The organism is Herbidospora daliensis, from assembly GCF_001570585.1.
Lineage (GTDB): Bacteria > Actinomycetota > Actinomycetes > Streptosporangiales > Streptosporangiaceae > Herbidospora > Herbidospora daliensis.
The window spans coordinates 1-57,671 of sequence record NZ_BBXF01000006.1; the positions used below are offsets into that span (position 1 = coordinate 1).

Annotated in this window: 50 protein-coding genes (1 of these 50 running past the window's edge); 30 read left to right on the forward strand and 20 right to left on the reverse strand. The window is 71.6% G+C overall.

Features of this window, described 5'->3' with window-relative positions; translation table 11 throughout:
- The 5 genes from AW274_RS28265 to AW274_RS28285 form a co-directional block, all read right to left on the reverse strand.
- The coding region (locus tag AW274_RS28265; protein ID WP_198169468.1) for a CHAT domain-containing protein at positions 1–3,167 on the reverse strand (3,167 nt) is incomplete at its 3' end.
- A gap of 112 nt (positions 3,168–3,279) precedes the next feature.
- Positions 3,280–3,819, reverse strand: a complete 540-nt coding sequence (locus AW274_RS28270; RefSeq protein WP_062438090.1) for a hypothetical protein — start codon at positions 3,817–3,819, stop codon at positions 3,280–3,282.
- Positions 3,820–3,859: 40 nt separating this feature from the next.
- Entirely contained in the window at positions 3,860–4,144 is a 285-nt protein-coding gene (locus AW274_RS28275) for a PepSY domain-containing protein (RefSeq protein WP_062438092.1), read from the reverse strand.
- 35 nt (positions 4,145–4,179) lie between these two features.
- Entirely contained in the window at positions 4,180–5,400 is a 1,221-nt protein-coding gene (locus AW274_RS28280; RefSeq protein ID WP_062438095.1) for a sensor histidine kinase, read from the reverse strand.
- A complete protein-coding gene (locus AW274_RS28285) occupies positions 5,397–6,074 on the reverse strand; it encodes a response regulator transcription factor (protein WP_062439418.1) in 678 nt (225 codons plus the stop codon). Before AW274_RS28285 ends, AW274_RS28280 begins: the two co-directional genes overlap by 4 nt.
- Positions 6,075–6,170: 96 nt before the next feature.
- Here AW274_RS28285 and AW274_RS28290 point away from each other — a divergent pair, with 96 nt between their 5' ends.
- A complete protein-coding gene (locus AW274_RS28290) occupies positions 6,171–6,605 on the forward strand; it encodes a hypothetical protein (protein WP_062438097.1) in 435 nt (144 codons plus the stop codon).
- Here AW274_RS28290 and AW274_RS28295 read toward each other — a convergent pair.
- Positions 6,602–7,165, reverse strand: a complete 564-nt coding sequence (locus AW274_RS28295) for a TetR/AcrR family transcriptional regulator (protein ID WP_062438099.1) — start codon at positions 7,163–7,165, stop codon at positions 6,602–6,604. The genes AW274_RS28290 and AW274_RS28295 overlap by 4 nt on opposite strands.
- 77 nt (positions 7,166–7,242) lie before the next feature.
- Here AW274_RS28295 and AW274_RS28300 point away from each other — a divergent pair, with 77 nt between their 5' ends.
- On the forward strand, positions 7,243–7,812 hold the full coding sequence (locus tag AW274_RS28300; RefSeq protein WP_062438101.1) for a dihydrofolate reductase family protein: 570 nt from the start codon (positions 7,243–7,245) through the stop codon (positions 7,810–7,812).
- On the opposite strand, the gene AW274_RS28305 is transcribed toward AW274_RS28300, so the two are convergent.
- Positions 7,803–9,344: an LCP family protein gene (locus tag AW274_RS28305; protein WP_062439421.1), complete on the reverse strand. Its 1,542-nt coding sequence runs from the start codon at positions 9,342–9,344 to the stop codon at positions 7,803–7,805. The genes AW274_RS28300 and AW274_RS28305 overlap by 10 nt on opposite strands.
- On the opposite strand from AW274_RS28305, the gene AW274_RS28310 reads away from it, so the two are divergent.
- Positions 9,343–10,359, forward strand: a complete 1,017-nt coding sequence (locus tag AW274_RS28310) for a glycosyltransferase family 2 protein (protein ID WP_062438102.1) — start codon at positions 9,343–9,345, stop codon at positions 10,357–10,359. The genes AW274_RS28305 and AW274_RS28310 overlap by 2 nt on opposite strands.
- Here the strand turns inward: AW274_RS28310 and AW274_RS28315 are convergent.
- A complete protein-coding gene (locus tag AW274_RS28315) occupies positions 10,339–12,090 on the reverse strand; it encodes a CDP-glycerol glycerophosphotransferase family protein (protein WP_062438104.1) in 1,752 nt (583 codons plus the stop codon). The genes AW274_RS28310 and AW274_RS28315 overlap by 21 nt on opposite strands.
- A gap of 9 nt (positions 12,091–12,099) precedes the next feature.
- On the reverse strand, positions 12,100–13,494 hold the full coding sequence (locus AW274_RS28320) for a bifunctional cytidylyltransferase/SDR family oxidoreductase (protein WP_062438107.1): 1,395 nt from the start codon (positions 13,492–13,494) through the stop codon (positions 12,100–12,102).
- Positions 13,495–13,659: 165 nt separating this feature from the next.
- Here AW274_RS28320 and AW274_RS42730 point away from each other — a divergent pair, with 165 nt between their 5' ends.
- From AW274_RS42730 to AW274_RS28350, 6 genes are all read left to right on the forward strand, one after another.
- Complete coding sequence (locus AW274_RS42730; protein ID WP_062438110.1) at positions 13,660–15,084, forward strand: CDP-alcohol phosphatidyltransferase family protein; 1,425 nt, start codon at positions 13,660–13,662, stop codon at positions 15,082–15,084.
- Positions 15,084–15,707 (forward strand): DUF5941 domain-containing protein, encoded by a 624-nt coding sequence (locus AW274_RS42735; protein ID WP_062438113.1) that lies wholly within the window; start codon positions 15,084–15,086, stop codon positions 15,705–15,707. The genes AW274_RS42730 and AW274_RS42735 overlap by 1 nt, the downstream gene beginning before the upstream one ends.
- A gap of 93 nt (positions 15,708–15,800) precedes the next feature.
- Entirely contained in the window at positions 15,801–16,532 is a 732-nt protein-coding gene (locus AW274_RS28335) for a phosphocholine cytidylyltransferase family protein (RefSeq protein WP_062438116.1), read from the forward strand.
- Positions 16,533–16,562: 30 nt separating this feature from the next.
- Entirely contained in the window at positions 16,563–17,603 is a 1,041-nt protein-coding gene (locus AW274_RS28340; protein WP_062439425.1) for an iron-containing alcohol dehydrogenase family protein, read from the forward strand.
- Complete coding sequence (locus tag AW274_RS28345; protein ID WP_062438118.1) at positions 17,581–18,339, forward strand: CDP-alcohol phosphatidyltransferase family protein; 759 nt, start codon at positions 17,581–17,583, stop codon at positions 18,337–18,339. Before AW274_RS28340 ends, AW274_RS28345 begins: the two co-directional genes overlap by 23 nt.
- A gap of 149 nt (positions 18,340–18,488) precedes the next feature.
- A complete protein-coding gene (locus tag AW274_RS28350) occupies positions 18,489–19,370 on the forward strand; it encodes a glycosyltransferase family 2 protein (RefSeq protein WP_062438120.1) in 882 nt (293 codons plus the stop codon).
- Here the strand turns inward: AW274_RS28350 and AW274_RS28355 are convergent.
- The 5 genes from AW274_RS28355 to AW274_RS28375 form a co-directional block, all read right to left on the reverse strand.
- Positions 19,367–20,095: an acetoacetate decarboxylase family protein gene (locus AW274_RS28355; protein ID WP_062438121.1), complete on the reverse strand. Its 729-nt coding sequence runs from the start codon at positions 20,093–20,095 to the stop codon at positions 19,367–19,369. The genes AW274_RS28350 and AW274_RS28355 overlap by 4 nt on opposite strands.
- Before the next feature lie 39 nt (positions 20,096–20,134).
- Entirely contained in the window at positions 20,135–21,253 is a 1,119-nt protein-coding gene (locus AW274_RS28360) for a glycosyltransferase family 4 protein (protein ID WP_062438123.1), read from the reverse strand.
- A 60-nt stretch (positions 21,254–21,313) separates the two neighbouring features.
- A complete protein-coding gene (locus tag AW274_RS39575) occupies positions 21,314–23,266 on the reverse strand; it encodes an acyltransferase family protein (RefSeq protein ID WP_062438126.1) in 1,953 nt (650 codons plus the stop codon).
- A 283-nt stretch (positions 23,267–23,549) separates the two neighbouring features.
- On the reverse strand, positions 23,550–25,508 hold the full coding sequence (locus AW274_RS28370) for an LCP family protein (protein WP_062438129.1): 1,959 nt from the start codon (positions 25,506–25,508) through the stop codon (positions 23,550–23,552).
- A gap of 176 nt (positions 25,509–25,684) precedes the next feature.
- Entirely contained in the window at positions 25,685–27,079 is a 1,395-nt protein-coding gene (locus AW274_RS28375) for a glycosyltransferase family protein (protein WP_062438131.1), read from the reverse strand.
- Here AW274_RS28375 and AW274_RS28380 point away from each other — a divergent pair.
- The 9 genes from AW274_RS28380 (at position 27,068) to AW274_RS28420 (ending at position 38,736) form a co-directional block, all read left to right on the forward strand.
- Complete coding sequence (locus AW274_RS28380; protein ID WP_232320456.1) at positions 27,068–28,981, forward strand: hypothetical protein; 1,914 nt, start codon at positions 27,068–27,070, stop codon at positions 28,979–28,981. The two genes, AW274_RS28375 and AW274_RS28380, sit on opposite strands and share 12 nt — an antisense overlap.
- Positions 28,982–29,029: 48 nt before the next feature.
- Positions 29,030–29,950, forward strand: a complete 921-nt coding sequence (locus tag AW274_RS28385) for a glycosyltransferase family 2 protein (RefSeq protein ID WP_062438133.1) — start codon at positions 29,030–29,032, stop codon at positions 29,948–29,950.
- The gene (locus AW274_RS28390) at positions 29,950–31,008 is read left to right on the forward strand and encodes a glycosyltransferase family 4 protein (protein WP_062438136.1); all 1,059 of its coding nucleotides are present in this window, start codon (positions 29,950–29,952) and stop codon (positions 31,006–31,008) included. The genes AW274_RS28385 and AW274_RS28390 overlap by 1 nt, the downstream gene beginning before the upstream one ends.
- A gap of 34 nt (positions 31,009–31,042) precedes the next feature.
- On the forward strand, positions 31,043–31,894 hold the full coding sequence (locus AW274_RS28395) for a class I SAM-dependent methyltransferase (protein ID WP_198169469.1): 852 nt from the start codon (positions 31,043–31,045) through the stop codon (positions 31,892–31,894).
- A gap of 20 nt (positions 31,895–31,914) precedes the next feature.
- Positions 31,915–32,901 carry a lysylphosphatidylglycerol synthase transmembrane domain-containing protein gene (locus tag AW274_RS28400; RefSeq protein ID WP_232320458.1) on the forward strand — a complete coding sequence of 329 codons (987 nt, stop codon included), beginning with the start codon at positions 31,915–31,917 and terminating at the stop codon, positions 32,899–32,901.
- A gap of 134 nt (positions 32,902–33,035) precedes the next feature.
- Positions 33,036–34,151 carry a glycosyltransferase family 4 protein gene (locus tag AW274_RS28405; protein ID WP_198169470.1) on the forward strand — a complete coding sequence of 372 codons (1,116 nt, stop codon included), beginning with the start codon at positions 33,036–33,038 and terminating at the stop codon, positions 34,149–34,151.
- A 15-nt stretch (positions 34,152–34,166) separates the two neighbouring features.
- Positions 34,167–35,270, forward strand: a complete 1,104-nt coding sequence (gene manB / locus AW274_RS28410; protein ID WP_083974974.1) for a mannose-1-phosphate guanylyltransferase — start codon at positions 34,167–34,169, stop codon at positions 35,268–35,270.
- Entirely contained in the window at positions 35,263–36,186 is a 924-nt protein-coding gene (locus AW274_RS28415; protein ID WP_062438145.1) for a DNA-3-methyladenine glycosylase family protein, read from the forward strand. Before manB ends, AW274_RS28415 begins: the two co-directional genes overlap by 8 nt.
- Before the next feature lie 30 nt (positions 36,187–36,216).
- A complete protein-coding gene (locus AW274_RS28420) occupies positions 36,217–38,736 on the forward strand; it encodes a bifunctional FO biosynthesis protein CofGH (protein ID WP_062438148.1) in 2,520 nt (839 codons plus the stop codon).
- On the opposite strand, the gene AW274_RS28425 is transcribed toward AW274_RS28420, so the two are convergent.
- Positions 38,733–40,010 (reverse strand): coenzyme F420-0:L-glutamate ligase, encoded by a 1,278-nt coding sequence (locus tag AW274_RS28425; RefSeq protein WP_062438150.1) that lies wholly within the window; start codon positions 40,008–40,010, stop codon positions 38,733–38,735. The genes AW274_RS28420 and AW274_RS28425 overlap by 4 nt on opposite strands.
- Positions 40,007–40,945 (reverse strand): 2-phospho-L-lactate transferase, encoded by a 939-nt coding sequence (gene cofD / locus AW274_RS28430; RefSeq protein WP_062438151.1) that lies wholly within the window; start codon positions 40,943–40,945, stop codon positions 40,007–40,009. The genes AW274_RS28425 and cofD overlap by 4 nt, the downstream gene beginning before the upstream one ends.
- A gap of 132 nt (positions 40,946–41,077) precedes the next feature.
- Between cofD and AW274_RS28435 the strand changes: the two genes are divergently transcribed.
- The 4 genes from AW274_RS28435 (at position 41,078) to AW274_RS28450 (ending at position 47,329) form a co-directional block, all read left to right on the forward strand.
- On the forward strand, positions 41,078–42,514 hold the full coding sequence (locus tag AW274_RS28435) for a YihY/virulence factor BrkB family protein (protein ID WP_157520781.1): 1,437 nt from the start codon (positions 41,078–41,080) through the stop codon (positions 42,512–42,514).
- Positions 42,515–42,701: 187 nt separating this feature from the next.
- Positions 42,702–42,959: a WhiB family transcriptional regulator gene (locus AW274_RS28440; protein WP_030451269.1), complete on the forward strand. Its 258-nt coding sequence runs from the start codon at positions 42,702–42,704 to the stop codon at positions 42,957–42,959.
- Between the two features lie 183 nt (positions 42,960–43,142).
- A complete protein-coding gene (locus AW274_RS28445; protein ID WP_062438155.1) occupies positions 43,143–45,917 on the forward strand; it encodes a glycosyltransferase family 2 protein in 2,775 nt (924 codons plus the stop codon).
- A complete protein-coding gene (locus AW274_RS28450; protein WP_062438158.1) occupies positions 45,914–47,329 on the forward strand; it encodes a DUF5719 family protein in 1,416 nt (471 codons plus the stop codon). Before AW274_RS28445 ends, AW274_RS28450 begins: the two co-directional genes overlap by 4 nt.
- Here the strand turns inward: AW274_RS28450 and AW274_RS28455 are convergent.
- Positions 47,317–47,742 (reverse strand): metallopeptidase family protein, encoded by a 426-nt coding sequence (locus AW274_RS28455; protein WP_062438160.1) that lies wholly within the window; start codon positions 47,740–47,742, stop codon positions 47,317–47,319. The genes AW274_RS28450 and AW274_RS28455 overlap by 13 nt on opposite strands.
- A 113-nt stretch (positions 47,743–47,855) precedes the next feature.
- Between AW274_RS28455 and AW274_RS28460 the strand changes: the two genes are divergently transcribed.
- Genes AW274_RS28460 through AW274_RS28475 form a run of 5 tightly spaced genes read left to right on the forward strand, consistent with a single transcriptional unit; the run spans position 47,856 to position 51,857 of the window.
- A complete protein-coding gene (locus AW274_RS28460; RefSeq protein WP_030451265.1) occupies positions 47,856–48,212 on the forward strand; it encodes a DUF3499 domain-containing protein in 357 nt (118 codons plus the stop codon).
- Between the two features lie 56 nt (positions 48,213–48,268).
- The gene (locus AW274_RS28465; protein WP_062438162.1) at positions 48,269–49,621 is read left to right on the forward strand and encodes a phosphomannomutase/phosphoglucomutase; all 1,353 of its coding nucleotides are present in this window, start codon (positions 48,269–48,271) and stop codon (positions 49,619–49,621) included.
- Positions 49,618–49,785: a Trm112 family protein gene (locus AW274_RS39580; RefSeq protein ID WP_083958892.1), complete on the forward strand. Its 168-nt coding sequence runs from the start codon at positions 49,618–49,620 to the stop codon at positions 49,783–49,785. Before AW274_RS28465 ends, AW274_RS39580 begins: the two co-directional genes overlap by 4 nt.
- Entirely contained in the window at positions 49,782–50,891 is a 1,110-nt protein-coding gene (locus AW274_RS28470; RefSeq protein ID WP_062438165.1) for an SIS domain-containing protein, read from the forward strand. The genes AW274_RS39580 and AW274_RS28470 overlap by 4 nt, the downstream gene beginning before the upstream one ends.
- A gap of 33 nt (positions 50,892–50,924) precedes the next feature.
- The gene (locus AW274_RS28475; RefSeq protein WP_062438169.1) at positions 50,925–51,857 is read left to right on the forward strand and encodes a cation diffusion facilitator family transporter; all 933 of its coding nucleotides are present in this window, start codon (positions 50,925–50,927) and stop codon (positions 51,855–51,857) included.
- Here the strand turns inward: AW274_RS28475 and AW274_RS28480 are convergent.
- Positions 51,834–52,223, reverse strand: a complete 390-nt coding sequence (locus AW274_RS28480; protein WP_062438171.1) for a MerR family DNA-binding transcriptional regulator — start codon at positions 52,221–52,223, stop codon at positions 51,834–51,836. The genes AW274_RS28475 and AW274_RS28480 overlap by 24 nt on opposite strands.
- A 94-nt stretch (positions 52,224–52,317) precedes the next feature.
- Here AW274_RS28480 and ahcY point away from each other — a divergent pair, with 94 nt between their 5' ends.
- Both ahcY and AW274_RS28490 read left to right on the forward strand, forming a co-directional pair.
- Positions 52,318–53,748 (forward strand): adenosylhomocysteinase, encoded by a 1,431-nt coding sequence (gene ahcY / locus AW274_RS28485; RefSeq protein WP_062438173.1) that lies wholly within the window; start codon positions 52,318–52,320, stop codon positions 53,746–53,748.
- 2 nt (positions 53,749–53,750) lie between these two features.
- On the forward strand, positions 53,751–54,983 hold the full coding sequence (locus tag AW274_RS28490; RefSeq protein WP_062438182.1) for an adenosylhomocysteinase: 1,233 nt from the start codon (positions 53,751–53,753) through the stop codon (positions 54,981–54,983).
- A gap of 181 nt (positions 54,984–55,164) precedes the next feature.
- Here the strand turns inward: AW274_RS28490 and AW274_RS28495 are convergent, their stop codons facing one another.
- On the reverse strand, positions 55,165–55,941 hold the full coding sequence (locus tag AW274_RS28495; RefSeq protein WP_062438185.1) for an RDD family protein: 777 nt from the start codon (positions 55,939–55,941) through the stop codon (positions 55,165–55,167).
- 26 nt (positions 55,942–55,967) lie between these two features.
- Between AW274_RS28495 and AW274_RS28500 the strand changes: the two genes are divergently transcribed.
- Positions 55,968–56,960, forward strand: a complete 993-nt coding sequence (locus AW274_RS28500) for a stage II sporulation protein M (RefSeq protein WP_062438188.1) — start codon at positions 55,968–55,970, stop codon at positions 56,958–56,960.
- Here AW274_RS28500 and AW274_RS28505 read toward each other — a convergent pair.
- Positions 56,957–57,671 carry the 3' portion of a DUF58 domain-containing protein gene (locus AW274_RS28505; RefSeq protein ID WP_062438191.1) on the reverse strand. Its footprint extends 608 nt past the window's final position, so 715 of the gene's 1,323 nt are visible here — the last part of the coding sequence; its start codon lies off the right edge, out of view; it ends in the stop codon at positions 56,957–56,959. The genes AW274_RS28500 and AW274_RS28505 overlap by 4 nt on opposite strands.

A 57,671-nucleotide genomic window follows, 5' to 3' on the forward strand; every position in this document is an offset into this window, starting at 1 on the left:
TGCTGGTTGGCGGTGTCGAGGTCGCCTCGGGTGGTGAGCAGGTCGCCGATCATGTTGTGGGAGACGCTGAGGTCGCGTTGGGCCTGGGCGTTGCTGGGGTCGGCGGCGGCGAGTTTCTCAATGGCGATGATCATGGTGTTGAGATGTGACGCTGCGGTTGTCAGATCGCCTGTGAGGATGTGGGCCTGCGCTTCTCGCTCGAGGAGGAGTACGTGGTCACGCGTGATTTCGGTGAAGGTACTCGTAATCTCGCCAAGGAACGATGCGACTGACAGTTCGCCGGATTGGCCTGCCAGCATGTCCGCCACGGCAAGGGCGAAGCCCGCCAGTTCGTCGATCTGATCTGTCGCTTCCAGGTGATGCGCGATCTCGAGCAGATCCGCATATCCGCCCCGCCCGTGTGAGAACCGGTTGAAGCGCATCGCCAACGCGCGTCGATGACTGGCGGCCTCATCGGCTCGGTGCGCTACGAGGGCCGTGGCCGTCCACGTGTGGGTGACCACTTCGCCATCGGCGGTCGACATCAGCAGAGTCAGGTCGAGGAGTCGCTTCACCGCTGCGGCGACCACGGTGATGGCCCCTGCGGGATGCGTCTCGCCGTGCACCGCCCAGACGACGTCCTCAACGCTCATGGGGGCGCGGGATATCGCGCACTGCAGCAGGACGGTCCTCTCTTCTGTGCTGAGCAGGCCCAACAACTGCTCCAGCAGGATGTCTCTCGTCCCGAGCAGCACCGCCTCGTCGACCGCCGTGTCCAGTGTCGGCTTCGTGGTCAGGGTGATGTGGTGGTCTCTCGCCAGCTTGCGCAGCTTGGTGGTGACCTCTTTGAGTTGGCCCCGGCCGTTGTTGAGCAGGGCGTTGACGAACTCCAGCAAGCGTGGGTGTCCGCCGATGGTGACCATCAAGGTCCGGCGGTCCTCGGGTGACAGGTCCCGCAGGGCGGGCAGTCGCAGCAGCATCCGGCGGAGTTCGGCGCGGCTGAGGGGTGGGATCGCCACGTCGACGAGGAAGTCGTCGTCCGGCAGCGGATAGCGGCAGGTCACCAGAAGGCGGCCACGGTGCGCCTGCCGGCAGAACTGGGCGAACGTCTCGGCGAATCCCTCGTCGGTGAACTTGCTGCCGTCAGCATTGAGGTTCTGTTCGAAGTCGTCGAAGACGATCAGTAGTCGGGCCTGGTGGAGAAGCCGGCCGATCACGCCGATCTTGGTCGTGTCATCCGTCGCGGGGTCCATTAGGTGCCGCTGAACCTCGGGCCGGCCCTCGAAGGCGACGGCCACACTCTCGATCAGGCCGAGGGGGTTCCACAGTCCCTCGTGGACGACGGTGGTCCAGCCGTCGTCGCCGAGCCTGCTCATCGCGCGTCCGGCCACGGCGGTCTTACCGATGCCGCCGATCCCCGTCAGGACGACACCCGAGATGTCGCCGAGCTCTCGCACGCTCGGGTTGCCGCGCAGGACGTTCATAACGGTCCGGAGTTCGGGTCGGCGCCCTATCAGTGAACCGATCGGGAGGGCGCGCACGCTGCCGCCCGCGGGCGGGTGGTTCGCGCGGGACAGAGGTCGCGCCGGGCCGGAGGTCGTCCGCAGTGGCGGGTCGTCCTGGGCGCAGAGCAGGGTGGCGATCCCGTATTCGGGGCGGCCCTTGTCCGTGGTGGCGCGGCGGCGGCGGCTTTCCAGTTCGCTTCGGGCGACGGCCAGCGCATACGCAGGGGTGGTTTCGGGCTTGGCGGCCAGGGCGTTGTAGAAACGCCGCGCCAGGTCGGTGGCGTACACGTCGGAGACGGACGCCTGCATGGCCAGCACCCGATCGGCTCCTTGGCGGATGAGGCCAGCGGCCAGCCCTTCGGCCCCGCCGGGTGCGGGGGCGGCGCCGGCGCAGGCGGACACCACGATCAGGGGGAGCGGGCAGGTTCCGGCGCGGAGGACCTCGACGAGGCCGTCGGTGTCGACGGGTTCGGGGCTGCCGTCCTCGTCGGACAGTTCCACTCCGAGGGGGTTGCCGTGGGCCGACAGGTGCAGGATGTGGTACTGATCTTGCTGGAGGGCGCGGATGATCTCGGCGGAGCTCGGCACCTCCAGGATCCTGACCTGGACCTGTTCCATCTCCTGCACGTCGGCGACCGCGTCGAGGACCGCCTGCATCTCGGCCTCGACGTCGAGGGGGACGTTCCGGGTCGTGTTCTCGTCCGGGGCCGAAACGGCGACGAGGATCTTCAGCGGGCCGGAGAGTGGCGCCACCGCCGGGTGGCCGACGCCGGCGATCCGACGGCGCATCTGGACGCCGGGCATCGTGACCAGCGGGGTGCCGTTGAGGGTGATCAGCTCGTAGGGCAGGGTGCTCGATCCGGCATCGACGTCGCAGACGATTTCCACGACCGTGCCCAGCGCGGAGCCGGTCAGCAGGGTCGTGAGGTGGTCGACCGTCTCGTCGGACAGCAGCGTCCGCGCGAGCGCGCCGCCCGTCTGGAGCAGCCGCTGTTCGGCTTCGCCGCCCCTCAGCCCGAGGGCGTGCCACGCGTCGTCGACGCCGTAGGGGCGCCGGCTCTCGACCGTGCCGAGGACGGTCCCGGAGACGGTCGTCTCGCAGGTCAGCGTCGTGCCCTCCGAGCGCACCCGGAGGACCACCTCGTGCCGGAGCGGGATGGCGGGCAGGGGGCGCGGCAGGAGGCCGGGGGCGGTCAGCAGAGGCGGGTCGTAGGGGTTCAGGGGTCGGCCGAGCAGGTAGCGCAGGAGCCCTTCCGCTCCTGGAACCGTGAAGTCGGTGATCGTGTAGTAGGTGCGAGATTCGGCTGTGAGGAATCCGGGGATGTCGTCGATCCGCCCGCCCGGGAGGACCACCGACAGGAACTTCTTCCCGGCGTCGTCGGCCTGCCGGTTGAACTGGTGCTTGACCTCCCGGGCCTCCCAGCGCACCCCGCGCCGTTCGGTCGGCGGCGCATTCCCATCGGCGGCCCGGCGGTATTCGGCGGAGGCGATGACCAGCACGAAATCCGCATCGCGGATCTGCGCGCTCATCCAGTCGGGCCAGAACTGCGGTTCTCTCGCCGCCGACTCGTCGAGCCTCGCGTCGACCCCGTTCGCGCGCAGGAACGCCCACAGAGTCCGCACCTGTTCTGCGTGGGCGGCGTCGTCATGGGCGTAGGAAATGAACACGCGCGGGTTGGTCACCACAACTCCATTCGGCCCTTGGGTTGCTCACTTTAGGTGAGGAGAAGGCCTCATTGTGCAGTGTGCCGCGAAGTGTGAAACGTCGAGATAAATGCCAGATTTACGGTCGTTCCTAGACGGGGAATTCGGCCGCCATTCGCACCGCCTCGCCGAGTGGCGGCACATTCCATTCCGCGCGTTCCTCATCGGTCGTGCCGGGTTCCACGTCCCACAACCGGAACCCGTCGCCGTCCTCCACGTACTGGGTGCCGTAGTGCTGCGGCAGGCCCTGGTGCATCAGCCACCGGTCCATCGCCGCCGCCGCCAGCCACTTGGCCGGCCCGTAGCCCGCCAGCGCGCTCAGCCGGGCCAGCACGTGGGCCAGGTGGAAGTGCTCGACCAGATGGGAGTGCTGCAGGACCATCGCCGCGTTGTAGTAGTCGCGCGGCGACCGCACGTGCCCGCTCCCCAGCAGCCGCATCACCTTGGCGCGGCGGGCCTGGTCGCGTTCGAACGCGCCGTCGGCCGGCACGTCGCCGGTCCGGTCGGCCTGGTCGTCGGCGAACAGGCCGATGAGCACCGGGTTGTCGGGGGAATGGGCGTCGGGTGCGGGGAGCCGGTCAAGGACCAACGGCAGGTTGAACCGTTCTCCGATCAACCGCAGGCTCGGCATGCCCCCAGTGTGAACGGCCGCTTAGGTGGCGTCGAGGGTGTCAGTCGTCGTACTCGCGGGTGAACTTGACGATGCGGCCGTTCGAGATCGCGACGTACACGTCGTACTCCCAGTTGCCCTTCTCCAGTTCGATCTTCCAGGTGCGGTGGCCGTGCTCGTACTCGCGCTCGACGTCGCTCACGTAGGCGCCGGGCACCTTCTTCTTCGCGATCTTCACCGCCTGGGCCTTCGTGACGGAGGCGGTGGTGGCGGCGACGGCCGGGGTGGCGGCGGCGGTCAGGCCGAGCACGGCGACCGCGGCGGCGAGTGCGTATCGGATTCTCATGCCCTCAGACTCGCCGGATCGCCGATAGCGGCACGCTAAGACGTCACTAACGTCAGCACCACCCGCGCGCCGCCGCGCGGGGATCTCTCCAGGCGCGTCTCCGGTACGGTCCGGCGCACGATGTCCAGGCCCAGCCCGGTCGACCCGGCTCCGCTGTGGCCGCGTTCCAGGGCGGCGGGGCCGAAGCCGGGGCCGTCGTCCTCCACGACCAGTTCGCGGGGCGTCAGGCGTACCGAGAAGGAGACCCCTTCGTCGGTGTGGGCGAACACGTTCTCGAAGAGGGCGTCGAGGGCGGCGGCGAGGTCGGGGGCGGAGACGGGCACCTCGACGGGGTGCGGCGGGACGGTCACGGAGAAGGCGCGTTCCTGCTCCTCGGCCAGCACCGACCAGAACTCGGCCCGCTCGCGCACCACGACCGCCGCGTCGCACGAGCCCTTCTCCCGGGTGCGGCGGCGGGCGTCGAGGATCACCGAGGTGACGGCCTTCTCCAGCGCGTCGACGCGGGCGGCGATGCGGTCGGCCTCCGCCGGGTCGCGCAGCGACTCGGCCTCCAGGCGCAGCCCGGTCAGCGGGGTCCTGAGCCGGTGCGAGAGGTCGGCGACGGTCTCACGCTCCTCGGCCAGCAGTTCGCCGATGCGCCCGGCGAGGTGGTTGAGCGCCAGCCCGGCCGACCGCACCTCCGGCGGCCCGCCCGGCACCGCGCGGGCCTCCAGGTCGCCGCCGGCCAGCCGGTGGGACACCCGGGCCAGCGCGGTCGTCGGGCGGGTGATCGCGAGGGCCAGCCGGTCGGCCAGGGCCACGCCGAGCCCGATCAGCACCACCCCGAGCAGCAGCAGCCCGAGCCACGTCTCGCCGACGCCGCGCGACAGGTCGCCGGAGGTCAGCGTCACCTGGACGACGCTCGTCCCGTTCGGCCCCTGCACCGCGACCAGGACCTCGCGTCCGCCCGACGGGGAGACGGCGGTGAAGCTGCGCCCGCGCCGGGCCAGCTCGACCGCCTCGGAGACCGGCCGCGTGCCGGGCGCGAAGACCGTGACGTCGTGGCCGCCCGCCGCCTCGGCGCGGCTGACGGCCAGCGCCAGGGTCGCCTCGTCGACGGTCCCGATCACCGCCCCGACCGACTGCGCCTCGGCCGTGGCCTGCGTGATCGCGTTGTTCTCGGCGGTCGCCCGCACCAGCAGGGCCAGCGGCACCAGCATCGCCACCAGCACGAGCGAGGTGGTCGCGGCCACCAGCAGCGCGAGGCGGCTCCTCACGGCGACACCAGTTTGACCCCGACGCCGCGCAGGGTGTGCAGGTAACGCGGTTCCTGGGCGGTCTCGCCCAGCTTGCGCCGCAACCACGACAGGTGCACGTCGACGGTCTTGTCGGTGCCGCCGTAGGGCAGCTGCCACACCTCGATGAGCAGCTCGCGTTTGGTCACCACCTGCCCGGCCCGCGAGGCCAGGTAGAGCAGCAGGTCGAACTCGCGCGGCGTCAGGTCGAGCCGCCGCCCGTCGAGCAGCGCCTCCCGGCCGCGCGGGTCGACCCGCAGGCCGCCGACCGTCACGGTCGGGTCGCCCGCCGGGGAACCGGTCCGCCGCAGCACCGCCCGCACCCGCGCGTCGAGCTGGGCCGCCGTGAACGGCTTGACCAGGTAGTCGTCGGCCCCGGCGTCCAGCACCCGGACCGACTCGGCGTCGCCGTCGCGGGCGGTCGCCACGATGACCGGCACCGCCGAGACCGCGCGCAGCATGCGCAGCAGCTCGGCGCCGTCGAGGTCGGGCAGGCCCAGGTCCAGGACGACCAGGTCGGGCCGGTCGTCGAGGGCCATCCGCAGCCCGTCGAGCGCGGAGGCCGCCGACGCGACGGCGTGTCCTCTGTCGCGCAGGGCGCGGACCAGCGCGGTCCGGATCGTCACGTCGTCTTCGATGAGCAGCAGGCTGGCCATGGTGCCCGACACGCTAGCCAATGTCCGGTTCGACGGCGAAGGGCCTTAGCGTCGTGTTAACCCGGCCTTAGCCCAGGGAGAGGGAGGGTGGGCGGCATGGATCGGCGTCTCGTCCTCGCGGTCGCGGGCTGGGTGGTCGCGGCGCTCGCGGCGACCGTCGCCGGGCTGGTCGTCATCGGCTCCTTCGGCGGCGCGTTCCGCGGGCCCGGCGACCAGGCGCTCTCGGCCGAGGCGGTGCGCCGCGAACTCGCGCTGCCCGCCCCCTCCGCCGCCCCGCGCCCCTCCGGCCCGTCACCCGCCGCGACGGCGAGCCGGGTCGTGTCGACCGAAGGGGGCACGGTCGTCGTGTCCTGTACGGCCGGCCGCGCGCACCTCACCTCCTGGACCCCCGCCCAGGGCTGGCAGACCGACGACGTCGAGCCCGGCCCGGCCGCCCAGGCCAAGGTCAAGTTCGAACGGGGCGAGGCCGAGGTCGAGGTGGAGACCCACTGCGAGGGCGACGTGCCGCGGACCGTCGTCGGGACCGACTAGAGCAGCCCCTCGACCAGCGCCTCGACCACCTCGTCGGTGGAGGTCTCCGGATCGATCGGCACGGTCAGCCGGTCGAGCAGCAGCCCGTCGACGGCGTAGTGGAACAGCGCGATCTCGGCGGCCCCGCCGGGCAGCCCGGCCGCCTTGTTGTACGCCACGTCGGCCCGGAAGCCCTCCAGCAGCACGCCCCGCATGAGGTCGGCGACCTCGGGCCGCCGGGCCGCCTCCAGCCGCAGCTCGAACCAGGCCAGCGTGACCTCGGGATGGGCGCTCAACCGGCGCACGATGTCACGCACGTGGCGGGCGAACGAGGCCCGGTCGGGCGGGTGGGAGGCCAGCTCGGCCAGCACCTCGGGAGCGGGTGCGAACCGTTCGCCGATGCGGGCGACCAGCCCTTCGAGCAGGTCGGCCCGGGAGCGGAAGTAGTTGGACGCCGTGCCGGTCGGGGCGCCGCACTCGGCGTCGACCGCCCGGTGGGTGAGCCCCCGCGAGCCCTCCCGGGCCAGCACCCTGATGCCGGCGTCGGCCAGCTCTGCCCGTCGTCCCGCGTTCCGCGCCATGACGACGAGGGTAGCGCAACCACGACGGCTGTAGTAGTTTCGAGCCAATCACTACACCTGCTGTGGTTGGAGCACTGATGCGAGAACTCACCTATTACGTCGCCGTCTCGCTCGACGGCCGGATCTCCGGCCCCGCCGACGACTTCTCGGCGTTCCCGGTCGAGGGCGACCACATCGAGATGATCAAGCGCGACTACCGCGACACCATCGCCGGCGTCGGGCTGCGCATGCTCGGCCTCACCGCCGACGGGTCGCGCTTCGACACCACCCTGATGGGCTGGAACACCTACGCCGCGGGCTTCGCCCACACCCGCGACCCCTACCCGCACACCCGCCAGTACGTCTTCTCCCGCACCCGCGGCCCCGCCGACGTGCCCGACGGCATCACCCTCACCGGAGAGGACCCGGTCGAGGTCGTGCGGCGGCTCAAGAAGGAGGAGGGCACCGGCATCTGGCTCTGCGGCGGCGGCCTGCTCGCCGGGGCCCTCGCCGACGAGATCGACCGGCTGGTGCTGAAGGTCAACCCGGTCGTGCTGCACGACGGGGTGCCGCTGTTCGCCGGCCCCTACACCCCGCGCCCGTTCCGGCTGGAGCGCAGCACGCCCTACGACTCAGGCGTGGTGGTCAACGAGTACGTCTACGGCTGAGGCTTGCAGATGTTCTGCGTCGCCGTGCGGGCCGCCGGGGTCGGCGCCTTCGACGGGGTCGGCGCGGCCGTCGGCACGGTCACCTTCTCGACCTCGTTGTTCTCGGTGCCGATGATGACCTCGATGCCCTCGACGTCGACCTGGCGCATCTCCGCGCCGGGCAGCGCGGCGGCGACCGTGCGGGCGGAGTCTTCGCGCCCGGCGGCGTAGCGGATCACCGTGTTCTTGTAGTCGCGGCGGCCGGTGTCGCCCGCCTGCTCGGGCACCAGGAAACCCGCGCCGAGCAGGGCGTCGCGGGTGCGGCCGCCCAGGCCCGTGACGAGGGTGCCGTTGAGGACCGTCAACCGGATGCGGTTCGGCGGCACCGACAGCGGGGCCGACCGGCTCAGCTCCGGGGTCTTGGACGCCGTGGCCGACGGGGTCGCCGACGGCGACGGCTTGACCGGCTTGGCGAGGTCTTCGTCGTTGTCGATGCGGCGGAACATCTCGGCGGCGGCCGTCTTGTCCCACAACACCGCCGACTCGCCGGTCGGGGTCGTGTAGTTGACGTCGGCGATCGGCACGGTCGCGAACGACACGTCGTCGGTCGACACGTCTTTCAGCTGGGTGGCCAGGTCGAGCATGTTGCCCGACAACTCGTCGTCGACCGTGAGGGTGCGCAGCGTCGAGTTGACCAGGGCGCCCAGCTTGGCCGGGTTGGTGAGCGTGCCGCCGCTCAGCGCCTGCTGGAGCATCGCCGAGATGACCTGCTGCTGGCGGTCGATGCGGTCGAGGTCGGAGCGCGCGGTGGCCCGGGTGCGGGCGTAGGCGAGGGCGTTGACGCCGTCGAGGTTGTGGGTGCCGGCCGTCAGGACGAGCTTGGTCTTGTCGTCGTTGATCGGCACCGGCGTGCAGACCGTGATGCCGCCGAGCGAGTCGACCACGTCGATGAAGCCCATCACGTTGACCTCGACGTAGTGGTTGATGCGCATGCCGGTGGCCTGCTGCACCGCCCGCACGGCGAGCTTGGCGCCGCCGAACTGGTAGGCACTGTTGATCTTGTGGCTGCCCTGGCCGGGGATCTCGGTCCACGTGTCACGCGGGAGCGAGACCACCGTCACCTTCTTGTGGTCCTCCGACACGTGCACGACCATCATCGTGTCGGTGCGCTGGCCGACCTCGCGGCCCAGGTGGAGCTGGTTCTGCTGGCGGCGCGACAGGTCGTCGCGCTTGTCGACGCCGACCAGGAGGATGTTCATCGCCCCCCGGGTGGCCGAACCGGCGGTGCCGGCGTCGACCGAGGTGATGCGGCCGGAGACGTAGGTGGGCAGCGCCCACGCGAAGCCCGAGCCGACGAGCACCAGGCTCGACAGGGTGCCGGTCACGACGATGGAGCGCATGCTCGCCCGGCGGTGCCGGCGGCCCTTGCGGGGAGCTGCTACCCGGACCCCTCCGTAGGCGTCGCCGCCCACGTGAACACCCGAGTCCTCCACGCGCTCCCCCTTCGAGGTTGCCGTCCACGCCCCCTCGTACAGTAGCGTGAGCGCAGCCATGAACCCCTTCCTCGACGCGCCCCCCGCGGTCTCCGTCATCATGCCGGTGCTCAACGAAGAGCGGCATCTACGCGAAGCGGTCCAGCAGGTCCTCGACCAGGACTATGCGGGCCCGATCGACGTCGTCCTGGCGGTCGGCCCCTCCCGCGACCGCACGCAGGAGGTCGCCGACTCGATCGCCGCGGCCGACTCCCGGGTGACCCTGGTGCCCAATCCCACGGGCCGCACCCCCAACGCGCTCAACGCCGCGATCAACGCCTCCAAGGGCGAGGTGGTGGCCCGGGTCGACGGCCACGCCATGCTGCCGCGCGACTACGTGCGCACCGCCGTGGAAACCCTTCAGGCCACCGGCGCCGACAACGTCGGCGGCATCATGGCCGCCGAGGGCGTCAGCCCGTTCGAGAAGGCGGTCGCGCGGGCGATGACGTCCAAGATCGGGGTCGGCAACGCCGCCTTCCACGTCGGCGGCGAGGGCGGCCCGGCCGACACCGTCTATCTGGGCGTGTTCCGGCGCACCGCGCTGGAGCGGGTCGGCGGCTACGACGAGCACTTCCAGCGCGCCCAAGACTGGGAGATGAACCACCGCATCCGCGCGACCGGCGGCCTGGTGTGGTTCCAGCCGAAGATGCGGGTCTCCTACCGGCCGCGCGCCACCGTCGGAGCCCTGGCCAGCCAGTACTTCCACTACGGCCGCTGGCGGCGGGTGGTGGCCCGCACCCACCAGGGCACCATCAACCTCCGCTACCTGGCCCCGCCGATCGCGGTCTCGCTGATCGTGCTGGGCCTGGTCGCCGGGTTCTTCTGGCCGCCGGCGTTCGTCGTGCCCGTCGGCTACCTGCTGGCCATCGTCGCCGGTTCGGTGCTGACCGGCCGCGACCTCGAACCGGCCGCCCTGCTGCGCCTCCCGGTCGTCTACGCCGCCATGCACCTGTCATGGGGGACCGGCTTCATCACCAGCCCGAAGCGGCTGCGCAAGAAGCAGGAGACGGTCGGGCTACAGGACCTGTTTCATTAGCCCCTGCCGGTAGGCCTCCTCGACGGCGTCGGCGAACCGGGCCATCGGCTCGCCGTCGCCGAGCAGATACCCGCGCAGGGCGCGGCGGGCGTCGGCGAGTTCGTCCTCGCCCGGGTCCTTCGACAGCTGGGCCAGGATCTCGGGCAGCTCCCGCAGGTCCTCCGACAGCAGGTAGGCCGCCTGGGCCGACGGATAGCGGGTGACGAACTCGGCCCGTTCCTTGTCGGCCACGTTGGTGACGACGTAGGGCTTGCCCGAGGCCATGAAGTCGGCGACCACACTCGAGATGTCGCTGATCAGCAGGTCGGCGTCGTTGAAGCAGTCGTACAGGCTCGGCTTGGGGCCCAGCACCACCGTGCCGGCGTCGGGGTGTTCGCGGCGCAGCCGGGCCATGATCGCGCCGTGGGCGCGGCGGACCGTCATCGACCGGTGGCCGGTCAGCGGGTGGGGCTTGTAGACGACCCTGACCCCTTCGGCCAGCAGCGCGTCGACCAGGTGCGGGCCCATCGCCGCCACCGAACTGTGGAACAGGTCGTCGGTCCAGCCCTCCCAGGTGGGCGCGTAGAGCACCGACCGCGTCTGCGGACCTTTCTCCTGCATATGAGGCAGATTCCCGGCGCGAGCCACGGCCGGTCTTCGACCGTCCGCGACTCGCTTGATTCCGGCCAACTGTGGCCGGCCCACCTCGACGATCGCCTCGTCGCGCACCCCGACCCCGGCCCGCCGGTAGCGGTCGCGACCGGCCGGCCCGGCCACCCACACCTGGTCGTAGACCTTCGTGTACGGGTTGAACGACGCCTCCTTGTCGCTGTCGCCGTGGCCGACGAACACGCTCACCACGCCCGGCACCCGCAACATGTGGATGTTGTTGCCGACGTTGGCGGCGAACAGCGCCACCCGGGCGCTGTCGAGCCCGCGGAAGTTCATCATGTCGACCGCCGAGGGGATGCACAGCACCGGCAGCGACGTCGGGGCCAGCGCGGTGAACAGCGGCCGTTCGCGCAGCACCACGATGGCCCGCCGGGGCAGCGCCTCCAGCACGGGCAACCACATCGACGCCTGGTAGACCGCGTTGGCCGCGCCGGAGAAGTAGAGGATGACCTCGGGATCGTAGGCCCTGACCTGGTCGTCGACCAGCTGCACGACCCGCCGCCGGTCGGCCACCGGCGCGGCGCGGCGCAGTTCCAGCCCGAGCACCGCCGTCACCACGGCCATGGCGGCCAGCGTCGCCGTCACCCCGGCCCCGGCGAGCCAGGTGTCGCCCGAGAGACCGGCCACCGCCGCGAGCACGACGGGCGGCACGTCGAAGTAGAGCAGCCGGGTCCCGCGCTGGCCGAGCAGCCGGCCGGGCGGCGCCTTCGGCAGCGTGACCTGGAGGTTGCGCGACTCGACCGGCCGCAGGTGGTGCCACCGGTGCAGGAACAGCGCCAGCCCGGTCTGGGTGGCCCGCATCGCGTGGAAGATGAACAGCCCGCCCGCCACCAGCTCGAACGGCAGGCCCAGCCGGGCCAGCAGCAGCACCGCCGCCATCTCGCGGGCCAGGAACCGGACCGTCACCCCCAGGTGGACCCGGCTCAGCTGGTCGGCCGCCGCCTTCGGCAGCACGAGCTCGGCGGCGTAGGACACGAGCACGGCGGCGGCGAACACCCACGGCGACGGCGCCAGCGCCGCCGCCACCAGCACCGGGTAGGAACCCAGCACTACGCCCGTGACCAGGACTTTCTTCCCCATAGTGGGGGGTTACCCAGTCAGCCGCACATCGATCACCTGTCCGGTCAAAGGGGACACCAGCACATCGATGCTGGTCTCGGCCACCGCGTAGGGGGACAACAGGGAGGTCGGCGGCTCGTCGCCGAACGCGCGCTGCCGCATCGGAGTCGCGGTGCGTTCGGGGTTGACGCAGTTGACCCTGATCCCGTGGGGCGCCCACTCGTCGGCGAGCGCCTGGGTGAGGTTGACGACGGCGGCCTTGGCCGAGGAGTAGAGGCTGTAGTCGGCCCGGCCGCGCGTATAGGAAGAGGAGGTGTAGAGCAGCAGGTGGCCGCGTGTCTCGGCGAGGTGGCGGAACGCCGCCCTGGCCACGTTGACCGGGCCCAGGTAGTTGACGCCCACCGTCTCCTCGACGGTCGCCGGGTCGGTGTCGGCCAGCTTGCCCATGTGGAGCACGGCCGCGGTGTTGACCACGAAGTCGATGCGCCCGGCGGCGGCCCGCACGCCTCGCAGGGCCTCCTCGACCGCGGCCGGGTCTTGCACCGCGACCCCGCCGGCGCTGCGGGAGAAGACGTGGACGTCGGCCCCGTGCTTGCGGGCCAGGTCGACGACGTCGGCGCCGATGCCGTAGGAGCCGCCGAAGACGACCATCACCTTCCCGGTGAGGTCGAGGCCGGGCTGCGGGTCGGGCGGGGTGGCGGCGGCGAGCTGGAACAGCTTGTCGGCGATGTAGACGTCGACCGGGTGGGTCACCTTCATGTTGTGCTCGCTGCCGGGCACGATCGCGATCGGCACGTCGGGGCGGTAGCGCAGCATGACGCCGCAGTCGTCGGTGGCCGGCCGCTTGTCGAAGTCGGGGTCGGCCAGGGCGCGCCTATAGGCGTCGCGGATCACCGACAGCCGGAAACACTGCGGGGTCTGCCCCCGCCGCAGCCCCGACCGGTCGGGAATGTCGCGGATGATCTCACCCGACGGCCCCGGGACCGCCACCACCACGGTGTCGCTCGACGGGATCGCGACGTCGACCGCCTGGAACTCCTGCAACTTCTCGACGCACTCGGCGATGATGCGGGGCTCGATCAGCGGCCGCACGGCGTCGTGCAGCAGGACGTCACATTCCTCGTCTCCCAGGGCGGATAGGGCCAGCCAGGTCGACTCGGTCCGGCTCGTTCCGCCGTCGATCACCTTGCTGACCTTCGTGAAACCGTTACGCTCCACGAGCGCCCGCACCTCGTCGCCGAACCCCGGGGTCATCAGCACGACGACCTCGTCGACGTCGGGGTGGCCGTCGAAGACGGCGAGGGTGTGCTCCAGGATGGTCCGGCCCGCGATCTTGAGGAGCTGCTTCGGCGTGCCCAGCCCGACCCGCTGCCCGACGCCTCCGGCCAGCACGACGCCGACCGTGCGCAACCGTGATTCGATCATCTTGATCCTCCCCGCCCGCACGATACTTCTTGGGGCAGATTCAGAACGCGAGCCACGACCGGCCGCCGGCCGTCCGCGGCTCGCTTCCGTGACGGTGATTGCCCATTAGTGATCACTCGGTTACTTTTCGGGTTACGGCGGGCGTCGAGTGAAGTGGGGTCTGACATGCAGGTTCAGCCCGACACGGTCACGCAGACCGTGGCGGTCGTGCTCGCCAACACCCCTGCGGCCCGGCTGGCCTGCGACGGGGGCACCGTGCTCGGACGGCTCACCGAACAGCTCACCTCGATCCCGGTCGCGGTCAGAGTGGTCGGCCGCGCGGGCGGCGACCTCGCCGACGACCTCAGGGAGATCGCCGTCGTGGCCCGGTCAGGCTCCGCGCCGCTGGCCATCATCTCAGGTGACGTGGTCGCCCACACCGAGGCCATCGCCAACCTCCTGGAGCACCCGGCCCGGAGCACCGGCGCGCTGGTCGCCGAGGGCGAGCCCGGCCCCGGCGCGAGCCCGGTCAGGGTCGAGCACGACCGCGTCGCGGCGGCCGGCAACTCCTTCCACCAGCTCGTCGGCCCCAACGCCACCTTCCGCGGCGTGCTCCAGGTGGGCGCGGCCGACCTGCCGCGGCTGGCCGCCGTCGCGGCCGAGCTGAGCGACCTGGCCAAGGAGGACCTGCTCGGCGAGGCCCGCGACGACGAGGCCGCCGACCTGCTGCTGGCCGGGCTGGTGCGCTCCGGCGTGCCGGTCGCGGCGGTCCCGCTCGGGGTGCTGCACGCCGAACGGGTGACCGGGCAGGAGGCCGCCGACGCGGCGTTCGGCCGCCTCGGCGCGGTCGACGAGGAACGCGCCCGGCTCGACGCCGCGGTCAAACAGGACGACGGCTTCTTCGCCACCTACGCCGTCAGCACCTGGTCGCGCCACCTGGTGAAGGCGGCGGCCTGGTTGCGGCTGACGCCCAACGGGGTGACCGGCATCTCCGTCGGCCTGGCGGCGATGGCGGCGATCTGGTTCTCCACCGGCACCCGGCCCGCCCAGCTCGCCGGGGCGGTCGCGCTCTACCTGTCGTTCGTGCTCGACTGCGTCGACGGGCAGCTGGCCCGCTACACGCGCCGGTTCAGCCCGATCGGGGCGTGGCTCGACGCGACGTTCGACCGGGTCAAGGAGTACGTCGTCTACGTCGGCCTGGCCATCGGCTACGCCGGCGGGATGGTCGGCGGCAACACCGGGCCCGGGAACATCTGGGCGCTGGCGGTCGCCGCGATGGTGCTCCAGGCGATCCGGCACATGATCGACTTCTCGTACGCCGGAGCCGTCGCCGACGCCGCGAAGGTCGGCTCGGCGTGGGGGAACGCGCGCCGGTCGCTGGCCGTGGCGGCCGACGGGGCCCGGCTGGTGCAGCTGGCCGGAAGGCTGGAGAAGGGCACCGCGACCCGCTGGGCCAAGAAGATCATCGTGCTGCCGATCGGCGAGCGCATGGCGCTCATCGCCGTCACGGCGGCGTTCTTCAACGCCCGCGTCACCTTCCTCGCCCTGCTGCTCTGGGGCGGCGTCGCCACCCTCTACACGCTCACCGGACGGATCGCGAGGTCGCTCTGATGACGACGACTCACCTGTCTCCGGTGCCCGCCGGCCACGTGGTCGCCTACCGCGACGACGGCCCGCTGTCGGGCGCGATGGGCACCATGGTCTCCGGCCAGATCCCGCCGCTGCCGCCGGCCCTGGCGGGCCTGTTCGTGACCGGGGTGCTGCTGACGCTCGGGGTGGCCGGCGCCGACGGCCTGGCCGTGTTCGCACCGGCGGTCGCGCTGCTGCTGGCCGGGCCGGGCTCCTCCCACCGCCACGACGGCCGGCTCGACTGGCTGGTGCCGCCGATCCTGCGCATCACCGAATACGGCTTCGTGGCCTCGGTCGGGTTCGCCCACGGGGTACCCCCGGTGATCATCTTCCTGCTGCTCGGCGCTATCCTCTTCCACCATTACGACCTCGTCTACCGGGTCCGCCAGCACGTCTACCCGCCCGCCTGGCTCGCGGCGGCGGGGTTCGGCTGGGAGGGCCGGATGCTCGTGGTCGCCGCGGGCGCCTGGTTCGACGGGGTGACGGCGGTGTTCCTGCTCCTGGCCGTCTACCTGTGGGGCATGTTCGGCTGGGAGAGCGTGACGTGCTGGCTCGCGGCTCCGCGATCCGGTACGGAGGCCGCCAATCTCGGCATCAATGATTAATCTGAACAACAGCCCTCAATCGGATTACACGATCAGGTCCGGTTGGCAACTAACCTGTGGGGTTACACGCAGATCGACCCCAAGGAGCGCACGTTGCTGGGAATGGTGCTGGCCGCCGGAGCCGGCCGCCGTCTAAGGCCCTACACCGACACACTGCCCAAGGCGCTGGTGCCGGTCGACGGGGAGACGACGATCCTGGACATCGCCCTGGGCAACCTCGCCGCGGTGGACCTCCGCGAGGTCGTGGTGATCGTGGGATATCAGGCACAGGCCGTCGTCGACCGCAAGGCGGCGCTCGAAGACCGCCACGGCGTCAACCTGACGCTGGTCTTCAACGACAAGGCCGAGGAGTGGAACAACGCCTACTCCCTCTGGTGCGCCCGCGACTACTTCTCCCACGGCGTGCTGCTGGTCAACGGCGACACCGTCCACCCCGTCTCGGTCGAGCACACCCTGCTGAACGCTCCCGAGACCAGCGACGTGCTGCTCGCGGTCGACGACGTGAAGACGCTCGGCGACGAGGAGATGAAGGTCACCCTCGGCGGTGAGCAGCTCAAGCGCATCACCAAGCTGATGGAGCCCTCCGAGGCCTACGGCGAGTACATCGGCGCCACCCTCATCCGGCCGGGCGCGGCCGAGCGGCTGGCCGACGCGCTGCGCACCACCTTCGAGCGCGACCCGCAGCTCTACTACGAAGACGGCTACCAGGAGATGGTCGAGCGCGGGGAGTCCATCCACGTCGCCCCGATCGGAGACGTGCGGTGGGTGGAGGTCGACAACCACGACGACCTCGCCAAGGCCCGCGTCATCGCCGCGACCTACTGAGAGGGCGGGCACATGCCGATTCTGGCGAGGATGCTCCCCGCACCCATCACCATGGAGGTGCGCCGGGGCGCGATCGCGCAGCTCGGAACGCTGCTGGCCGACAGCCGGGTGGCGACCTCCGGGCGGGTGGCGGTGGCCGTGGGCGCGGGCCTGGGCGACCGCATCACCGAGGTCATCGCGCCCTCGCTGGGCGACGCCGAGGTCTTCCGGGTGCCCGACGGCTCGGTCGACGCCGCCATCACGCTGGGCGCCGACCTGCGCAAGGGCGCTTACGAGGCGCTGGTGGGCATCGGCGGCGGCAAGACCATCGACGCCACCAAGTACGCCGCCTCGCTGGCCGGCATCCCCATGGTCGCCGTGGCGACCAACCTGGCCCACGACGGCATCTGCTCGCCGACCGCCTCGCTCACCCACGAGAGCGGCAAGGGCTCGTTCGGCGTGCCGATGCCGGTGGCGATCATGGTCGACCTCGACTTCGTCCACGACGCACCCCAGGCGCTGGTGCGCTCGGGCGTCGGCGACGTGATCAGCAACCTGTCGGCGATCGAAGACTGGCAGCTCGGCAACGCCGAGCGCGGTGAGCCGATCGACGGGCTGGCCTGTTCGATGGCCCGTACGGCCGCCGAGGCCGTCATGGGGCGCAGCGACTCCGTCGAGTCCGACGCGTTCCTGACCGTCTTGGCGGAGGCTTTGATTCTTTCCGGCATGTCGATGGTCATCGCGGGGTCAAGCCGTCCGGCGAGTGGCGGAGATCATGAGATCCTGCATGCCGTGGATCAGCTCTTCCCCGGCACCTCCAACCACGGCGAGCTGGCCGGCATCGGCGCCGCGTTCTGTTTCCACCTGCGCGACGACCAGACCCGCCTGGGCCAGATCGTCGACTGCCTGCGCCGCCACGAACTGCCGGTCACCCACCTCGACGTGGGCCTGACCACCGAGCAGTTCGCCGAGGCGATCGCGCTCGCCCCGTCGACCCGTCCGGGTCGATACACCATCCTTGAGCATCTCCGCCTGACCGAGGGCGAGATCCGTGATCGAGTTGAGGGTTATGTCCACGCCGTCGGTCGCTGAGGTCCGCGCCAAGGCGCAGCCCGAGATGACCCTGGAGCGCCGCAACGGGGAACACTGGGCGGGCCTGCTCTACATGCGCAAGTTGTCGATCTACGTCACCTGGGCGCTGGCCCGCACCCCCATCACGCCCAACCAGGTCACCGGCCTGATGATCGTGACCGGGGTGGCGGCGGGCGCGGTGCTGGTGCTGCCGGGCCTGGCCGCGGCCGTGCTGGCGGCCCTGCTGGTGCAGGTCTACCTGCTGCTCGACTGCTCCGACGGCGAGCTGGCCCGGTGGACCGGGCGCACCTCGCTGACCGGGGTCTACCTCGACCGGGTGGGCCACTACTTCGCCGAGGCGGCCATCCTCATCGGGCTCGGCTTCCGGGCCTCCGAGGTCTGGCCCGACTGGTACACCGTGCTCGGCTTCGCCGCCGCGCTCGGCGCGATTCTGATCAAGTCGGAGACCGACCTGGTCGACGTCGCGCGGGCCCGGTCGGGGCTGGTCGCGGCGACCGAGTCGTCGGCGACCCAGTTCCAGTCGCGCAAGCTGGCCATGGCCCGCCGGGCGGCGGCCGCGCTGCGTTTCCACCGGGTGATCCAAGCGGTCGAGTTGTCACTTATCGTGGTGGTCGCGGCCGTTCTCGATTTCTGGTTCCCGGCGACGAGGATTCTCGTCGTGGCGTGCGCGGTCATCGCCGGGGTGCAACTTATTCTTCACCTGGTGAGCATTCTCGCCTCGCGGCGGCTCGCTTGATTTCTGCGGCGATCTCTCTTGCCCGGACACTTCGTGTTTGGTGGGTGTTCGCCGCTGGTTCCGATACGCTTAGTCCGGATTTGCCCGCCCAAATAGACTCGGTGATCATGAAATCGTGTGTCTCCCACCTCGTGCCGGGGCGATGACGCATGAAGATTTCCTGTGTCATCCTCACGATGGGTAATCGCATTCCGGAGCTCGACCGCGCGGTCGAATCGGCGTTGACGCAGGTCGACGGTGATATCGAAGTGGTGGTCGTGGGCAACGGGGTCGAAGTTCCGCCGCTTTCGGTGGAGCCGCAGGCCGGTTCCTCGGCCACCATCAAGACCGTCCGGTTGTCCCACAACGTCGGCATCCCCGAAGGGCGCAACCGGGGCGTGCAGGAGTGCTCCGGCGACGTCGTGCTCTTCCTCGACGACGACGGCTGGTACGCCAACGACAAGGTCGCCGCGCACATCCGCGAACGCTTCGCCGCCGAGCCCGACCTGGCCGTCATCTCCTTCCGGGTGATGGACCCCGACGCGGGCGTCGTGCAGCGCCGCCACGTGCCCCGCCTGCGGGCCGGCGACCCCGAGCGCAGCTCACCCGTCACGACCTTCCTCGGCGGCGCGTGCGCCATCAGGCGGTCGGCCTTCCTCCAGGTCGGCGGCCTGCCGGAGAAGTTCTTCTACGCCCACGAGGAGACCGACCTGGCCTGGCGGCTGCTCGGCGAGGGCTACCGGATCGAGTACGACGCCGAGACGGTCATGTTCCACCCGCTCGTGCTGCCCACCCGCCACGCCGACTTCTACCGGCTCAACGCGCGCAACCGCGTGTGGCTGGCCCGGCGCAACCTGCCGTGGCCGCTGGTGCTGCTCTACCTGGGCAACTGGATGTTGCTGACGCTCATCCGCGACCGTTCGCCGTTCGCGCTGCGCGCCTGGTTCCGCGGCTTCGCCGAAGGCTGGCGCGAGCCGGCGGGCGAACGCCGCCCGATGGCGTGGCGGACGGCCTGGCACATGCTCAAGCTCGGCCGCCCGCCCATCGTCTAGAAGGCCTCGCCGAAGCTCATCGACACGTGCGCGGCCGTCATCGTGGTCAGCGCCCGCTTCGGCAGCCCGAGCTCGCTGAGCTCCTTGGCGATCGGATGGTTGCCCAGCCGGATCAGCGCGCCGCCCGGCCGGGCCCTGACCCCGGCCGCCCGCACGCTCCAGCCGGTTCGCCGGGTCGCGCCGTCGCGGTGCGCGAACGCCTCCAGCGCCGGCAGCCCCGCGTTCGGCAGCGGCACGCCGGGCCGGATCAGCAGGTCGAGCACCAGCCGCCCGTCCTTGCGCAGCACACAGCGCTTGTAGGGGGTCTTCTGCCGGACGTCGATGTCGGCCAGTTCCTTCGGGAAGCCCCAGATCTCCCGGCCGGCCTCCATTGTGAACGTCTGGTCGACCGGCAGCCAGTGGACGAACGCCGCCGACCCGCTCGCCCGCACGTCGAGCACCCCCGCGCGCGCCGACCGGCGCGGCGGCGGCCCCGCCTCGGGTGGACGCACCCAGAAGACGACCCCGAACTCGTGGTAGGCCCCCAGGTCGGAGTCCTTGTAGTCGGCGAAGACGAGCGTGCACAGCGCCTTCCCCGGGAGGATCTCGGTCACGTCGAGCCCCGAGTAGGCGATCACCGCACGGGCCGCGTCGGCCCGCACGAGATAGGTCGCCGCGCCCGCCGTCGCGTCCCTGACCTCCACCGGAAGGTCCACCCGGCGGCCCTGGATGAGATGGCTAGCCATGACCCCAGTACATCAACGCGGGGGCGCAACCGTACAGTCTCAGACCGCCACGGCGCGCTGCCCGCCGCGGACGGGCACCCGGCCCCGGGCCGAGGCCCAGGTCTCCAGCAGGGACACGAACTCCGGCGCCCGGTCGGGCCAGTGGTAGGCGGCGCGCGCCTCGGCGTGGCCCTCGGCGGCGGCCTTGGCGCGGCGGGCGGGGTCGTCGCGCAATTCCAGCACGGCCCGGTAGGCGGCGGCCACGTCGCCGAACGGCACGACTGTGCCGCTGCCCTTCATCGCGTCCACGGCCTTGGGCAGCGGCGTCGTGATGACGGGCACGCCCTGCGCCATGTACTCGATCACCTTGGTCGGCGTCGACTCGCGGTAGTTCGGCACGTCGTGCAGCAGCGACAGGCCCGCCAGGGCGCCCTGGGCCATGCGCAGGGCGTGCCGGTTGGGAACGTAGCCGAACCAGTCGAGCAGGCCGGTGCGCTGCGCGTCGCGGAGCATCGGGCGCACGTCGGCGTCGGCCGGGCCGATCAGGTCGAGCCTGATGCCGTGGGGGCGCAGCAGCTTCGCCAGCTCCACCATCTCGGTGGCGCCGCGCGCCTGGGAGATGTGGCCGACGTACACGACCCGGGACTCGCCCGGCGGGGGCGGCGCGGTCTCGGACACGTAGGTGTGGTTGGGCACCACCGGGTGGTCGGCGGCGAACCGGGACCGGTAGGACTCCTCGGCCAGGATCAGGTGCAGGCGGCGCTCCGCGCGCGCCTCCAGGTTGCGCAGCAGCGGCGGCAGCGTGCTGCGCGCGAAGTCGGGCAGGTACGGCTTCGCGTCGAGCGCGGCCACCGTGTCCTCGTGCACGTCCCACACCGTCGCCGGACGCCGCCTCGGCAGCGCCAGCAGCAGTTCGATGTCGTGCACCAGCAGAAGGTCGGCGTCGGCGCAGCCCCGCTTCAGCGCGCTCCGCGCGGCGCGCAGCGCCTTGGCCCGGTGCAGCCCGACGGCCCGGGGCACGTCGATGGCCCGGATCTCCGGCTGCGGCGTCACGTTGCAGTGCGTGAACGGCGCCACGTAGGTGACCTCGTGACCCGCGTCCAGCAGCGCCCGGATCTGCCGGTGCATGATCCGGGCGTCCTCCGGGTGGTGGACGACCGTGCCGACACATACCTTCATGCAGCGAGGCTGACCGGCAGGTCCGACATGCCCGGATGCGGGGCGTGAACCGCAGCCGAACTACGGTTGAACTTCCGCCTGCGGTTTCCGGTAGAGCCAGGTCAGGCGCGGTTCGAGCAGCCACTTGAAGATGGAGCGGGTGATCGGCAGGCACAGGATTATCGCCAGCACGAACGAGCTCGCGATGATCGCCAGGGTGCCCAGCGGGCCCTCCAGCCACTCGAGCTTGAGTAACCCGAAGTCCTTCAGGATCAGGATCGGGATGCCGTGGAGGAGGTAGGCGTACAGGGTGCGGACGCCGAGGTCGCTGAACCAGGTCTCCCGCTTGGGGATGATCGCCAGCACCGCGAAGCACAACGCCAGCACGCCGACCAGGAACGCCAGGCGGAAGCCGATGGCGTACCACCAGTCGTCCATGTTGAGGTCGGCGTAGCTGTACCGGTTGTAGAAGATCTTCAGGCCGAGCTGCGGCGCGAGCACGATCGCCGCGGCGGTCCAGGCCGCCAGGACGAACGCGCCGATCATGCGCACCCACGGCTTGTGCAGCCACTCGAAGTGCTCCGGCTTGAGCACCATGCCGAGCACGAAGAACGGCAGCAGGCCGAAGAACCGGTCCATGCTGAAGTCCTGTTCGAGCTGCGAGAAGCCCGAGAGCAGGTAGACCACGACCGCGACGGTGAACGGCCAGCGCACCCGCTTCCACACCGGGACCGTCACCCGCCAGAGCAGCAGCGCGACCAGATACCAGTTGAGCCAGGCGGGGTCGGTGATGGTCAGCGTCCACTTGCCGCCCAGGCCCCAGCGCAGCGCCGCGTAGCCGACCTCCACGATCACGTAGGGGATGAGGATCGTGTCGACGAGCTTGTTGACCTTGCCCCGGGAGTCCCAGAAGTTCCGCGACAGGTAGCCGCTGATCATGACGAACAGCGGCATGTGGAACGCGAACGCCCAGATGTACCCGGCCTTGTTGGCCGGGTCGGCGTTGACCGTGTCGCGCAGCGCGTGGCTGGAGATGACCAGCGCGATCAGCACGAACTTGACGTTGTCGAGGTGGTGCGAGCGCGGCCGCTTGGCGGGGGCCGGCTCCTCTTCGTCTCTGTACGTCGGCGGCGCCGCCGTCGGCGGGGTCGCGGCCCACGCGGGCAGCGGCATCGACGGCGACTCGGGGAAGCCGCCCGTCGTGTGGCCGGCGTGGCCGCCGGTCTGCGAACCGACGGCGGCGAAGGTGTCGGTCTGGAAGTTCTCGAAGCCGGGCGGCTGCGTGGGCAGCGGCGCCGACGGCGGGTCGTAGGGGGAGCGGCGGCGCTGCCACGGGCTCCAGTCGGCGGGCGGGTCGGGATAGTCGACCGGCGGCAGACCGGGGGGCGCCTGCTGCGCGGCGGCGTGCGGGATGCGCTGCCCCTGCTGCGGGTCGGGCGTGTGCGGGATGCGCGTGGCCGACTGCGGATGCTGCGGGGCCTTGGGCGCACCGCCGCCGAAGTAGTCGAACCCCTCGCCGGGGCCGTCGTCGGCCTTGGCCCGCTGGTCGCGCGGCTTGCGCTGCGGCAGCGGATCGGCGGAGGAGGTCTGGGTGGGCGCGGCGAGCGGCGCGCCGGGCATCGGGTGCGCGCCGGTCGCCGAGGGAGACCCCGGCAGGCCGAACGCGCCGGTGCCGGAAGCGGCGCCGGGCATCCCGTAGGCGCCCGTGCCCGAGCCGGCGGGGTTTCCGGACGCGCCGGGGGCGTCAAAAGGGCCCGGGAAGGGGGAACGTCCGGTGTCCGGGCCGGGCTGCTGCGGGGCCGGGGGCGCGAAGGAGTCGGCCAGGCGGCCGCCCGAGGCGTAGGGGTTCTGCGGCACCTGCTGCGGGCCCGTCGAATGCGTGCCGTGGCCCTGGGGGCCGGTGCCGAAGTCGACCGCCCGCTGGGGACCCGTCACCGACGGGTCGTGGTGGTCGACCGGCCGGCCGGCGGACTGGGGGTCGGCGCCCTGGATGGCGGGGAGGTCGAGGTGGGTGTCGTCGGTGATCCGGCCCATCACCCCCGTTGGTGCGTCTTCAGCGTCCGGATTCGGAACCGGGGGGCGGTTTCGGATGTCGCTCACGTGTCACTCACGGAAGAACGCTCAGCTATCTGTCAGAGGACGGAACCAGACGAGGCCTGACAAACGCCCCCAGGGTGGCAGAAGGAAGACCGGGGCGCCCAGGCCGGACACTCCACCTTAACGGTCTTGTCGCCGGGATGTCGCAGGAGGGCGGAATCTCCGGGAAATCCGAAAACCCGCCCTCCTGCGGCCGAAAAGCCGGTCGCGAACCCCGGGATCAGGTCGCGCAGATGTCGGTGTTGGAGTCGACCGTCGACTCGTCTTCGGCCGCCGACAGCGGCACCTTGACCCCGCCGAAGTCCTTGCCGACGACGATCTGGATCATCGGGCCGACGGCCTTCTTCGGCTTGCCCGGCGCCGGGGTGGTCGGCGTGAACGGCTTGACGTTGGCCACCGGCATCAGCGTCGTCGACGGGTCGACCGTCTTCAGCAGCGACGCGATGAGCAGCTTGGAGCCCTCCCAGCCCTCGCCCTTGTAGGCGACGGAGGTGGTCTCCTGGTCGGACCCGTCGGCCTTGCGGCCGTCGCCGATCTGGGTGACCCGGAAGCCCTGCGCGGTCAGCGCCTCGGCGACCTCGCTGGCCTTGCCGGTGGTGTTGGTGCCGTTCACGACCTGGACCCGCACCTGCGCGGGCTCGGTGGGCTTCGGCGCCGGCGGCGCCGACGGCTTGGCCTCGCCGCCGCCCTCCTCGGAGCCGCCTTCGGTCGATCCGCCCTCGGCGGGCGGGGCGGCCGACGGGGGCGGGGACGGCGCGGCCGTGGAGACCTCGCTGTCGGTGCGGATCGCCGCGAACAGGTTGTCGGCCTGCGGCTGCTTCCACTGGACGCGGTTGGAGTCGCCCGCGTAGGCCTCCCACGGGACCGTGATGGCCTTGAAGCCCCTGGCGGTCAGCTTCTGGGCGCTCTTGGCGATCTCGACCAGCGTCTCGGTGTTGAGCTGGTCGTCCATCTCGACCGAGCTGGTCGCGGCGCTGACGAACTCGAACAGCTTCGCCGGGTCGCTGACCAGGTCGCCGCTGGTGGCCTTCTTGACGACCTGCGACAGGAAGACCTGCTGGCGCTTGATGCGCTCGATGTCGCTGCCGTTGCCGATCTTGCGGATGCGGACGTAGCCGAGCGCGGCCTCGCCCTTCACGACCTGGCGGCCGGCCGGCAGCACGAGCTTGGAGGCGCGGTCGTTCACGGCCTGGGGCAGGCAGATCTCGATGCCGCCGAGCGCGTTGACGATGTTCTTGAAGCCGGTGAAGTCGACCTTGAGGAAGTGGTCGACGCGGATCTGGGTGAGCGACTCGATCGTGCGGATCGTGCACACGATGCCGCCGAGGTTGAACGCCGAGTTGATCATGCCGAGCTGGGCCGGCATCGCCTGCTTGGTCTGCAGGTTGTCGCACGACGGGATCTGCACCATCGAGTCGCGCGGGAAGCTGATCAGACGCGCCTGGTCGCGCTGCGGCGACACGTGCAGCAGCATGATCGTGTCGGTGCGCTCGGAGTGGTCTTCGCGGGCGGCCTTCTGCCCGTAGCGGGCGTTGTCGCCCTGGCGGGTGTCGGAGCCGACCAGCAGCACGTTGAGCGCGCCGGTCTGGTTCTCGGGACGGTTCTCGCCCAGCAGGTCGTTGACGTTGGTGGTCTGGATGTTGCCCAGCGTGCGGCGGTAGACCGTGTAGGCGGTCAGGCTGCCGGCCACCATCAGGGTGGTGAGCACGATGCTCACCCAGCCGAACGCGCCCAGGCCGACCTTCGCCCGGCCGCCGCCTCCGCCCTTCTTCGGGGCCTTCGGCGGGGGACCGGGCGGTCCGCCCACACCCGCGCCCGCGCCCATGGGCGAGACCGGCACGGTGTAGGCCGCCTGGTAGGGGGAGGGGCCCGTCGGGCCGCCGACCGAGACGGGGGCGTCGTCGAGGTCGTCCTCGTCGTCGTTCTTGCGGCGCTTCAGCCAGCGGAACCGGCGCGGCTCGTCGTCGTCATCGTCCCAGCGGTCGCCGACGCCCCAGCGGTGCTCGTCGAAGTCGGGGTCGCCCTCGGTCTCGCGGCGGCGGGAGGCCTGCTCGCCGTACATGGGCGGCGGCTCGAACGCCGGCTGCTGCGGGACGCCGGGGTTGCCGGCCCCATAGGAGTAAGCACCGGTGCCCCAACCGGGTTGGTCGGAGGAGGGGACGTGCCGGTGGTCGCTCATACCGTCTCCTCGACTGAACACATGTCGAAGGCAGAGGCGTCATGGATGATTCGCTCGCTCATTGCGCCTTCGAGATTAGGTCACGATGCGGTCGCCCGGCCCAGCGATCTCCGATTTGGGCTGGCGGACAGCATACTCATTTGCGGACATTTCACGGTATGCGGTTGTGCTGAGGTTTACTTGCATTTCACTGACGTCGCAGGTGAGAGGGCCAGCGCGGCGGCCAGGAACGCCAGGGGGGCGGCGGGCAGGACGTACCGGTAGTCGAAGACCGCAGTGGCGGCCGGGACCACCAGGAGCGCCCATGCCACCGCCCACGGAATGAGGACGTCCGAACGCCGCAGCGCGATGACGGGAACGAGCAGGACGAGCAGGAGCAGCGGCCCCGGTAGTGCCAGCACACTCTGATAGGTACGGAGCCAGCCCGCCACAGGTTCGATCACTTGCGTGGATATCGGCCCGTTTTCGTATCGGCGGGCGAGTTCGACCCCAAGTGTGTCCCGCGTCTGCGGCTCGGCCGGGACGGTCACGGGGAACTCGTAGGCGGCGTACACCTCCGGGTTCGGGTAGACCGGCCGGCCCGGCTCGAACGCCCTGACCAGGTCCCGGGCGACCACGGCGAGGTAGTCGCCGGGCTGCCGGGCGATGGCGAGCAGCGCGAACCGCTGCGCGAGCGCGTCGTTGGCGGCCGTGAAGGTCTCGCCCGGCAGGCGCACCAGCGGAGAGGCGTCGTCCCAGACGTAGTCCTGCGCGGGCGGCCTCGGGTCGCGGTCGTCGCAGAGCACGGCGAGGTCGGCGGGCGGCTTCATGACCTGACATTCGGCGAAGGGCATGACGCGGACGTAAAGGAAGGCCCCGTTGGCCCCCACGATTCCCACCCGGTCGTGCGCCGCGTGGAACCACACCCCGTAGGCGACGACGGGCACCAGGGCCCCGGCCGCGAACACCATCGTGAGCCTGCGGGCGCGCCATCCGTACAGGACCAGGAAGACGAGGATCAGCGGCAACCCGGCGGTCCGCGTGATCGTCGCCGCCGCGAGCAGCACCCCGACCCCGAGCGCCGCCCGCCACGTGACCGGCCGCAGCGCCAGCACGGTCGCCGCGACCACCAGGAACAGGAACAGCGTGTCGGAGACGAGCAGGTGTTCGAGCTGGATCTGGTACGCGTCCAGCAGCACCACCGAGGCCGCGACCACTCCCAGGACCTTCCGCCGGATCGCGGCGTAGACGAGCACCGCGGTCGCCAGCCCCAGCAGGTGCTGGACGACCACCACCAGCCCGAAACTGTGGAACGGCTCGAACAACCGGAGGAAGAAGGAGTACCCGGCCGGCCGCACGAGATCGGGCCGCGGCCTGATCGCCGTCACGACATAGGTGTAGGTGTCGGGAAACCAGAGCGCCGGCGGGTAACCCACCATCGCCAGCACCCGCAGCAGAACCCCTACTCCGAACACCCCGGCGAACCACCGGTTCTCCCGCACCCAGCCGAGGCCCCGTGCCGACCGCGACGGCGCGGCGGGCGCCTCCGGGCGCTGCGCGCTCAGGTCTTCAGCGGGCACGTGGGGGTTCATCGGGCTCCAGGTCAGGGCCGGTCGGAGGGGCGCGTCGCCCGGCCACGGTACACCGCTAGGCTCTGGCGCATTCGCGCGCTGAGGATCGACCTGTCACCGGGGCGGCTGCTGGCCGTCGGCTCGGTGCTGCCCGCGCTGGCCCTGTCGGGGTGGCTGCTGGCGGGGCTGCTGCTGGTGTTCCTCGGCTGGTTCGGGATCTGGCAGCTGGTCGTGCTCGGTGTCCCGGCGGCGGCGCTGTTCGTCTGGGCGGGGTGGCCGAAGGACACGGTCGAGGCCACGTGGTGGCAGGCCGGGGCGGTGTTCCTGGTCGCCGTCGCGTCGGGGGTGTTCAACACCGTCTACGCCTCGCAGCAGTACATCGTGCGCCGCGACCCGGCCACCTACCAGCAGTACGCCATCTGGCTCAGGGACCACGGCGGGCTGCCCATCCCGTTCGACCTCGCGGCGTTCGGCGGGCCCGACGACGCGCTGCGGTTCGCGAGCATGGGCTTCTACGCCCACGACGGCGCGATCGTGCCGCAGTTCATGCCGGGCGCGCCGATCCTCTACGCCTCCGGGTTCACCCCGGCGCTGCTGGGCGCGCTGGCCGTGCTGACCGTCGGGGGGGTGACCGCGAGGCTCGTCCATGCGCGGTTCGCCTGGATCGGGGCGCTGGCGTTCGCGATCGCGATGCCGATCCTCTACACCTCGCGGACCACCTTCAGCGAGATCCCGTCGCTGGTCCTGCTCTTCGGCGGCATCGCCCTGGTGCTGGCCGGGCGGCGGATGTTCACGGCCGGGCTGGTGTTCGGGCTGGCGCTGCTGATCAGGATCGACGGCCTGCGGGACATCCTGCCGGTGCTGGTCTTCGGCGTCGTCGCGCAGCGCAGGCTGCTCGCGGGCGTGGTCGCGGGCGGCGGGATCGGCTTCGGCGCGGGGATCGCGCTGTCGCGGCCCTACTTCGACTACCTGAGCGGCTCGTTGCTGCCGCTGCTGGCGATCTGCGCGGCCGTGCTGGTCGTCGCGCCGTTCGTCAGGAGGGTGCCGCGGTGGTTGCCGAACGCGGCGGCGGCCGGGGTGGTGCTGGCCGTGCTGGCCTTCGCGCTGCGGCCGCTGGTCGAAACGGTGAAGAGACCGGTGACCAACCCAGAAGACGAGCTCACCGCCCAGATGATCGGAGCGGTGCAGAAGGCCAACGGGCTCCCCATCGACCCCACACGTCTCTATTACGAGGATTCGCTCTACTGGGTCATCTGGTACGTCGGCCTCCCGGCTCTCCTCCTCGCCGTCTTCGGCGCGGTCACGCTGATGCGGAGGATGGAGAAGCCGTGGCTGCTGCCGACGGCGATCATCCTGTGGACGACCGCGACCACCCTCTACCGCCCGGCGATCACCGCCGACCACCCGTTCGCCGCCCGCCGCCTGGTGCCGGTGATCATCCCGGGGCTGATCCTGCTGGCGGTCTGGGGCGCCCGGAAGCTGCCCGTCTGGGCGACCGCCGCACTGCTGGTCGTCCCGCCGGTCATCACCTCGATCGGCACCGCGTTCACCCCGATCGAACGGGGCGAACGGGCCGCCGTACAGAAGATGTGCGACGCGATCCCCGACGGCTCGACGGTGCTGATCGTCGAGCGGGTCACCGGCGACCGGCTCACCCAGGTGGTCAGGGGCCAGTGCGGTTTCCCGACCGCCAGGGTCGCCTATCCCGACGGCGCCGACGTGCCCGACGAGGCCGACGTGCGCCGGATCATCGCGAAAACGCATGATCCCGTGCTGCTCGCGGCCGAGCCCGGCCAGCTCACCGCCTACGGCACGCCCCGGCAGGTCATGGGCCTGCGAACCCGTCAGGACGAGCGTTCTCTTGTCGAAGCGCCTGACGGAACCTGGTCGCTCAGCGTCGACGTCTGGCTCGCCGTGCCGTGATGTGCGGTCGGCGCGCGACTGGGCAGAGTACCCTCTTCCGACGTGGACATGCCCCCGGAGAGTGGACCAGTGGTGAGCGACAACCCCTACGTCACGATCGTGCTGCCCTGCTACAACGAGCAGGACCATGTGATCGACGAGGTCGAGCGGATCAGCGCCGCCATGGACTCCTCGGGTTACACCTACGAGCTGGTCGCCGTCGACGACTGCTCGACCGACGCCACGCTGGAGCGGCTCCGCGAGGCCGCGCCGCGTTTCCCGAACATGCGCATCCGCGCCTTCCACCGCAACGGCGGCTCGGGCACGGTCCGGCGCATCGGCTCGCAGGAGGCCCGCGGCGAGATCGTCGTGTGGACCGACGCCGACATGACCTACCCGAACGAGCGCATCCCCGAGCTGGTCCAGATCCTGGAGAAGGACTCGACGGTCGACCAGGTCGTCGGGGCCCGCACCAGCGAGGAGGGCTCGCACAAGCTGCTCCGGGTGCCGGCCAAGTTCGTGATCAGGAAGATCGCCGAGCGGCTGGCCGGGCAGAAGATCCCCGACCTCAACTCGGGCCTGCGGGCCTTCCGCAAGTCGGTCGCCAAGCCCTATCTGCGGCTGCTGCCGCCCGGGTTCTCCTGTGTCACGACGATCACGCTGGCGTTCCTGTCGAACCAGCACGACGTCTACTACCTGCCGATCGACTACGCCAAGCGGGCCGGCAAGTCGAAGTTCAGCTTCTTCGGCGACGCCTACCGCTACATCCTGCAGGTGCTGCGGATGATCATGTACTTCAACCCGCTCAAGGTCCTCATGCCGCCGGCCCTGTGGCTCGTCGGGATCGGTCTGGTCAAGGGCGCCTACGACGTGATCAACTACGGCTTCTACCTGACCAGCAACGCCATCGTGATCTTCCTGTCGGGCATGCTCATCGGCTCGGTCGCGCTGCTGGCCGACCTGATCGTGCGATCCCGCGGCAACGAGTGATGCGCGTCGCGATCGTCGGGCCGACCTTCCCCTACAAGGGCGGCGGCGCGCAGCACACGACCGAGCTCGCCCACCGCCTCGCGCGGGCCGGGCACGACGTCGTGATCGAGTCGTGGCGGGCGCAGTATCCGTCGTTCCTCTATCCGGGCGTGCAGACCATCGACACCCCCGAGGGCGAGCCCTACCCGAACACGTCGCGGCTGCTCGACTGGCGGCGTCCCGACGGCTGGGTCGCCTGCGGCCGCCGCCTGCGCGACGCCGACCTGGTGATCCTCACCGTGCTCAGCCCGGTCCAGGTTCCGCCCTATCTGGGCATCCTGTACGGTCTGCGCCGCCGCGCCCGGGTGATCGCGCTCTGCCACAACGTGCTGCCCCACGAGACCAAGCCCTACGACCGGCCGCTGATGAAGGCCCTGCTCACGCGGGTCGACGGCGTGCTGGCCCACTCCGAGGCGCAGGCGGCCCTGGCGCGCGAGCTGGGGCAGCCCTTCGTGAAGGTGGCCGCCCTGCCGCCGCACCTGCCCTCGGCCGGGGCGACCGGGGCCGGCGGGCTGAATCGGCGGTTGTTGTTCTTCGGGATCGTGCGGCCGTACAAGGGCCTCGACCTGCTGCTCCGCGCCCTGGCCCAGGTTCCCGGCGTGGGATTGACCGTGGCCGGGGAGTTCTGGGGCGGCATCGAGGCCACCACGGCGCTGATCGGGGAGCTCGGCCTGGCCGACCGGGTCGAGCTGCGCCCCGGCTACGTGCCCGCCGACGACGTGCCGAAGTTGTTCGCCGGGGCCGACGCGCTCGTGCTGCCCTACCGGTCGGCGACCGCCTCCCAGAACGTGTGGCTCGGCCACGAACACGGTGTGCCGGTCATCGCCACCCGAGTGGGCGCGTTGGCCGACAATGTGACCGACGACGTCGACGGCCTGCTGGTCGAACCCGGCTCCGCCGACGCCCTCGCCGACGCCCTGCGCCGGTTCTACGAACCGGGCACCCCCGAGCGTCTGCGCGCGGGGGTCAAGGCGGTCGACCCCGAGCCGTACTGGTCCGCCTATCTGGCCGCGCTCTGACCGGCCGGCAGGTTCCGCAAGAGGAAGGACGCCCGTGGGCACCGAACGCGCCGCGCAACTGGAGTACTCCGAGTTCCAGTCGGCGATGCTCGACGAGGCCAAGCGCCGCCGCAAGGCCGCCAAGATCATCGCGGTGCTGGCCCACTTCCTGGGCCGCGGCGAACGCCCCCTGGAGGGCCTGACCGTCGCCGACATCGGCTGCTCGGCCGGGTTCATCGCCGACGAACTGGCCCTGGCCGGGGCCCGGCACACCTTCGGCATCGACATCGACGTCCCGGGCCTGCGCAAGGCGTCCGGACGGTTCGGCGAGCGGGTGGCGTTCGTGTGCGGCGACGGGACCCGGCTCCCGTTCCCCGACGGCTCGGTGGACGTCCTGGTCTTCAACCACATCTACGAGCACGTGGTCGACCCCGACGCGGTGATCGCCGACATGCACCGGGTGCTGGCCGACGACGGCGTGCTCTACCTGGGCCTGGGCAACCGCCTCGGGATCATGGAACCCCACTACAAGCTGCCGTTCCTGTCCTACCTGCCGCCCCGCGCCGCCGACCGCTACGTCCGCGCCTTCGGCCGCGCCGACAACTACTACGAGCGTTTCCGCACGCGGGCCGGCCTGCGCCGCATGCTGGCCGACTTCCACGTGTGGGACTACACGTTCCCGGTCCTGGCCACCCCCGAGGCGTTCGCCGGGGGAGAGTTGTTCGCCGGCGCGGCGGGCCGGGCGGCCAAGGCGACCTTGGAGAAGGCGCCCCGGCCGGCGCTGCGGGCGCTCCTGCCGATCGTGCCCACCTACATCTGGGTGGCGACCAAGACGTCCCGGCGACCGGCGGGCGTGATGTTGCCCCAGCCGCCGGAGTCGGTCCCGACCCGAGCTTCGGCGTCGTGAAAAAGGCTGACAAATCCGGCGTGACAGAGAACGGCGTTTCCGGCCACCCGGGCGGGCCGCGTGAAAGCGCGAGCCCCGACGAGGTGCCGCCTGGTAAGTCGGTGCTCAAGAGGGTCGTCCGGTTCGGGTTTCTGGCCGTAGCCCTCGGGTTCGGGGTGTGGGCGGTCGTCTCGCAGTGGGAGGCGATCAGCGCCGGGCTGGCGCGGTTGTCGTGGCCTCTTCTCGGGGTGTCGCTGGTCGCCGTCGTCGGGGCGTTGCTGGCCGGGATGCTCATGTGGCGGGCGTTGCTGGCCGATCTCGGGTCGCCGCTTCGGCTCACGGACGCGGCGAAGATCTTCTTCATCGGGCAGCTCGGCAAGTACATCCCCGGTTCGGTCTGGCCCGTGCTGGCCCAGATGGAGATGGGCAAGGACCACGGCATCCCGCGCGCCAGGAGCGCGGCGGCCTTCTTCCTGACGTACCCGATCTATCTGGCGACCGGGCTGCTGGTCGCCGTCGCGACCCTGCCCGCGTTCGCGGGCGACTCGGTCGCCGGGTACGCCTGGTTGCTGCTCCTGCTGCCGGTGCTGGCGGTGGGGCTGCATCCCAAGGTCGTCAACGGGGTGCTGAACCTGGGGTTCCGGCTGCTCCGGCGGCCGCCGCTCGAACGGCCGCTGACCGCCCGGGGGGTGCTGACCTCCACCGGGTGGGCCTTCGCCGGGTGGGCCGCCTACGGCGCGCAGCTCGCGGTGATCGTCCACGGGCTGGGGGCGACCGGGCCGAGGGCCGTGGTGCTCAGTTTCGGGGCGTTCGCGCTGGCCTGGTGCCTGGGGTTCGTGTTCGTGCTGGCCCCGGCGGGGGCGGGGGTGCGGGAGGTCGCCATGGTGGCGGCGCTGGCCCCGGTGCTCGACCAGGGGTCGGCCATCGCGGCGGCGCTGGTGTCGCGGGTGGTGGTCTCGGTGGGTGATCTGGTCTGTGCGGCGTTCGCGGGTTGGCGGGCTGGCAAAACGGAAAAAACCGTGGAATAGCTACGGAATCCGTTCCTGGAACGCGGCGAATCGTGTGATTTCGCTCATGATTGGCGTTCCAGGCGGCCTACAGTGATAGACGAGGGCGAATTCTTCGCCGCGCGTTGAGGGGAGCCATCTCGTTGAAACCCCGAGTGCTCGTAGACGCCGCGGCCGTGCCGGCCGACAGAGGCGCCCTGATCCGATACGTCGACGGACTGCTCGCCGCGCTCGACCGGCAGGGCGCCGACCTCGTCATCGTCTGCCAGCGGGCCGACGCCGAACGCTACGCCCGGCTCGCCCCCGGCGCGACGGTCATGCCCGGCCCGCACGCCATCGCCAACCGCGGCGCCCGCCTCGTCTGGGAGCAGACCGGGGTGCCGCTGCTGGCCCAGAAGGTCGGCGCCGACGTGATCCACGCCCCCTACTACTCGGTGCCGCTGCGCTCCGAGGTGCCGAGCGTGGTGACCGTGCACGACGTCGCCTGGTTCACCGAGGCCGACGAGTACGAGTCCGACCGCGCCGCCTTCTTCCGCTCGGCCACCAAGACCGCCGTCAGGGCCGCCCGCCGGGTGATCACCCCGTCGAAGGCCACCCGCGACGAGCTGATCAGGGTCGTCGGCGCCGACCCCACCCGCATCGACGTCGCCTACCACGGCGTCGACCCCGACCTGTTCCACCCGCCGGCCGAGAGCGAGATCCGCCGGGTGACCAGCCGCCTGGGCGTGCACGGCCGCCCCTACATCGCGTTCGTCGGCCCGGCCGAGCCGCGCAAGAACGCGCCCAACCTGATCAGGGGCTTCGCCAAGGCCGTCGAGGGCCGGGAGAACCCGCCCGCGCTGGTCATCGCCGGCCCCGCCGAGAGCGGCCGGGAGGTCGAGGCGGCCATCCGGTCGCTGCCCGAGGGGGTCACGGTCGTCCGGACCGGTTACCTGCCGTTCGGCGACCTGGCCGGGTTCTACGGCGGCGCGCTGGCGGCGGCGTTCCCGTCGCGGTGCGAGGGGTTCGGCATGCCCGTGCTGGAGGCGATGGCGTGCGGCGCGCCGGTCCTGACGACGCACCGCACGTCTCTCCCGGAGGTCGGCGGGGACGCGGTGGCGTACACGGAACCCGATTCTGAGAGCATCGGGGCGGCGCTGCGGACGCTGCTCGATTCACCCGCCAGACGGGTCGAATTGGGCGCCGCGGGGCTGGCGAGAAGCCGCGAATTCACGTGGCAGATGTCCGCGCACGCACATCTGGTTTCCTATCAGCGTGCGACGGAACATTGAGTTAGCCTCGCCCATGTGACGGAGCCTTCTTTGCCCCAACCCGGTCAGCTTGAGGCGATTCTCCTGGTCGGCGGGCAGGGGACGCGGCTACGCCCGCTGACCCTCTTCACCCCCAAACCCCTGCTGCCCACGGCGGGCGTGCCGTTCCTCGCCCACCAGCTCGCCAAGGCGCGGGCCTGCGGAGTGAGCCGGATCGTCTTCGCGACCTCGTACAAGGCCGAGATGTTCGCCGAGGCGTTCGGCGACGGGTCGGCGTTCGGGCTCGAGATCGTCTACATGACCGAGGAGACCCCGCTCGGCACCGGCGGCGCGATCCGCAACGCGGCCGAGGGGCTGACCGTCCCGGGCGACGCGCCGGTGCTGGTGCTCAACGGCGACATCCTGTCGGGTCACGACATCTCCGCCCAGGTCGCCCGGCACGTCGAAGACGAGGCCGCCGTCACGCTCCACCTCACCGAGGTCGACGACCCGTCGCGGTTCGGCTGCGTGCCGACCGACGAGCGGGGCCGGGTGACGGCGTTCCTGGAGAAGACCCCCAATCCCGTGACGAACCGGATCAACGCCGGCTGTTACGTCTTCACGCGGTCGATCATCGACACGATCCCGCCGGGCGAGGTCGTCTCGGTCGAGCGGCAGACCTTCCCCGGCCTCATCGAGGCCGGCCACACCGTCCTGGGCTTCGCCGACTCCTCCTACTGGCTCGACGTGGGCACCCCGGCGGCGTTCGTGCAGGGGTCGGCCGATCTGGTCCGCGGCCTGCTCGCCTCCCCGGCCCTCCCCGGCACGCCGGGTGAGGCGCTGCTGCTCGCCGGCGCGACCGTGTCGCCCGAGGCCAAGGTCACCGGCGGTTCGGTCATCGGGGCCAGGGCCGCGGTCGGAGCCGGGGCGACCGTGCGCGGTAGCGTGGTGGCCGACGACGCCGCCATCGCGCCCGGCGCGACGGTGATCGACTCGGTGATCGGGGCCGGCGCCACCGTCTGCGCGGGGGCCGTGGTGCGCGAGGCGGTCGTCGGCGACCGCGCGTCCATCGGGGCGCGCAACGAACTGACGGCGGGGGCGCGGGTGTGGCCCGGCGTCGACCTGCCGGAATGCGCGGTGAGATTCTCCAGCGATGCCTGAACGAAGCTGGCGCCCCGACGGCCCCCTGAACCTGGGGCTGACGGTGGCGCCGCACCGGCACGGCTCGGGCGACCCCGTCTGGCAGACCACGCCCGACGGGGCGCTCTGGCGCGCCTGCCGGACCCCTGAAGGTCCCGGGACCCTCCGGATCTCCGTCGTCGCAGGTCAGGTCCACGGGCTGGCGTGGGGGCTGGGGGCCGAGTGGCTCCTGGAGACGATGCCCGACCTGCTCGGCGCGGGCGACGACCCGGCCGGATTCGGCGCGCTGCTCGACGCGATGGGCGACGACCCGGTCGCCGCCTTCCTGAAGAAGCTGCACCTGCGGTCCGCCGGCCTGCGGATCGGCCGGGCCGGGCGGGTCTTCGAGGCGCTGGTGCCGGCCGTCTTGGAGCAGAAGGTGGTGGGCCGGGAGGCGTTCCGGGCCTGGCGCTGGCTGGTCCGCAAGTACGGCGACCCCGCTCCCGGGCCCGGCCCCGAGGGACTGCGGGTGCCGCCGTCGCCCGAGACCTGGCGGCTCGTGCCGTCGTGGGACTGGCATCGCGCGGGGGCGGAGGCCATACGGGCCCGCACGATCGTCAACGCGGCCCGCCACGAGGGCAAGCTGGAGACGGCGGGCACCACGTGGGAGGCCGACCGCCTGCTCCGGGCGCTGCCCGGCATCGGCGTCTGGACCTCCGCCGAGATCCGCCAGCGGGCCTGGGGCGACGCCGACGCCCCCAGCGTGGGCGACTTCCACATCCCCGGCCTGGTCGGCTTCGCCTTCACCGGCGAGAAGACCGACGACGAGGGCATGCTCCGGCTGCTCGAACCCTTCGCCGGGCACCGCCACCGGGTGGTCCGCCTGATCGAGCTCAGCGGACGCCGCCCGCCGGGCCGCGGCCCGCGCATGGCTCCCCGCGACTACCGCAAAATCTGATCACCGTAGTGTGCAGGTATGACGGCAGCAATGCGGCGGGCGCTGGCACGCGCGCGCGACGGCAAGACGATCGACGTGGCCGAGGCGGCCATCCTCCTGGAAGCCCGTGGCGCCGACCTCGACGCCCTGCTCGACCACGCCTCCCGGGTCCGCGACGCGGGCCTGGAGGCGGTGGGCCGCCCCGGAGTGATCACCTACAGCCGCAAGGTCTTCATCCCCCTGACGCGGTTGTGCCGCGACCGCTGCGGCTACTGCACCTTCGCCACCGCCCCCGCCAAGCTGCCGAGCGCGTTCCTGTCTCCCGACGAGGTGCTGGCCGTCGCCCGTGAGGGCGCGGCGATGGGCTGCAAGGAGGCCCTGTTCACCCTGGGCGACCGCCCCGAGGACCGCTGGCCGGCCGCCCGCGAGTGGCTCGACGCCCACGGCTACGACGACACCCTCTCCTATGTACGCGCCATGGCGATCCGCGTGCTGGAGGAGACCGGCCTGCTGCCCCACCTCAACCCGGGGGTGCTGACCTGGCGCGACTTCCAGCGCCTCAAGCCGGTCGCGCCGTCGATGGGCATGATGCTGGAGACGACCTCGACGGCCCTGTTCACCGAGAAGGGCGGCGCCCACTACGGCTCGCCCGACAAGGACCCGGCCGTCCGCCTGCGGGTGCTCGAAGACGCCGGCCGCTCGAACGTGCCGTTCACCACGGGCATCCTGATCGGCATCGGCGAGACCGTCCTCGACCGGGCCGAGTCGATCTTCGCGATCCGGAGGGTCGCCCGCGAGTACGGCGGCGTCCAGGAGGTGATCGTGCAGAACTTCCGTGCCAAGCCCGACACCGCGATGCGCGGCCTGCCCGACGCCGACCTGCACGAGCTGGCCGCGACGATCGCGGTCACCCGCATGGTGCTGGGCCCCCGCATGCGCGTGCAGGCCCCGCCGAACCTCATCGGCGACGAGTACGCCCTGATGATCCGCGCCGGCATCGACGACTGGGGCGGCGTCTCCCCGCTGACCCCCGACCACGTGAACCCCGAACGCCCCTGGCCGATGATCGACGCCCTGGCCGAACGCACCGCCGAGATGGGCTTCGACCTGCGAGAACGCCTGACGATCTACCCCGAGTACGTCCGGGCGGGCGAACCCTGGCTCGACCCCCGGCTGAGCGCCCACGTGGCCGCGCTGGCCGGCCCCGACGGCATGGCGCTCGACGTGAATCCGAGGGGCCGCCCCTGGCAGGAGCCCGACGGCGGGTTCGCCGCCTCGGGCCGGGTCGACCTGCACACCGAGGTCGACACCACGGGCCGCACCGGCGACCGCCGCGACGACTTCGACCACGTCTACGGCGACTGGGACGCGCTGCGCGACCGCCTCCCCACGGCCGCGGCGCCGACCGGCGACGGCGCCGAGGCGCTGCGCCAGGCCGCCCGCGACCCGCTGGCGCTGACCGACGCCCAGGCCGAGGCGCTGCTGGGCCTGACGGGCGAGGCGCTCGACGAACTGTGCGCCCTGGCCGACGGCCTGCGCCGCGAGGTCAACGGCGACGACGTCACCTACGTCGTCAACCGGAACATCAACTTCACCAACGTCTGCTACACCGGCTGCCGCTTCTGCGCCTTCGCCCAGCGCCGCACCGACGCCGACGCGTACACCCTGAGCCTCGACCAGGTCGCCGACCGCGCCGAGGAGGCGTGGGCGGCCGGCGCGACCGAGGTGTGCATGCAGGGCGGCATCCACCCCGACCTGCCCGGCAGCGCCTACTTCGACATCGCGCGGGCGGTCAAGGCCCGGGTGCCCGGCATCCACGTGCACGCCTTCTCCCCGATGGAGGTCATCAACGGCGCCAGCCGGACCAATCTGTCGATCGAAGACTGGCTGACCGCCGCCCGCGAGGCCGGCGTCGACTCCCTCCCCGGCACCGCGGCCGAGATCCTCGACGACGACGTGCGCTGGGTGCTCACCAAGGGCAAACTGCCCGCCCGCGAGTGGATCGACGTCATCACCACGGCCCACCGCGTCGGCATCCCGACGACCTCGACGATGATGTACGGCCACGTCGACACCCACGCCCACTGGGTGAAGCACATCCGGCTGATCCGGCGGCTCCAGGAGGAGACGGGCGGCTTCAGCGAGTTCGTGCTGCTCCCGTTCGTCCACCACAGCGCCCCGATCTACCTGGCCGGCATCGCCCGCCCCGGGCCGACCGCCGCCGAGAACCGCGCCGTCCACGCGGTGTCGCGGCTGCTGCTGCACGGCGCGATCGACAACATCCAGTGCTCGTGGGTGAAGCTCCAGGACGACCTGTGCCGCCAGGTGCTGGCCGGGGGAGTGAACGACATCGGCGGCACCCTCATGGAGGAGACCATCAGCCGCATGGCGGGGTCGGAGAACGGGTCGTACAAGACCATCTCCGAGCTGCGCGCGATGGTCGAGGTCAGCGGCCGTCCGCTGCGCCAGCGCACCACCGAGTACGGCGTCCCGTCACCCGAACGCCGCGCGGCGGCGGAGGCGAGTGACGGGGTGTGCGCCAGCGTGCGGCGGGTGCTGCCGGTCGTCTAACGGATGACGTAGAAGTCCTCGGCCGACCTCGGAGGCCGCTGCCTCGGGGGTTCGGCCGCGTGGCCGATCGCCACCGCGCCCATCGGGTCCCAGTCGTCAGGGAGGCCGAGGACCTCGCGCACCACCGGGCGGCAGAACATCGTCGACGACACCCACGCCGACCCCAGCCCCTCGACCGCCAGCTGCACCAGGAAGTTCTGCACCCCGGCACCCGTCGCGACCACGAACATCTCCCGTTCGGAGGCGTTGCGGCGGTCGTCGCGGTAGGTGTGGGAGCCGTCCATGACCAGGCACGGCACCGCCAGGTAGGGCGCGTCGCGGAGCACGTCGCCGCGCCTGACCCGCTTGGCGATCGACTCCTCGGTGAAGCCGTCGCCGCGCAGGTCGGCGATCCACGCCTCGCGCATCGCGTCGACCAGCGCGAGCCGCGACTCGGCGCTCTCCAGCAGCACGAACCGCCACGGCGTCGTGTGGTGGGGCGCGGGGGCCGAGATGGCGGCGGCGACCGCCCGGCGCACCGCCTCCCCGTCGACCGCCGCTTCGGAGAACTTCCTGATGGTGCGCCGGGCGAACACGACGTCGGCCGAGCCGTAGCGGAACAGGTCCTCGTCGGCGGGGCGGACGAGCGAGGCCCCTCCGGGGCCGTCGGAGTCGCTCACCAGATGGCCCAGGCCCGAGACCACGGCCACCGGGACCCCGGTCAGCTTGCCCTTCACCAGTTCGGCCGCCGCCGCGATCTCGTCGATCAGGGCGGTCACGGTCGCGTTCAGCGGGTTGCCGTAGGCGTCGGTGGTGCCGCGCAGGTCGTCGAGCGGCCGCACGCCGGAGGCCCCCAGCGCGACGTCGGTCAGGCCGTGCCGCCACGGGCGGCCGAAGGTGTCGGAGACGATCACGCCGACCCGGACCCCGGCGAGCTCGGCCAGCCGCCGCCGGATCGCCGACGCCGACGCGTCGGGGTCGTCGGGCAGCAGCAGCACGGTCCCGGGCGCGGTGTTGGACGCGTCGACCCCGGCCGCCGCCATCACGTAGCCGTGCCGCGTCTGGGAGATGACGGTGTCGCCCCGCCGCGCGACCACCCGGACCGTCTCGGCCTCGATGGCCCCGGCGCGGTCGTCGGCCCGGACCACCCGGCCCTCGGCCTTGCTCACGATCTTCGAGGTGACCACGACCACGTCGCCGTCGGCCAGGCCGGGCGCGGCCTTGGCGATCAGGGCGGCGATGTCGTCGCCGTAGCCGACCTCGGGCAGCCCCTGGACCCCGCTGATGTTGATCACGCCGCCACCTTCGCGGCCAGGTCGAGCGCCGCGGCGGCCAGGTCGCGGGTCGCCTCGGGCGAGGACATCAGCAGCGGGCGCGCCTCCACGGCCACGCCGTCGAGCGAGGCCGCCGCGTCCTCCTCGGCGACCAGCCACCCGTCGAGCAGGTCGGCGCCGTAGAGCTCCAGCACGCCCTGGGCCGAGGTCTGCACGCCGATCGCCGTCAGGCACGCGTCGGCCATGCCGCGCACGGGCGCGCCGCCGATGATGGGGGAGACGCCGACCACGGTCTTGGCGGCCACCGCCTCGCGGATGCCCGGGATCTGCAGGATGGTCCCGATGCTCACCACCGGGTTCGACGGCGGCAGGATCACCACGTCGGCCTGTTCCAGCGCGTCGAGCACCCCCGGCGCGGGCGTCGCCGCCGCGGCGCCGACCAGGGCGATCTCCAGAGCCGGGGTGGACGCCCGCAGGCGCACCCACCACTCCTGGAAGTGCACCGCGCGGCGTCCCCGCTCGTCTTCGATCACCACGTGGGTCTCGGTCTGGTCGTCGGTCATCGGCAGCAGGCGCACGCCCGGCCGCCACCGGCCGCACAGCGCCTCGGTCACCGCCGACAGGCCGTAACCGGCCGCCAGCATCTGGGAGCGCACGATGTGGGTGGCGAAGTCGCGGTCGCCGAGGCCGAACCACTGCGGCTGCATGCCGTAGGCGGCCAGCTCCTCTTTCACGGTGAACGTTTCATCCGCGCGGCCCCAGCCCTGCTCCTCGTCGATGCCGCCGCCCAGGGTGTACATGACTGTGTCGAGGTCGGGGCATACCCGCAGGCCGAACAGGGTGATGTCGTCTCCGGTGTTGCCGATGACGGTGATGTCGGATTCCGGGGCCGCCGCCTTGAGGCCGCGGAGGAACCGGGCGCCGCCGATTCCGCCCGCGAGGGACACGATGCGCATGCCTGACAGTCTGGCATTCCATGCGAAACGCGAGATTGATGGGTCGCCCGGCATCCATGTCAGGCATATGCAAAACTCAGTTCCCATAAGCCGCATGAATTCCTGGGGGTAACTGTGGTGAAGGTTGACCCGGTGAGGCTCAGAGAGCCCGCCGCGTGGCTCCTTGTGGCAGCCGCGGGCACGACCGTTCTGGTCGGCGTCATCAGACTCGTCTTCGGCGACTCCTCACCGCTCGGGGGAGCGGCCGAGTTCGGCATCCGGTCGGTCGTCGCCCTGTCGGAACTGACCTCTCCGGTCACCGCCGCGCTGGTCGTCGGCGCGGTCTTCCTGTCCACGCGGTTCGGCGGCGCGCCCACCCCCAAGAGCGGCCTGATCACCATGGCCGGCGCGGGCACCCTGGCCGTGGCCACGCTGTTCGGCGCGATCAGCCTGCTCGGCTCGTTGTTCAGCGGGCTCGGGTTCGGCGGCAAGCTCGAGACCCTGCTGCTCGGCGTGCCCACCTTCGCCCTCACCGGCCTGGCGCTGCTCTATGTGCTGACCATGGTGTCGCCGCTGCCGGCGGGCGCGGCCAAACCGAAGAAGGCGCGGCGTCTCCAGGTGGTGCCCCCGGCCATCCCGTTCCCGCAGACCGGCGACGCCCACCCGGTGCAGAACGTGCCGGCGGAGCCCGACTACTCCTCCTATCCGCAGGGCCCGGTCTTCGACCAGAACGGCTACGCGGGCCAGCAGGTCGTCGAGGAGCCCCCGCTGCCGCCGGTGACCCCGGTCGTCCCGGCCGCCCAGCAGGCCGAGCGCTACTCCTACCCCGAGCCCGTCTACGACGACAGCCCGTCGTCGTGGGAGTCCTCGCCGTTCTCCGGCTTCTCGGGCCCGCAGTACGCCCGCCAGGCCTACGAGCCCCCGGCGGCCGAGTCGGCGGCCCCCGCGCCGCGGATGCCCGCCATCGAGACCCCGTTCGACAGCTCGGTCCGTGAGGTCTCCGGCCGTGAGCAGGTCGTCTATGAGACGCCGTTCGACAGCTCGGTCCGCGAGGTCTCCGGCCGTGAGCAGGTCGTCTATGAGACGCCGTTCGACAGTTCCGTCCGTGCGGTCCCGGGGCGTGAGGCGGCCGCCTACGAGCCGCCCGCCAGGGAAAGTTCCGTCCGGGATTCGGTCTACGACCTGTCTGCGAACGAGACGGTCTACGGCGCCCCGGTGCTCGACGCCGGGTATACGACGCAGCCCCCGGTCTACGGCGCGCCCTACGAGCCCGGCTACGAGGGCGACATAAGAGAGCAGCAGCTCGCGCAGGCCTACCAGCAGGCGCAGAGCTACCAGCAGCAGCCCGAGGGCTACCGGCAGAGCAACCCGTTCGGCCACCCGCAGGCGGCCCCGTCTCAGGTCGCGCCGCAGCGCTACCACGGCGACCCGCTGAGCGACCCGCTCCGGGCCGAAGACCTGCTCGATCCGATCGACCCGATCGCCATCTACCGCCCGGCAAAGACCGGGGAAGGTCTTCCTGCCGATCCGGCATCCGTCGATTCGGACGTCACCGCTCATTGGTACAGTCCCGACCGCCGGGATCGCTGACTCCAACTGGTCCGACAAGACCAGCCCTTTCCCCCGGTATCCCCATGGCGCTTGACGGGGCACGACTTACACGCGTGTAATTACAGCCATGTTGTTACGCCTTCTCCGAGGTGGGTAAGGGGAGGGCGTCCATAGGGGGGCACCAACTTTCGGGGTTGGTGACGGGCGGGCGACAGGGAGGTGTGCCGTGACCGAGCTGGTCATCGCACAGGCGCTCGACGGTGAAGATCTGGGCTGGCAGGAGCGCGCATTGTGCGCTCAGACCGACCCGGAGGCGTTCTTTCCAGAAAAGGGCGGCTCCACCCGAGAGGCGAAGAAGGTGTGCCGTGCGTGTGAAGTGCGCGCGGAGTGCCTTGAGTACGCGTTGGAACACGACGAACGATTCGGAATCTGGGGCGGGCTGTCGGAGCGCGAGCGCCGACGCATGAAGCGCCAGGCCGTTTGACGCATAACTGAGCGGGATGCGGCCGGCCGAAGGGCCGGCCACATCCCGCCTCGAAGAACACCGATGCTGGGCGACACGCGGGGGTCACATTTGTGGCCTCCGCTTGTCATTTGGGTCGGGGGCCGGTGCGCGGTGCCGTAGTGTTGGCGCGCAAAAGCCGCACATACCCCCAAGGATCCCGCCGTGCACTCGGTCACCGCGATCGTGGTCGCTCATGATGGCTCCCGTTGGCTCCGGGACACCCTCCGGGCGGTGCTGGCGCAGACCCGGCCGGTCGACCGGGGTGTCGGGGTCGACAACGGCAGCCGTGACGGCAGCCGCGACCTGCTCGGCGAGGCGTTCGGCAAACACAGCGTCGTGCAGATGCCGCGCGGCAGCGGGTTCGCCGAAGCCGTGCACGAGGTCGTCCGGCGGCTTCCGAAGGCGCCCGGCGACACCGAGTGGATCTGGCTGATCCACGACGACTGCGCCCCCGACGCCCGCGCCCTGGAGTTCCTGCTCCACGCCGCCGACGAGTATCCCGAGACCGCCGTCCTTGGTCCGAAACTGCGCGACTGGCTCGACCGGAAGCTGCTGCTGGAGGTCGGCGTCACGGTCGCCCGCTCGGGCCGCCGCGAGACCGGGCTGGAGGCGCGCGAGTACGACCAGGGCCAGCACGACGCCGAGCCCCGGGGCGTGCGCGACGTGCTGGCGGTGTCGTCGGCCGGGATGCTGATCCGCCGCGACGTGTGGGACGAGATCGGCGGCCTCGACGCCAGGCTGCCGCTGTTCCGCGACGACCTCGACTTCTGCTGGCGGACCCGCGCCGCCGGGCACCGGGTGCTCGCGGTGACCTCCGCCGTGGCCTGGCACGCCGAGGCGTCGTCCAAGCGCCGCCGCCGCATCGCCGCCAGCGACGACCACCCGAGGCGGCTGGCCCGGCGTTATTCGTTGTTCGTGCTGATGGCGAACCTGCCGTTCTGGACGATGCTCTGGTCGCTGCTGCGCAACACGGTCGGGTCGCTGATCCGTACCGTGCTGTTCCTGGTCGCCAAGCAGCCCGCGCACGCCGTCGACGAACTCGCCGCGATCGGCTCGGTGTTGTTCCATCCGCTGCGGCTGCGCCGGGCCAGGAAGGCGCGCAAGGCCAGCCGGGCCGGATACCAGCTGGTCAAACCCATGTTCAGCCCGCCGAGCCTGGCGTTCCGGCGGGCCTGGGAGATGGTCCAGAACCAGTTGTCGGGCGGCGGCCCGATGGATTCGGCCGGCCGTCACCACGCCGTCCAGCAGCCCGGCGCGGAAGAGGGCGACGAGCTGCTCAACGACGACGACGGCTTCTTGCGGCGCGCCTTCGCCAGCCCCGGGGTGCGGCTGTTCGTGCTGCTCACGGCGGTGGCGCTGGCGGCCGAGAGAGAGCTGCTGACCGGGGGGCTGCTCGGCGGCGGCGCGCTGGTGCCGGTCGCCGGAGGGGCCTCCGACCTGTGGGCGTTCTACATCGGCGAGCAGGCGCCGCCCTACGTCGCGGTGCTGGCGGTGTTGTCGACCATCACCTTCGGCAAGACCTGGCTGGCGGTGTCGATCCTGCTGCTGGGCTGCGTGCCGCTGTCGGGCCTGAGCGCCTACCTGGCGACCAAGAGCTTCGTCACCTACCGCCCCGCGCGGGTCTGGATGGCCGCCACCTACGCCCTCCTGCCGGTCGCGACCGGTGTGGTGGCGTCGGGGCGGATCGGGTCGGCGGTGGTGTTCATCCTGCTGCCCGTCTACGCCTCGCTCGCCACGAAGGTGCTGGCCGACACCCGTAAGCCGGCCCGCCGCGCGGCCTGGGGCCTGGGCCTGCTGCTGGCCGTGGGCACCGCGTTCGCCCCGATCCTGTACGTCTTCGTCGCCGTCCTCGGCCTGCTCGCCGCCGTGTCGTTCGGGGGAGTGCGGCGCGGGGTCGGCGGGAACCTGCTCATCGCGCTGGGCGCCCCGCTGATCCTGCTCGGACCCTGGCTGGCCACGATCGTCCAAGACCCGATGCGCATCCTGCGGGAGGCCGGGCTGCCGATGACCTCCTCGCCCCGGCTGGCCCCCGAGGCGCTGCTCACCCTCAACCCGGGCGGGCCCGGCGCGCCGCCGATCTGGGCCACCGCCGGGCTGCTCGCCGTCGCCCTGGGTGCGCTGCTGCTGCGCCGCCACCAGTTCATCGTGGCCGTCGGGTGGGGCGTGGCGATCGTCGGCGTGCTGGCGGCGACCGTGGTGAGCCGCATGTCGACCTGGCCGGGGGTGCCGCTGGCGTTCGCCGCGACCGGGCTGCTGGTCTCGACCGCGCTGGCCGCCCACCGGGTGGCCGAGTTCCGCAAGGCGGGCGGGTTCCGGAAGGCCGGCGCGTTCCTGATCGTGCTGGTCGCGTTCGCGACCCCGGTCGCCGCCGCGACCTTGTGGATCATGGACAGGGCCGACGGGCCGCTGCGCCGCGACGTGCGCTCGCCGCTCCCAGCCATCGCCGAGGCCCAGTCGAAGCCCGGTGAGGGCACGCTGCTGATCCGCACCGCGGACGCGGGCCTCACCTACACGGTTCTGCGTGGCCGCATCCCGGTCATCGGGGAGTCGGAACGGGCCGCGTACGGCTCCGACTTCACCGACGCGGTGGCGGGGCTGGCCTCCGGCCGGGGCGGCTCCGACGCGGCCGAGCTGGCGGGCCGGGGCATCGCGTTCGTGAGCGTGCCCGCGCCGATCGACCCCGCCCTGCGGCGGGCCCTCGACTCCGAGCCGACCATGGCCAGGGTCACCCTCACGGATCGGGCCGGACTCTGGCGGATGACCGGGACGGTCACCCCCGAACGCCCGCCGGCCGGCGCGTCGTGGCACCGGTGGTGGCTCTACGGGCAGGGCGCGCTCGTGGTGATCGTGCTGATCCTGGCGGCGCCGGGAGCGCGTACCGCCGAGCCGGAGGTCGTCGAGGAGATCCCGGCCGACCGAGAGCGGGTGGCGGTGTGAGGCGGCTCATCGAGAACCGGTTCGGCATGCTGGCGCTGGTGCTGATCGCGCTCGGCGCGGTCTACGGCGTCGCGTTCGTCAGCCGCCCGGCCCCCGCCGCGCCGGTCAAGGCCGAACCGGTGCGCGCGCCCATCGCGGCCGTCTCGACGGTCTGCCCCGACCCGGGCGGCGCGACGGTCACCGCCGTCACCCCGCCCAACGCGGGGGGCGCCGGGCAGACCCTCATCGAGGACGGCGACGAGCCCGTCACCGTCGAGGAGCCCGGCAAGCTCTGGCAGAAGACCATGGCCGCCGGCACCGACCCGATGCGGGTGCACGCCACCGGCGCGATGGCCACCGGCCTGGAGGCCGCCCAGACGCGGCGCGCGCTGACCGGCGCCGCAAGGGGCCTGGCCGGGGTGCGCTGCGTCGACCCCGGCGCCGACGTCTGGTTCGTCGGGCCCGGCCCGGCCGCCGGAGACCTCAAGCTCCACCTGGCCAACGTCGAGTCGGCCCCGGCCGACGTGGCGCTGGTCGTCTACTCGGGCGAGGGCCAGGTCATCGCCGACCGGGCCAGCGGCATGCTGCTGAAGCCGGGCGAGCACCGCGTCGTCGACCTCAAGAAGGTCGCGCCGTCGCCGCTGGTCATGGCGCTGAACGTGTCGACCGGCCGGGGCCGGGTCGCGGCCGCCGTCGAGGCGGCCACCTCCGAGGGCGTCGACTGGCTCCCGCAGACCACCCGGCCGGCCAAGCGGGTCGTGGTGCCGGGCCTGCCCGGCAGCGCCGGCCGCCGCGAGCTCTACGTCGCCGCCCCCGGCGAGTCGGACGCCGTCGTCAACGTCAAGGCCGTGCTGAAGGACGGCTCCTACGCCCTGGAGAACCGCGAGACCGTCGAGGTGCCCGCCGGTTCGGTCGCCACCCTCGACCTGTCGACCGGGGTGACCGGCCAGCCCGCCGCGATCGTGCTCACCTCGGAGATCCCCGTGGTCGCCGGGCTGAAGATGGTCGGCACCGGAAGCCGGACCGACGTCGCGTTCACCGCCGGAGCGCCCTCGATCGACCTCGGCAGCGTCGTCGCCGACGCCCGCTCGACCAAGGACGTCACCTCGCGGCTGATCCTGAGCGCGCCCGACGCCGCCGCCGACGTCACCGTGACGCTGCTGCCGCGCGAGGGGAAGGCGCCCAAGCCGATCGAGGTGGCGATCCCCGCCGCGCGTACCAAGGAGATCATCCTGAAGGGCCCGGCCAAGGGCTTCAGCGTGGTCGTCACGCCCAAGACCGGCTCGGGGCCGGTCTACGGCGGGCGGGTGATGGAGGAGCGCGCCCCCGGCGGGCAGCTCGTCACCGCGCAGCCGCTGGCCGTGGCGCGCACCTGGACGCTGGTGCCGCCGGTCGCCGAGGAGCCCTCGGCGGTCTTCGCTCAGCCGTCGTAGCCGGGGTCGACCTGTTCGGGGGTGAGCCCCAGCAGCGTGGAGACCTGCTCGACCACGACGGTGTGCACCAGCGCGGCGAGGCTCTCGCGGTCGCGCGCGCGGGCCTCCAGCGGACGCCGGTAGACCACGACCATCGCCGGGTCGCCGCGCAGCGCCGGTTCGGCCCGGCCGAACGGGATCGGGTCGGAGGCCAGCCGCGCCGGGCCGTCGAGCAGCTCGGCGACCGGCGGCACCTCCTCGACGCCGAAGTCGACGCCCGCCAGCTCCTTGGCCCACCGGACGCGCAGCCGGTCGACGGCGTCGAGCACGAGGTCGTCGAAGCGCTCGCCACGGGACTTGGCGATGGGCACGTGGGCGGGCGCGAGGGGACCCCGCATGCCGCGCCCGTGGCGGTCCCGTCGTCGAGGAGTCATCAGGTCAGCTTAGGGCTCCGGCCGTGTTCGGGTGGTGTCCGGATTGTGGCGACACGCTCGTTAAGAGGGGCGGGGTGGTGGCAATGTGCGGGCGGACCGGATACGGTCCCTCCGTGAGCCCCGTCCGCAGCTGTTCCCGTACCGCCTGCAGGCAGCCTGCCGTCTTCACACTCACGTACGTTTACGCCGACTCGACCGCTGTTCTTGGCCCCCTGGCGACGTACGTCGAGCCGCACTGCTATGACCTGTGCGCCGAACACGCCGAGCGGCTCACCGCGCCCCGAGGCTGGGAGGTCGTGCGGCTGCCCTACGAGCCGGGCGCGCCCTCCGGAGACGACCTCGAGGCGCTGGCCAACGCCGTCCGCGAGGCCGCCCGTCCGGCCCCGGCGCCGGGCGAGCCGACCGGCCAGGCCGTCGAGGTGGGGCGTCGCGGTCACCTCCGGGTCCTCAAGTCCAATCGCGACCGCTGAAGGCACGCGGCCACTAGGCTTCAAACCCTAGGGATCTGCGACATATAGGGGCGGAATTGGGCGACCTCGCCAAGATCTTCAAGGCGTATGACGTACGCGGAGTCGTACCGGACGAGTTCGACGAGGAGATCGCCGAGGCCGTGGGCGCGGCCTTCGCGGAGGTGGTGGGGGGCGACCGGATCGTGATCGCCCACGACATGCGGGAGTCCTCCGGCCCGCTCGCGGCGGCCTTCGCCCGCGGCGCGACCTCCCGGGGCGCCGATGTGATCAACGCCGGGCTCGGCTCCACCGACCTGCTCTACTACGCCAGCGGCACCCTGAACCTGCCGGGCGTCATGTTCACCGCCAGCCACAACCCGGCCCAGTACAACGGCATGAAGATGTGCCGCGCCGGGGCCGTGCCGATCGGCTCCGAGACGGGCCTGACCGAGATCCGCGACCGGGCACTCGGGCTGCTGGGCGCCTCGTCCCCCGACCCCACCGGCGACGTCACCGACCGCGACCTGCTGACCGGCTACGCCGACCACCTGAAGTCGCTCGTCGACCTGTCGGCGATCAGGCCGCTGAAGGTGGTCGTCGACGCCGGCAACGGCATGGGCGGCCACACCGTGCCCGAGGTGTTCGCCGGGTTGCCGATCGACCTGGTGCCGCTCTACTTCGAGCTCGACGGCTCCTTCCCCAACCACGAGGCCAACCCGATCGAGCCGGCCAACCTGGTCGACCTGCAGGCGGCCGTCCTGGAGCACGGGGCCGACCTCGGCATCGCCTTCGACGGCGACGCCGACCGCTGCTGGGTGATCGACGAGAAGGGCGCCTCGGTCTCCCCGTCGACGATCACCGCCCTGGTGGCGGCGCGCGAGCTGGCCAAGCACCCCGGTGCCACGGTCATCCACAACCTGATCACCTCGCGCGGCGTGCCCGAGATCGTCAAGGAGCACGGCGGGGTGCCGGTCCGCACCCGCGTCGGCCACTCGTTCATCAAGGCCGAGATGGCCCGCACGGGCGCGGTCTTCGGCGGCGAGCACTCGGCCCACTACTACTTCCGCGACTTCTGGTACGCCGACTCGGGCATGCTGGCCGCCCTCCACGTGCTGGCCGCCCTCGGCGAACAGGACCGCCCCCTGTCGGAGGTGCTGGCCGCCTACGCGCGCTACACCGCCTCCGGCGAGATCAACAGCACGGTGGCCGACCAGGCCGCCGCCACCGCCAAGGTGCGCGAGGCGTTCGGGTCCCGCGAGGGTGTTACCTTCGATGAGCTGGACGGCCTGACCGTCACCGGTCCGACCTGGTGGTTCAACCTGCGCCCGTCCAACACCGAACCGCTGCTCCGGCTCAACGCCGAGGGCGACGACGAGGTGACCATGGCCCGGGTGCGCGACGACGTTCTGAAAGAGGTTCGAGGGATTTGAAGATCGACGACTGGCTGCTGGAGATCCTGGCCTGCCCGGCGTGCAAGTCCCCGCTCCGGGCCGAGGCCGATGAGCTGGCCTGCACCTCCGAGAGCTGCGGCCTGGTCTACCCGGTCCGCGACGACATTCCCGTGCTGCTGGTCGACGAGGCACGGAAGGCATGATCTGGGAGCCTGAGCTGCTCGACGACCAGAACCATCTGGTCGCGGCCGATCCCTCGGGCATGCTTCCGGCGGTCGCCTCGGCGGCCGCCCAGATCCGCACCGGGCGGCGGCTGGCCGCTGAGGCGGGCGTGGGGGCGGTCGCCGCCGAGGGGCGCCCGAGGGCGATCGTGACGCTCGGCATGGGCGTCAGCGGCGTCTCCGGCGAGATCCTCCGGGCGATCTGCGGCAACGGCGCGCCGATCCCGATCACCACCGCGAGCGGCCACCGGCTGCCGGGCTGGATCGGCGCCAACGACCTGGTGTTCGCCGTGTCGGCCTCCGGGGCCACCGAGGAGACCCTCGGCCTGGCCTGGGAAGCCGCCCGGCGCGGCTGCCGCCTGGTCGGGGTCGGCCGCCCCGGCTCGCCGCTCCAGTCGCTCTGCACCCAGCGCGGGGCCCCGTTCGTGCCGGTCGAGGTCGCGCAGGGCCACGCCCGCGCGGCGTTGTGGGCGCTGACGGTCCCGCTCGTGGTGGCGGCGTCGTCGCTGGGGCTGGCCGACGTGCCCGAGCCCGTGTACGAAGCCACCGCCACCCTGCTCGAAGACCTGGCCCACCGCTGCCGCCCGTCGAGCGACACCTTCATCAACCCCGGCAAGACGCTGGCCATGGAACTGGCCGAGTCGGTGCCCATGGTCTGGGGCTCCTCGGCGCTGCCGATCGTGGCCGCCCACCGCCTGGTCCACCAGCTCTACGAGAACGCCAAATACCCGGCGATCTTCGGCGAGCTGCCCGAGGCGGCCCACAACCAGGTGGCCGCCTTCGACGGCCCGCTCGCCGAGCGCGACATCTTCGCCGACACGCAGGGCCGCCAGCTGCGGCTGTTCCTGCTCCGCGACGTCGACGAAGACGAGCGCGAGACCCGCACCCGGGGCACCGTGGTCCGGCTGGCCGAAAACCGCGACGTGCGGGTGTCGGAGCTGATGGCCGAGGGGCGTCATCCGCTTGAACGGCTGGCGACGCTGGTCGGGCTGGCCGATTTCGCCAGCGTCTATCTGGCACTTGGTTATGGAATCGATCCCACTCCGGTCAGCGCGGTCCGGGAGCTTAAGGCCAGAATTGCCCGTTAGGATCTTCTGGCCGAAAACTGAGGGAGTGTCATCGTGAGCGCCAGTGGCGGAACGAAGGCGATCGTCGCGGCGCTGGTCGCCAACTTGTCGATCGCGGTGGCGAAGTTCGTCGCCTTCTTGTTCACCGGATCGTCGTCCATGATCGCCGAGTCGGTCCACTCCGTGGCCGACTCGGGGAACCAGGCGCTGCTGCTGCTGGGCGGCAAGCGGGCGGCCCGTGAACGCACCGAGCAGCACCCGTTCGGCTACGGCCGCGAGCGCTACTTCTACTCGTTCGTGGTGGCGGTCGTGCTGTTCACGATCGGCGCGCTGTTCTCGCTGTACGAGGGCGTGCACAAGCTCCAGCATCCCGAAGACCTGACGTCCCCGCAGTGGGCGTTCGGCGTGCTGATCTTCGCGATCATCGCGGAGGCGTTCTCGTTCCGGACCGCGATCAAGGAGTCGCTGCCGTTCAAGGGCAACCTGACCTGGTGGCAGTTCATCCGCCGGTCGAAGTCGCCCGAGCTGCCCGTCATCGTGCTCGAAGACCTGGGCGCGCTGCTCGGCCTGATCTTCGCCCTGTTCGGCGTCACCATGGCGGTCGTCACCGGCAACGGAGTCTGGGACGGCGTGGGCACCGTGATGATCGGCGTCCTGCTCGGCGTCATCGCGATCGTGCTGGCCATCGAGACCAAGTCGCTGCTCATCGGCGAGAGCGCCGGCCCCGAGGTCGACGCGCAGATCCGCCAGGCCCTGGAGAGCGCGCCCGAGGTGACCCGGGTCATCCACATGCGCACCCTCCACGTCGGCCCCGAGGAGCTGCTGGTGGCCGCGAAGATTGCCGTCCAGCACGACGACACCGCCGCCGAGGTGGCCCGGGGCATCGACGAGGCCGAGCAGCGTATCCGCGCGGCCGTGCCGATCGCCCGGATCATCTACCTCGAACCGGCCATCGAGGCGTCGTCAACGTCCGCGCAGCAGGCGTAGCGCCTTCTCCTTCTCGAAGTCCAGCGCCCTGCGGGGCGCCTGGATGCGCCCGATCCGCACGCCCAGGTCTCTCACGGCCTGGGCGACGGCCGGTTCCGACAGCGCCCGCAGCGCGAAGGCGAGCTCGCCGGGCGAGACGTCGAACCGCTTCTCCAGCTCCATCGCCAGGGTGACGGCGGCGAGCTCCTCGTCGCCGAAGCGGCGGTGGGAGCGCGAGACGTGGACGGCCGGAGGCCGGCCATGGCTCGCGCCATGAATCTGCCGGGGAGCTGCGTCGCGGACGGGTGGGAGTAGCCCGAGCGCCTCCCGATATCGCAGCATTCTGGGCGACATGCCCAATTTGGCGGCGGCCTCCGTGATGCGCATGAACCCATTCTTACATTCTTGTGTCAGGTTCGGCGCTCGGAGGCGGTGTTCGGCCCTACAGTGGCAGAGACGCTACGAGAGGGGACACCCCAAGATGGACTTCAAGGTCGCCGACCTGTCACTCGCAGACTTCGGCCGCAAGGAGATTCGCCTCGCCGAGCACGAGATGCCGGGCCTGATGGCGACGCGCAAGGAGTTCGCCGCCTCCCAGCCGCTCCGGGGCGCGAAGATCATGGGCTCGCTGCACATGACCATCCAGACCGCCGTCCTGATCGAGACGCTGGTCGCCCTCGGCGCCGACGTGCGCTGGGTCTCGTGCAACATCTTCTCCACGCAGGACCACGCCGCCGCCGCGGTCGTCGTCGGCCCCGAGGGCACCGTCGAGGAGCCCAAGGGCGTGCCGGTCTTCGCCTGGAAGGGCGAGACGCTGGAGGAGTACTGGTGGTGCACCGACCAGGCGCTGCAGTGGCCTGACGGCACCGGCCCCAACATGATCCTCGACGACGGCGGCGACGCCACCCTGCTCGTCCACAAGGGCGCCGAGTTCGAGAAGGCCGGCGGCGTCGTGCCGACCGCCTCCGAGGACGACCCCGAGGAGTGGGGCATCATCCTCGACCTGCTGCGCCGCACGGTCGGCGCCGACCAGCGCTGGACCAAGACCGCCGAGGCGATCAAGGGCGTCACCGAAGAGACGACCACCGGCGTCCACCGCCTCTACGAGATGTTCAACAACGGCCAGCTGCTCTTCCCGGCCATCAACGTGAACGACTCGGTCACCAAGTCGAAGTTCGACAACAAGTACGGCTGCCGCCACTCGGTGATCGACGGCCTCAACCGCGCCACCGACGTGCTGATCGGCGGCAAGGTGGCCGTGGTCGCCGGCTACGGCGACGTCGGCAAGGGCTGCGCCGACGCGCTGCGCGGCCAGGGCGCCCGCGTGATCGTGACCGAGATCGACCCCATCTGCGCCCTCCAGGCCGCGATGGACGGCTTCCAGGTCACCACCCTGGAGGAGGTCGTCGGCATCGCCGACATCTTCGTCACCACCACGGGCAACTTCAGCATCATCACCGCCGACCACATGGCGCAGATGAAGCACAACGCGATCGTGTCCAACATCGGCCACTTCGACAACGAGATCGACATGGCCGGCCTGGCCCGCATCCCGGGCATCGAGAAGGAAGAGGTCAAGCCCCAGGTCCACACCTGGCGCTTCCCCGACGGCAAGCAGATCATCGTGCTGGCCGAGGGCCGTCTGATGAACCTGGGCTGCGCCACCGGCCACCCCTCGTTCGTCATGTCGAACTCCTTCACCAACCAGGTGATCGCGCAGATCGAGCTGTTCACCAAGACCGGCGACTACCCGATCGGCGTGTACGTGCTGCCCAAGCACCTCGACGAGAAGGTCGCCCGCCTCCACCTCGACGCGCTCGGCGTGAAGCTGACGGTGCTGTCGAAGAAGCAGGCCGAGTACATCGGCGTCGACGTCGAGGGCCCCTACAAGCCCGACCACTACCGCTACTGATCATGGATGCCGTTCTGGCCGAAGCCGGTGAGCGCCGCATCGGATGGGCCTCGCGCGCCATGCCGGTGCTCACCGCGATCGGCGCGGGGTTCGGCGGCGACCGCCCGCTCGACGGGCTGAAGGTCGCCGCCTGCCTCCACGTCACGGCCGAGACGGCGGTGCTCATGGGCGCGCTGAAGGCGGGCGGCGCGGACATCGCGCTGGCCGCCTCCAACCCGCTCTCGACGCAAGATGACGTCGCCGCCGCCCTGGCCGACTACGGCATCGCCGTGCACGCCAGGGCGGGGGTCGACCGCGACACCTACTACCGGCACATCCACCGGGCCCTGGACATCGGGCCCGACATCGTCCTCGACGACGGCTGCGACCTGGTCAACATCCTGCACACCGAACGCTCCGACCTGGTGGTCAAGGGCGGCTGCGAGGAGACCACGACCGGGATCATCCGGCTGCGCCAGATGGCCGCCGAGGGGGCGCTGAAGTTCCCGATGGTCGCGGTGAACGACACCCGGACCAAGCGGATGTTCGACAACCGCTACGGCACCGGCCAGTCGACGATGGACGGCATCATGCGGGCCACCAACGCCCTGCTGGCGGGCCGGACCGTCGTGGTGGCCGGGTTCGGCTACTGCGGCCGGGGCGTGGCCGAGCGGGCCAAGGGGCTGGGCGCGCGGGTCGTGGTGACCGAGATCGACCCGGTGAAGGCGCTCGACGCCTCGCTGCACGGCTACGGCGTGGCCACGATGGCCGAGGCGGCCGCGATCGGCGACGTGTTCGTCACGGTCACCGGCAACCGCGACGTGATCAGGGCCGAGCACCTGGCGGTCATGAAGGACGGCGCGATCCTGGCCAACGCGGGCCACTTCGACATCGAGATCGACGTACGGGCCCTGGAGTCGATGGCCGAGGAGGTCCACTACCAGGTGCGGCCCAACACCGACGAGTTCGTGGTGAACGGCCGCCGGCTGCTGCTGCTGGCCGAGGGCCGGCTGGTGAACCTGGCGGCGGCCGAGGGCCATCCGGCGGCGGTGATGGACATGTCGTTCTCGGCCCAGGCGCTCACGGTGGCGTGGCTGGCGGCCGAGCACGCGTCGCTGAAGCCGGGCGTCTACGACGTGCCCGACGGGATCGACGCGCGGGTGGCGGGGCTGAAGCTCGCGGCGGCGGGGATCACGATCGACGGACTGACCTCTGAGCAGGAGGACTACCTGCACAGCTGGCGTTCAGGTTCGTAGAAACAGTTGTGTTACCCCATGGATACCGGCAATCTGCCGTACTACGGTCATATCACTCGGCTCGTTCCAGGCCAGTCACCTGAGCCGAGATGACGGGCGGGTACGACCGGTTCGCCTCTCCCTCTGCGCTCCGGACGTACCCGCCCAACCCCACTGCAGGCGTGCCCCATGCCTGCGTTCGTCACAACTGCCCCTGGCGTCTTTGGCTAAACCTCGCCATTTCTCTCCGGCGGCGTTCGGCGAGCACGGCGGCCAGGTAGGCGTAGGGCGGAACCCCGGGCGGCGGCGGGGGTTGCACCCGTGCGGAGACCTGCGAGGCGATCCGCAGACCCATGTCGTGGGCGGCGTGCGGCGACAACTGCGGCAGCCGGGTCAGATACTGCCGCGACACGGCGGCCAGGTCGTCGGTGAGGCCCGTCAGCTCCAGCGTGGCCGCCCACGCGGCGAGCTGCGGCGGCATCTCGGGCGGGGGGCCCGACTCCTTCGGCGCCCGCTCCGAGATGACGACGGTGCCGCCGAACAGGTCGCCCAGCCGTTTGCCCTTCTGGTTCACCAGCGCGCAGATCACCGCCGGGGCGCCGGTCAGCATGTAGATCTCGACGACGGCCGTCAGGCCGCGGAAGAACGCCTGCCGGAACCGCTCGGGCCCGCCGTCGTCGGCCACCACCCGCAGGCCGAGCGCCATCTTGCCGAGGCTGCGGCCGCGCGACAGGGTCTCGAAGATCACCGGGTAGCCGACCAGCACCGCCACGAACGAGGCGATCACCAGGGCGGTGGCCAGCGACTCGTCGATGTCGCCGAGGGCGAAGGCGATCAGCAGCATGGCCCCGACCAGCAGCACGATCTGCACGATCAGGTCGAGCAGGAAGGCGACCACCCGGATCGGCAACTGCGCCAGCGGCACGTCGAGCGCCACGGCGTCGCCGGTCACGACGTCGGGGCGCGGCACTTCGGACATGTCCCGACCCTACTAGGCTCGCGATCGTGGACATCGACGCCTTCCGAGCCGCCCACCAGCAGACCTGGGACCGGCTCGACGACCTGGTGAAGCGGCGCCGCAGGCTGACCGGCCCGGAGGTCGACGAACTCGTCGAGCTCTACCAGCGGGTGTCCACCCACCTGTCGATCGCCCGCTCGGCGTCCCGAGACGGCGTGCTGACCGGCCGGTTGTCGGCGCTGGTCGCGCGGTCGCGATCGGCCGTCACCGGCGCCCACGCGCCCGCCTGGCGGGAGTTCCTCCGCTTCTGGACCGTCTCGTTCCCCGTGGTCTGCTACCGGTCGTGGCGGTGGTGGCTGGGCGCGGCCGTGGCGTCGTCGATCGTCGCGGTGGCCGTGGGGGTGTGGGTGGCCGCCAACCCCGACGTGCGGGCCGCGATGGGCACCCCCGAGGAGATCAGGCAGCTGGTCGAGCACGACTTCGCCGACTACTACAGCGCGAACCCGGCCGGGTCGTTCGCCACGCACGTGTGGGTGAACAACGCGTGGGTGGCGGCCCAGTGCGTCGCCTCGTCGGTCATCGGGGGCGTGCTCATCCCGTACATCCTCTTCCAGAACGCCGCCAACGTCGGGCTGCTCGGCGGCATCATGATCGACTCGGGCCGGGGCGACGTGTTCTTCGGGCTGATCACGCCCCACGGGCTGCTGGAGCTCACGGCGGTGTTCCTGGCCGCCGGGGCGGGCATGCGGGTCGGCTGGTCGCTGATCGCGCCCGGCCCGCGCCCCCGCGCGCAGGTGCTCGCCGAACAGGGCCGCGCGGTCGTCGCGGTGGTGCTCGGGCTCGCGGTGGTGCTGCTGATCTCGGGCCTCATCGAGGCCCTCGTCACCCCCTCGCCGCTGCCGACCTGGGCCCGGATCTCGATCGGCGCCGCCGCCGAACTGCTCTTCCTCCTGTACGTCGTCCGCTACGGCCGCCGCGCCGCCAAGGCCGGCGAGACGGGCGACGTCGCCGACGCCCCCGACCACGTGCCGACGGCCTAGAGGCGGCCCGCGGCCTTCAGGTTCAGGTAGGCGTCGGCCAGCGCCGAGGCGAGGTCGTCGGGCAGGGCGTCGACGACCTCGACCCCGTGCCGGCGCAGCCGGGCGGTCACCTGGCGGCGTTCGACCCGCTGGCGTTCGGCCGCCGCCGCCTCGAAGACCTCCGCCGCGCCGTCGCGCCCGGCCGCCAGCGCGGCCACCCGGGGGTCGGCCACGGCGGCCACCAGCACCAGGTGCCGCGAGGAGAGCTGGGGGAGGACCGGCAGCAGGCCCTCGTCGAGCGCGGTCGCGTTCAGGTCGGTCAGCACGACCACCAGGCAGCGCCGCCGCGCGCGGGCCAGCACGGCGGCCACCATGCCGTGGGCGTCGGCCTCCACGAGCTCCGGCTCCAGCGGCGCCATCGCGGTCACCAGGCCGGGCAGCAGGTCGCCCCGGCCGCCGCCGGTCACCTGGGCCCTGACCGCCCGGTCGTAGGCGAGGAAGTCGACCCGGTCGCCCGCCCGCGCGCACAGGGCGGCCAGCAGCAGAGCGGCGTCCATGCCCCAGTCGAGCCGGGGCCAGCCGCTCGGGTCGCCCGACGCGGGGTCGACCCCGACCCGCCCGGCCGAGGTGCGGCCGGTGTCGAGCACGATCAGCACCCGCCGGTCGCGTTCGGGCCGCCAGGTGCGCACCACGACGTCGGCCCGGCGGGCGCTCGCCCGCCAGTCGATCGAC

Bases quoted from the DNA above. Each gene is read 5' to 3' on its own strand.
- AW274_RS28270 (WP_062438090.1), bottom strand. From the start codon at position 3,819: ATGCCGAGCCTGCGGTTGATCGGAGAACGGTTCAACCTGCCGTTGGTC.
- AW274_RS28275 (WP_062438092.1), bottom strand. From the start codon at position 4,144: ATGAGAATCCGATACGCACTCGCCGCCGCGGTCGCCGTGCTCGGCCTG.
- AW274_RS28285 (WP_062439418.1), bottom strand. From the start codon at position 6,074: ATGGCCAGCCTGCTGCTCATCGAAGACGACGTGACGATCCGGACCGCG.
- AW274_RS28290 (WP_062438097.1), top strand. From the start codon at position 6,171: ATGGATCGGCGTCTCGTCCTCGCGGTCGCGGGCTGGGTGGTCGCGGCG.
- AW274_RS28295 (WP_062438099.1), bottom strand. From the start codon at position 7,165: ATGGCGCGGAACGCGGGACGACGGGCAGAGCTGGCCGACGCCGGCATC.
- AW274_RS28300 (WP_062438101.1), top strand. From the start codon at position 7,243: ATGCGAGAACTCACCTATTACGTCGCCGTCTCGCTCGACGGCCGGATC.
- AW274_RS28310 (WP_062438102.1), top strand. From the start codon at position 9,343: ATGAACCCCTTCCTCGACGCGCCCCCCGCGGTCTCCGTCATCATGCCG.
- AW274_RS28305 (WP_062439421.1), bottom strand. From the start codon at position 9,344: ATGGCTGCGCTCACGCTACTGTACGAGGGGGCGTGGACGGCAACCTCG.
- AW274_RS28315 (WP_062438104.1), bottom strand. From the start codon at position 12,090: ATGGGGAAGAAAGTCCTGGTCACGGGCGTAGTGCTGGGTTCCTACCCG.
- AW274_RS28320 (WP_062438107.1), bottom strand. From the start codon at position 13,494: ATGATCGAATCACGGTTGCGCACGGTCGGCGTCGTGCTGGCCGGAGGC.
- AW274_RS42730 (WP_062438110.1), top strand. From the start codon at position 13,660: ATGCAGGTTCAGCCCGACACGGTCACGCAGACCGTGGCGGTCGTGCTC.
- AW274_RS42735 (WP_062438113.1), top strand. From the start codon at position 15,084: ATGACGACGACTCACCTGTCTCCGGTGCCCGCCGGCCACGTGGTCGCC.
- AW274_RS28340 (WP_062439425.1), top strand. From the start codon at position 16,563: ATGCTCCCCGCACCCATCACCATGGAGGTGCGCCGGGGCGCGATCGCG.
- AW274_RS28345 (WP_062438118.1), top strand. From the start codon at position 17,581: ATGTCCACGCCGTCGGTCGCTGAGGTCCGCGCCAAGGCGCAGCCCGAG.
- AW274_RS28350 (WP_062438120.1), top strand. From the start codon at position 18,489: ATGAAGATTTCCTGTGTCATCCTCACGATGGGTAATCGCATTCCGGAG.
- AW274_RS28355 (WP_062438121.1), bottom strand. From the start codon at position 20,095: ATGGCTAGCCATCTCATCCAGGGCCGCCGGGTGGACCTTCCGGTGGAG.
- AW274_RS28360 (WP_062438123.1), bottom strand. From the start codon at position 21,253: ATGAAGGTATGTGTCGGCACGGTCGTCCACCACCCGGAGGACGCCCGG.
- AW274_RS39575 (WP_062438126.1), bottom strand. From the start codon at position 23,266: ATGGGCCGGATCACCGACGACACCCACCTCGACCTCCCCGCCATCCAG.
- AW274_RS28370 (WP_062438129.1), bottom strand. From the start codon at position 25,508: ATGAGCGACCACCGGCACGTCCCCTCCTCCGACCAACCCGGTTGGGGC.
- AW274_RS28375 (WP_062438131.1), bottom strand. From the start codon at position 27,079: ATGAACCCCCACGTGCCCGCTGAAGACCTGAGCGCGCAGCGCCCGGAG.
- AW274_RS28385 (WP_062438133.1), top strand. From the start codon at position 29,030: ATGCCCCCGGAGAGTGGACCAGTGGTGAGCGACAACCCCTACGTCACG.
- AW274_RS28390 (WP_062438136.1), top strand. From the start codon at position 29,950: ATGCGCGTCGCGATCGTCGGGCCGACCTTCCCCTACAAGGGCGGCGGC.
- AW274_RS28415 (WP_062438145.1), top strand. From the start codon at position 35,263: ATGCCTGAACGAAGCTGGCGCCCCGACGGCCCCCTGAACCTGGGGCTG.
- AW274_RS28420 (WP_062438148.1), top strand. From the start codon at position 36,217: ATGCGGCGGGCGCTGGCACGCGCGCGCGACGGCAAGACGATCGACGTG.
- cofD (WP_062438151.1), bottom strand. From the start codon at position 40,945: ATGCGCATCGTGTCCCTCGCGGGCGGAATCGGCGGCGCCCGGTTCCTC.
- AW274_RS28455 (WP_062438160.1), bottom strand. From the start codon at position 47,742: ATGACTCCTCGACGACGGGACCGCCACGGGCGCGGCATGCGGGGTCCC.
- AW274_RS28470 (WP_062438165.1), top strand. From the start codon at position 49,782: ATGATCTGGGAGCCTGAGCTGCTCGACGACCAGAACCATCTGGTCGCG.
- AW274_RS28480 (WP_062438171.1), bottom strand. From the start codon at position 52,223: ATGCGCATCACGGAGGCCGCCGCCAAATTGGGCATGTCGCCCAGAATG.
- ahcY (WP_062438173.1), top strand. From the start codon at position 52,318: ATGGACTTCAAGGTCGCCGACCTGTCACTCGCAGACTTCGGCCGCAAG.
- AW274_RS28490 (WP_062438182.1), top strand. From the start codon at position 53,751: ATGGATGCCGTTCTGGCCGAAGCCGGTGAGCGCCGCATCGGATGGGCC.
- AW274_RS28495 (WP_062438185.1), bottom strand. From the start codon at position 55,941: ATGTCCGAAGTGCCGCGCCCCGACGTCGTGACCGGCGACGCCGTGGCG.